This window comes from Bradyrhizobium sp. (genome assembly GCF_016219575.1).
Taxonomy (GTDB): Bacteria; Pseudomonadota; Alphaproteobacteria; order Rhizobiales; family Xanthobacteraceae; genus Bradyrhizobium.
On record NZ_JACRMG010000009.1, the window covers coordinates 114,036 to 171,706 of the forward strand.

Annotated in this window: 46 protein-coding genes (2 of these 46 cut by a window edge); 24 read left to right on the forward strand and 22 right to left on the reverse strand. The window is 65.4% G+C overall.

Annotation, left to right across the window (positions count from 1 at the left end; all coding sequences use genetic code 11):
- The 3 genes from HZB49_RS05610 to HZB49_RS05620 form a co-directional block, all read right to left on the reverse strand.
- A protein-coding gene (locus tag HZB49_RS05610) for a cytochrome b/b6 domain-containing protein (protein ID WP_291609518.1) crosses the window boundary here: on the reverse strand, window positions 1-223 show its start. 341 nt of this gene lie to the left of the window's left edge; the window shows 223 of its 564 coding nt (coding positions 1-223); its start codon is at window positions 221-223; the stop codon falls past the left edge of the window.
- Between the two features lie 11 nt (window positions 224-234).
- Complete coding sequence (locus HZB49_RS05615) at window positions 235-510, reverse strand: PepSY domain-containing protein (protein WP_291609519.1); 276 nt, start codon at window positions 508-510, stop codon at window positions 235-237.
- Window positions 511-816: 306 nt separating this feature from the next.
- The gene (locus HZB49_RS05620) at window positions 817-1,671 is read right to left on the reverse strand and encodes a LysR family transcriptional regulator (protein ID WP_291609520.1); all 855 of its coding nucleotides are present in this window, start codon (window positions 1,669-1,671) and stop codon (window positions 817-819) included.
- Window positions 1,672-1,761: 90 nt separating this feature from the next.
- On the opposite strand from HZB49_RS05620, the gene HZB49_RS05625 reads away from it, so the two are divergent.
- Window positions 1,762-2,589 (forward strand): MBL fold metallo-hydrolase, encoded by an 828-nt coding sequence (locus HZB49_RS05625; RefSeq protein WP_291609521.1) that lies wholly within the window; start codon window positions 1,762-1,764, stop codon window positions 2,587-2,589.
- A gap of 130 nt (window positions 2,590-2,719) precedes the next feature.
- Here HZB49_RS05625 and HZB49_RS05630 read toward each other — a convergent pair whose 3' ends face one another.
- From HZB49_RS05630 to HZB49_RS05640, 3 genes are read right to left on the reverse strand one after another with little or no spacing between them, the layout of a single operon-like run.
- A complete protein-coding gene (locus tag HZB49_RS05630) occupies window positions 2,720-3,337 on the reverse strand; it encodes a DUF1254 domain-containing protein (protein ID WP_291609522.1) in 618 nt (205 codons plus the stop codon).
- On the reverse strand, window positions 3,334-3,912 hold the full coding sequence (locus HZB49_RS05635) for a DUF1214 domain-containing protein (protein WP_291609523.1): 579 nt from the start codon (window positions 3,910-3,912) through the stop codon (window positions 3,334-3,336). The genes HZB49_RS05630 and HZB49_RS05635 overlap by 4 nt, the downstream gene beginning before the upstream one ends.
- Window positions 3,913-3,919: 7 nt before the next feature.
- Window positions 3,920-6,193 carry a PBP1A family penicillin-binding protein gene (locus tag HZB49_RS05640; RefSeq protein ID WP_291609524.1) on the reverse strand — a complete coding sequence of 758 codons (2,274 nt, stop codon included), beginning with the start codon at window positions 6,191-6,193 and terminating at the stop codon, window positions 3,920-3,922.
- A gap of 387 nt (window positions 6,194-6,580) precedes the next feature.
- On the opposite strand from HZB49_RS05640, the gene HZB49_RS05645 reads away from it, so the two are divergent.
- The 3 genes from HZB49_RS05645 (at window position 6,581) to HZB49_RS05655 (ending at window position 9,744) form a co-directional block, all read left to right on the forward strand.
- Window positions 6,581-7,096 (forward strand): YcgN family cysteine cluster protein, encoded by a 516-nt coding sequence (locus tag HZB49_RS05645; protein ID WP_291609525.1) that lies wholly within the window; start codon window positions 6,581-6,583, stop codon window positions 7,094-7,096.
- 166 nt (window positions 7,097-7,262) lie between these two features.
- A complete protein-coding gene (locus HZB49_RS05650) occupies window positions 7,263-8,843 on the forward strand; it encodes an MDR family MFS transporter (protein ID WP_291609526.1) in 1,581 nt (526 codons plus the stop codon).
- A gap of 115 nt (window positions 8,844-8,958) precedes the next feature.
- A complete protein-coding gene (locus tag HZB49_RS05655) occupies window positions 8,959-9,744 on the forward strand; it encodes a hypothetical protein (protein ID WP_291609527.1) in 786 nt (261 codons plus the stop codon).
- 74 nt (window positions 9,745-9,818) lie between these two features.
- Here the strand turns inward: HZB49_RS05655 and HZB49_RS05660 are convergent, their stop codons facing one another.
- From HZB49_RS05660 to HZB49_RS05685, 6 genes are all read right to left on the reverse strand, one after another.
- Complete coding sequence (locus HZB49_RS05660; protein ID WP_291609528.1) at window positions 9,819-10,208, reverse strand: response regulator; 390 nt, start codon at window positions 10,206-10,208, stop codon at window positions 9,819-9,821.
- A gap of 2 nt (window positions 10,209-10,210) precedes the next feature.
- Complete coding sequence (locus HZB49_RS05665) at window positions 10,211-16,567, reverse strand: GAF domain-containing protein (protein ID WP_291609529.1); 6,357 nt, start codon at window positions 16,565-16,567, stop codon at window positions 10,211-10,213.
- Window positions 16,568-16,721: 154 nt separating this feature from the next.
- Complete coding sequence (locus HZB49_RS05670) at window positions 16,722-18,356, reverse strand: thiamine pyrophosphate-requiring protein (protein ID WP_291609530.1); 1,635 nt, start codon at window positions 18,354-18,356, stop codon at window positions 16,722-16,724.
- A gap of 148 nt (window positions 18,357-18,504) precedes the next feature.
- Window positions 18,505-20,103: an MBL fold metallo-hydrolase gene (locus HZB49_RS05675; RefSeq protein WP_291609531.1), complete on the reverse strand. Its 1,599-nt coding sequence runs from the start codon at window positions 20,101-20,103 to the stop codon at window positions 18,505-18,507.
- Window positions 20,104-20,117: 14 nt separating this feature from the next.
- Window positions 20,118-21,005: a ribose-phosphate diphosphokinase gene (locus HZB49_RS05680; protein WP_291609532.1), complete on the reverse strand. Its 888-nt coding sequence runs from the start codon at window positions 21,003-21,005 to the stop codon at window positions 20,118-20,120.
- Entirely contained in the window at window positions 21,002-22,537 is a 1,536-nt protein-coding gene (locus HZB49_RS05685; protein ID WP_291609533.1) for a thymidine phosphorylase family protein, read from the reverse strand. The genes HZB49_RS05680 and HZB49_RS05685 overlap by 4 nt, the downstream gene beginning before the upstream one ends.
- A gap of 267 nt (window positions 22,538-22,804) precedes the next feature.
- On the opposite strand from HZB49_RS05685, the gene HZB49_RS05690 reads away from it, so the two are divergent.
- Window positions 22,805-24,313 carry a porin gene (locus tag HZB49_RS05690; RefSeq protein WP_291611099.1) on the forward strand — a complete coding sequence of 503 codons (1,509 nt, stop codon included), beginning with the start codon at window positions 22,805-22,807 and terminating at the stop codon, window positions 24,311-24,313.
- Window positions 24,314-24,359: 46 nt separating this feature from the next.
- Here the strand turns inward: HZB49_RS05690 and HZB49_RS05695 are convergent, their stop codons facing one another.
- On the reverse strand, window positions 24,360-24,527 hold the full coding sequence (locus HZB49_RS05695; protein WP_291609534.1) for a hypothetical protein: 168 nt from the start codon (window positions 24,525-24,527) through the stop codon (window positions 24,360-24,362).
- 211 nt (window positions 24,528-24,738) lie between these two features.
- Between HZB49_RS05695 and HZB49_RS05700 the strand changes: the two genes are divergently transcribed.
- Window positions 24,739-24,903 carry a Flp family type IVb pilin gene (locus HZB49_RS05700; RefSeq protein WP_291609535.1) on the forward strand — a complete coding sequence of 55 codons (165 nt, stop codon included), beginning with the start codon at window positions 24,739-24,741 and terminating at the stop codon, window positions 24,901-24,903.
- A 40-nt stretch (window positions 24,904-24,943) separates the two neighbouring features.
- Here the strand turns inward: HZB49_RS05700 and HZB49_RS05705 are convergent, their stop codons facing one another.
- A complete protein-coding gene (locus tag HZB49_RS05705; protein ID WP_291609536.1) occupies window positions 24,944-25,918 on the reverse strand; it encodes a Ku protein in 975 nt (324 codons plus the stop codon).
- Window positions 25,919-26,175: 257 nt separating this feature from the next.
- Here HZB49_RS05705 and HZB49_RS05710 point away from each other — a divergent pair, with 257 nt between their 5' ends.
- The 16 genes from HZB49_RS05710 to HZB49_RS05785 all read left to right on the forward strand — a co-directional run bounded on the left by HZB49_RS05710 (window position 26,176) and on the right by HZB49_RS05785 (window position 45,470).
- A complete protein-coding gene (locus HZB49_RS05710; RefSeq protein ID WP_291609537.1) occupies window positions 26,176-26,343 on the forward strand; it encodes a hypothetical protein in 168 nt (55 codons plus the stop codon).
- 154 nt (window positions 26,344-26,497) lie between these two features.
- Complete coding sequence (locus HZB49_RS05715) at window positions 26,498-27,169, forward strand: response regulator transcription factor (protein WP_291609538.1); 672 nt, start codon at window positions 26,498-26,500, stop codon at window positions 27,167-27,169.
- An 85-nt stretch (window positions 27,170-27,254) separates the two neighbouring features.
- On the forward strand, window positions 27,255-28,631 hold the full coding sequence (locus tag HZB49_RS05720) for a sensor histidine kinase (protein ID WP_291609539.1): 1,377 nt from the start codon (window positions 27,255-27,257) through the stop codon (window positions 28,629-28,631).
- A 136-nt stretch (window positions 28,632-28,767) separates the two neighbouring features.
- Window positions 28,768-30,174, forward strand: coding sequence for a hypothetical protein (locus HZB49_RS05725; protein WP_291609540.1), 1,407 nt, complete (start codon window positions 28,768-28,770; stop codon window positions 30,172-30,174).
- 60 nt (window positions 30,175-30,234) lie between these two features.
- On the forward strand, window positions 30,235-30,552 hold the full coding sequence (locus HZB49_RS05730; RefSeq protein WP_291609541.1) for a hypothetical protein: 318 nt from the start codon (window positions 30,235-30,237) through the stop codon (window positions 30,550-30,552).
- Between the two features lie 88 nt (window positions 30,553-30,640).
- Window positions 30,641-31,741 (forward strand): c-type cytochrome biogenesis protein CcmI, encoded by a 1,101-nt coding sequence (gene ccmI / locus HZB49_RS05735; RefSeq protein WP_291609542.1) that lies wholly within the window; start codon window positions 30,641-30,643, stop codon window positions 31,739-31,741.
- A 25-nt stretch (window positions 31,742-31,766) separates the two neighbouring features.
- Window positions 31,767-32,234 carry a cytochrome c maturation protein CcmE gene (ccmE, locus tag HZB49_RS05740; RefSeq protein ID WP_291609543.1) on the forward strand — a complete coding sequence of 156 codons (468 nt, stop codon included), beginning with the start codon at window positions 31,767-31,769 and terminating at the stop codon, window positions 32,232-32,234.
- The gene (locus HZB49_RS05745) at window positions 32,231-34,213 is read left to right on the forward strand and encodes a heme lyase CcmF/NrfE family subunit (protein WP_291609544.1); all 1,983 of its coding nucleotides are present in this window, start codon (window positions 32,231-32,233) and stop codon (window positions 34,211-34,213) included. The genes ccmE and HZB49_RS05745 overlap by 4 nt, the downstream gene beginning before the upstream one ends.
- Window positions 34,210-34,710 (forward strand): cytochrome c-type biogenesis protein, encoded by a 501-nt coding sequence (locus HZB49_RS05750; protein WP_291609545.1) that lies wholly within the window; start codon window positions 34,210-34,212, stop codon window positions 34,708-34,710. The genes HZB49_RS05745 and HZB49_RS05750 overlap by 4 nt, the downstream gene beginning before the upstream one ends.
- 134 nt (window positions 34,711-34,844) lie before the next feature.
- Window positions 34,845-36,188 carry a HAMP domain-containing methyl-accepting chemotaxis protein gene (locus tag HZB49_RS05755; protein WP_291609546.1) on the forward strand — a complete coding sequence of 448 codons (1,344 nt, stop codon included), beginning with the start codon at window positions 34,845-34,847 and terminating at the stop codon, window positions 36,186-36,188.
- 222 nt (window positions 36,189-36,410) lie between these two features.
- A complete protein-coding gene (locus HZB49_RS05760; RefSeq protein ID WP_291609547.1) occupies window positions 36,411-38,006 on the forward strand; it encodes a Do family serine endopeptidase in 1,596 nt (531 codons plus the stop codon).
- Window positions 38,007-38,291: 285 nt separating this feature from the next.
- Entirely contained in the window at window positions 38,292-38,972 is a 681-nt protein-coding gene (locus tag HZB49_RS05765) for a response regulator transcription factor (RefSeq protein WP_291611101.1), read from the forward strand.
- Between the two features lie 3 nt (window positions 38,973-38,975).
- Window positions 38,976-40,427, forward strand: a complete 1,452-nt coding sequence (locus tag HZB49_RS05770) for an ATP-binding protein (RefSeq protein ID WP_291609548.1) — start codon at window positions 38,976-38,978, stop codon at window positions 40,425-40,427.
- Complete coding sequence (locus tag HZB49_RS05775; RefSeq protein WP_291609549.1) at window positions 40,424-43,381, forward strand: bifunctional [glutamine synthetase] adenylyltransferase/[glutamine synthetase]-adenylyl-L-tyrosine phosphorylase; 2,958 nt, start codon at window positions 40,424-40,426, stop codon at window positions 43,379-43,381. The genes HZB49_RS05770 and HZB49_RS05775 overlap by 4 nt, the downstream gene beginning before the upstream one ends.
- A 143-nt stretch (window positions 43,382-43,524) precedes the next feature.
- Window positions 43,525-44,415, forward strand: coding sequence for a LysR family transcriptional regulator (locus HZB49_RS05780; protein ID WP_291609550.1), 891 nt, complete (start codon window positions 43,525-43,527; stop codon window positions 44,413-44,415).
- A gap of 77 nt (window positions 44,416-44,492) precedes the next feature.
- Complete coding sequence (locus HZB49_RS05785; RefSeq protein ID WP_291609551.1) at window positions 44,493-45,470, forward strand: ABC transporter substrate-binding protein; 978 nt, start codon at window positions 44,493-44,495, stop codon at window positions 45,468-45,470.
- A gap of 90 nt (window positions 45,471-45,560) precedes the next feature.
- Here HZB49_RS05785 and HZB49_RS05790 read toward each other — a convergent pair whose 3' ends face one another.
- The 5 genes from HZB49_RS05790 to HZB49_RS05810 all read right to left on the reverse strand — a co-directional run bounded on the left by HZB49_RS05790 (window position 45,561) and on the right by HZB49_RS05810 (window position 52,532).
- Window positions 45,561-46,358: an aldolase/citrate lyase family protein gene (locus HZB49_RS05790; protein ID WP_291609552.1), complete on the reverse strand. Its 798-nt coding sequence runs from the start codon at window positions 46,356-46,358 to the stop codon at window positions 45,561-45,563.
- Window positions 46,359-46,464: 106 nt separating this feature from the next.
- Window positions 46,465-48,783, reverse strand: a complete 2,319-nt coding sequence (locus HZB49_RS05795) for an ATP-binding protein (protein ID WP_291609553.1) — start codon at window positions 48,781-48,783, stop codon at window positions 46,465-46,467.
- Window positions 48,784-49,030: 247 nt separating this feature from the next.
- Window positions 49,031-50,419, reverse strand: a complete 1,389-nt coding sequence (locus HZB49_RS05800; RefSeq protein WP_291609554.1) for a cation diffusion facilitator family transporter — start codon at window positions 50,417-50,419, stop codon at window positions 49,031-49,033.
- Between the two features lie 115 nt (window positions 50,420-50,534).
- Window positions 50,535-51,503, reverse strand: coding sequence for a zinc-binding dehydrogenase (locus tag HZB49_RS05805; RefSeq protein WP_291609555.1), 969 nt, complete (start codon window positions 51,501-51,503; stop codon window positions 50,535-50,537).
- Window positions 51,504-51,536: 33 nt separating this feature from the next.
- On the reverse strand, window positions 51,537-52,532 hold the full coding sequence (locus HZB49_RS05810; protein WP_291609556.1) for a nitronate monooxygenase family protein: 996 nt from the start codon (window positions 52,530-52,532) through the stop codon (window positions 51,537-51,539).
- Between the two features lie 296 nt (window positions 52,533-52,828).
- Between HZB49_RS05810 and HZB49_RS05815 the strand changes: the two genes are divergently transcribed.
- Together HZB49_RS05815 and HZB49_RS05820 are read left to right on the forward strand one after the other, a co-directional pair.
- The gene (locus HZB49_RS05815) at window positions 52,829-54,337 is read left to right on the forward strand and encodes a S8 family serine peptidase (RefSeq protein ID WP_291609557.1); all 1,509 of its coding nucleotides are present in this window, start codon (window positions 52,829-52,831) and stop codon (window positions 54,335-54,337) included.
- A 61-nt stretch (window positions 54,338-54,398) separates the two neighbouring features.
- A complete protein-coding gene (locus HZB49_RS05820) occupies window positions 54,399-54,557 on the forward strand; it encodes a hypothetical protein (protein WP_291609558.1) in 159 nt (52 codons plus the stop codon).
- A gap of 45 nt (window positions 54,558-54,602) precedes the next feature.
- On the opposite strand, the gene HZB49_RS05825 is transcribed toward HZB49_RS05820, so the two are convergent.
- The 3 genes from HZB49_RS05825 to oxlT all read right to left on the reverse strand — a co-directional run.
- Entirely contained in the window at window positions 54,603-55,622 is a 1,020-nt protein-coding gene (locus HZB49_RS05825) for a 2-dehydropantoate 2-reductase (RefSeq protein ID WP_291609559.1), read from the reverse strand.
- Between the two features lie 105 nt (window positions 55,623-55,727).
- Window positions 55,728-56,159: a CBS domain-containing protein gene (locus HZB49_RS05830; protein ID WP_291609560.1), complete on the reverse strand. Its 432-nt coding sequence runs from the start codon at window positions 56,157-56,159 to the stop codon at window positions 55,728-55,730.
- A gap of 261 nt (window positions 56,160-56,420) precedes the next feature.
- Window positions 56,421-57,671, reverse strand: partial view of an oxalate/formate MFS antiporter gene (gene oxlT / locus HZB49_RS05835; protein ID WP_291609561.1) — the 3' portion only. The gene runs 45 nt beyond the window's last position; 1,251 of the gene's 1,296 nt are visible here — the last part of the coding sequence; its start codon lies off the right edge, out of view; its stop codon occupies window positions 56,421-56,423.

Sequence of the window (57,671 nt, forward strand, 5' to 3'; positions counted from 1 at the left end):
GGCGCGGCCCCACGAAGCCCCACACGATCCGCAGCGCGAGCAATCCGGCAATGGTGTAGCCGGCGGCGATGTGCACTTTTTCTATCTCGTCGCCCGTTGCATAAGCGAGCAGGAACAGCCCGGCCAGCGACCAGTGGAACACTCGTACGAAGGGGTCCCAGACCTTGACCGTGGCCGGCGGCTTCGCGCCGCCGGTCACGGTCGCACCATCGATGGCGCTCATGTTGCGGCCCGTTAGAGCTGACCGACGATCTGGCCGCTCGTCGGATCGACGAACAGTTCAACCCGGCTGCCGGTCTTGTCGATGGTATAGAGTTCGCCGCAGGCATTCTTGAGCTTGGCCTTCTGGACCTTGTAGCCTTGGGCTTCGATCCTGGCCTGCAGCGCTTCGATCGGCAGCCACTGGGTTTGCGGTGCCGCCGTGCAGGGGCGGCCGAGGCTGCCGGCATGAGCGGCCGCGGCGGTGGCGAGCAGGGCGGCGGCAATGGTGAACATGGTGATCTTGCGCATCGTTCTCTCCAGTTGCGAGGCCCGCCGCGTCGTGCGGCGAGGCGTGATGCGGACATTGCCGGAGGGATCCTGACGGCAACCTGTTCGGCCATGTCAGTGAATTGTCAGCATGGGACCGGCGGGCGAGCGGCGCGCCTGATTCCTTCATGAAGGGCCTGGTCGAGGTTCTCGTTCGACCGCATGGTCAACCCGGCCGATGACCGCAGCCTGCACCAAGACGACTGGGTCACGGGACGCCTGGCGTGGGCGGTGAGGCCCGCGATTGTCCGCGGCGTCGACAAGGTATCGTCGTCCTAGCTGGGAGGATCAGCCAGCCTTCGCGCTCCGAAACAGCCGCTTGCCGGGCCTCTGTTTCCTCACGCGCGCGATGAATCCTTGTAACGCGTCTGACGGCGCGCGCTTGCCGCTGTAGGCGATGCCTACCTCGCGCTTTACGTCGACATCGATCGGGCGAACCGCGACATCGACCGCGGCGCGCGCCACGCCCTCCGGGACGATGGCGACGCCGACCCCGGCGGCCACCAGTGCCATCGCCCAATCCTCCGACTCCGCAATCGCCGCCGGCTCGCGCTTCGGGCTGGCGCGTTTGGCAAAGAAGTCGCTCCGCTCGCAATAGCAACGGTCGATCATGGGCACGCCGGCCAGATCCTGTGTCTTCAGCCGCTCCTTCAGGGTGAGGGGATGTGATGGGGGAAGGGCAGCCACATAGCGTTCGGTCCAGAGCGGAATGAAATGCTCGTCGGCTTTGGCTATGTTCCGGGAGACGATGCGCGCATCCGCAGCCTCGTTCACGCCGACCAGCCGCAAGGCGATGTCGGGCGACGCGGTGAGCGGCTTCAGCAGCGCGATCGTCCGCGCCATGTCCAGCGTGCGCATCAGGGCGAGCGTCAGCGTCTGCTTGCCCGCCGGTTTCCGGAACAGGTTTTTTGCCGCATCCGCTTCGTCGAGGATGCGCCGGGCGACGGAATGAAACTGCTCGGCGGCTGCCGTCGGCGTCACGCCCTTTTTGTGGCGGATGAACAGCGTGGTGCCGAGCTCGGCTTCGAGATTGGTAATGGCTGCCGAGATCGAGGGCTGCGAGATGAAGCAGCGCCGCGCCGCCGCCGTCAGGTTTCGCTCAGCGAATACGGCCGAGAAATATCGAAGCTCGCGGATATCCATAGGCAAATCCTAGAGATGATATCAGATATCGATATTTTACCTATGGCATGGCGGATGGCAAGCAGGGGGCCGATCAAGCGGGAGGCTCCCATGCGTATCCACCACCTAAACACCGGCACCATGTGCCCGATCGGCAGGCGGCTGGTGAATGGCACCGGCAGCATCTTTCAGCGCGCCCGCATGGTGTGCCACTGCCTGCTGGCGGAGACCAATGACGGGCTGGCGCTGGTCGATACCGGCATCGGTCTCGACGATATCAAGAGCCCCATGCGCCTCGGCCGCAAATGGGTGCGCCAGTGCAAGCCGCGGCTCGATCCCGCGGAGACCGCGGTTCAGCAGGTCACGGCGCTCGGCTTCTCGCCCGACGACGTCAGGCATGTGCTGCTCACCCATCTCGATCGCGATCATGCCGGCGGCGTACCCGACTTTCCCAAGGCGAAGGTGCACGTCCATCGCACCGAATACGACATGGCCGTCGCCGGCCGCATCGTGCCGCCCGAGGGGCGCTATATCGCCGGGCAGTGGCAACACGGCCCCGACTGGAGTTTCTACGGCGAAGGCGGCGAGGATTGGTTCGGCTTTGCGGGCGTGCGCGCGCTCGGCGACCGCGAGGCGGACGTGCTGATGATTCCGCTTCCCGGCCATACGCTCGGCCATTGCGGCATCGCCGTGCGCGGCCGGGACAAATGGGTGCTGCACGCGGGCGATGCCTATTTCTTCCACGGCGAGCTGGAGCCCGTGCCGCGCATGCCGTTCGTGCTCGGCATGTTCCAGCGCCGCGGCGACATGGACCGCAAGAGGCGGCGGGGCAATCTGGCGCGGCTGCGCGCGCTGAAGGCGGCGCACGGCGCGGAGGTCGAGATCGTCAACAGCCACGATCCCGTCGAGTACGACCGGTGCGCGTGCGGCCGCCACTGACGCAGTGTGGCATGGGCTGAAACCGATTACCCTGATCCGCCACATGTTGAAGGGTTGCGCAGCTTGAACGATTGCATTCTGTAGTTATGGGTCCCCCTGCGTTCGCAGGGACGAGCGGTATGCGTCGCCCTTACCGTCTACCCTGCGGCCTTGCCGGCGGCGGGGGAGGCGGCGGCGGTTCGGGCTGCTTGGCCGACACCGGCTCGGTCTGCACCTGGCAGCGCGAGGCCGCGAGCGAAGCCTGCGCCTGAGGCATCAGGCCGGGCTCGGGCGCCAGGGCCTTCATCACGATCAGGCCGGTCACGGTCGGGGAATCGATGATCAGCCGGTCGGCCGAGGTGACGTCTTCTTCCTCCGGCAGTTCGGCGTGTTGCGCTTCCGTCATCAGGTCGAGCTCGATCACCTTGCGCCCCGCCGAGCGGTCGTTGATCGCGTAATAGGCGACTTCGTTGCGGGTGTAGAACGACACCGAGGTGTAGGCTTGGCTCACGGGGACGGCGAGCTTGATCGGCCCGCCCGAGAGATCGTAGCGGCAGATCGCGATCGCAAAGGCCGGATCCAGGAACGGCATCGGCGCATTGGTGGGGTCGGCGACGGGGAGCTGCGTCACGGCGTTGAGCTTGGTCAGCGGCGTCAGCCGCGAATAGGCGTCCTGCGTCGCAATCCGCGGCAGCGCCAGCACGGCGACGAGATGCACGATGAGGCCGAGGATGACGCCGGCAATGACGGTGAAGGCGAGCCGGATCATGGGCAGCCCACCGTCGATATCTGCGGCATCGGCGCGTCGCGCTGGGTGCGCGTGGCAACCCCGACCGGCGTGTCGTAGAGGCGCAGCATCAGCGCATAGCGCTCGATGCCGCCGGTGGGCAGCCAGTTGCCGGAGCGCGCGCGCGAGGTGACGCGCACCTCGAACTGGCCGTCGGCGCCGCGGATCACTTCCTGGCTGGTGAAGCCGTAGCGCTGCAGCGTGTTGGCGACGAGCTGTCCCTTGGGGTCGTACAGCGTCAGCGTCCAGAAGCGCGCCGCGGGCGTCACCCCGCTGACCACGACGTCACAGCGGCCGTCGAGCGGCTTGTTCTTGTCGTCGGTCAGCGCCGTGAAGGCGACGCCGTCGCCGGTGCCGACCGGCAGTTCGCCGCTGCGCGCGATGGTCGCGCGGGAGTAGGGATCGACGTCGGCGGTGCCGGTCTTCGGCCGCGCGGTCCAGGCGCCGATCTTCAGCGTGCCGATTTCGGTGCCCTTGGTCGCGGTCATGTAGGTCGACCCGAGGCCGATGGCCGAGGCGATGATGAGCGCCAGCAGGGTGATGAAGACGAGCCGCACGGTTAAGTCAGTTCTTGCGCGCGGCGGACGCGGGTTTGCCGTCCGGCGTCGCCGCCGCGAAGCTGTCGGGGAAGGCGACCGAACTCGACTTCGCCGGCTTCGGCGGTTCGCTGGCCGAGGTCTTCGCCGTAGTCTTGCTGGCGTCGTCGAGCTGCTTCTCGATCCGAACCAGAATATCGGCGCCGCGCTTGGTCAGCACCGGCGGCGGTCCGGGTTTGGTGTCGATGATCTTCGGCGCGGCCGCGGCCATCGCGGCAGCGGTCTGCGGCGGCAGCTTCTGGCCCATGCCGATGCCCGGCACTTCCTTGACCTCGACGCCCTGGTGGGCGACCACCATGATCTCGCGCCAGGTCTGCGCCGGCAGCGAGCCGCCGGTCATGCGGTTGGTCGGCGAGTAGTCGTCGTTGCCGTACCAGACCGCGCAGGTGAAGTTGCCGGTGAAGCCGACGAACCAGGCGTCGCGATAGGCGTTGGTGGTGCCGGTCTTGCCGGCGGTCGGAATGCCGTCGATGATGGCGCGGCGCGCGGTGCCTTCGCTGACGACGTGGCTCATCATTTCCGACATGTCGGCGGCGACCGAGACCGGAATGGCCTGCAACTGCTTCTTGCCGTCGCGGTCGAAGCGCCAGACCAGGTCGCCGGCGCCGGTGCGCACTTCCAGCACGGCATGCGGAATCGGCGCCTTGCCCTTGTTGGGGAAGGTCGCATAGGCCACTGCGTGCTCGAGCACGGTGACCTCGTCGGAGCCGATCGGCATCGACGGCGTATCGGGCAGCGGCGCCTTGATGCCGAAGCGGCGCGCCACTTCGGTGATCTTCTGGCGGCCGACCTTGGCCGGATTGGAAGCCTTGCCGCCCAGCGCGATCGAGAGCTTCACCGGAATCACGTTGATCGAACGCGTGATGGCCTGCGTCAGCGTCATCGAGCCGGAATAGCCGTGGCTGTAGTTCTGCGGACACCAGTTGCCGATGCAGACCGGGCCGTCGACCACGATGGAGTTCGGCTTGTAGCCGTTCAGCAGCGCGGTCGCGTAGACATAGGGCTTGAACGAGGAACCGGGCTGGCGATAGGCGTCGGTCGCGCGGTTGAACTGGCTGGCGCCATAGTCGCGTCCGCCGACCATGGCGCGCACGCCGCCGTCGAGGTCGGCGACCGCAACCGCCGCCTGCGTCGCGTGATAGTCGCGGCCGAACTGGCGCAGCTGGTTTTCCACGGTGGTTTCGGCCGCGCGCTGCACGTTCATGTCGATCGCGGTGCGTACCACGAAGACGCGCTCGGTGTAGGATTTCGGGAAGGTGTCGACCAGCTTGCGCATCTCTTCGAAGGCGTAGTCGAGATAGTAGTTCGGCGAGTTCTCGTCGCGGCGGTCGACGGCGAAGGCGGGGTTGCGGCGGGCGCCGAACACCTGGCCCTCGGTCATGAAGCCGGCGTCGACGAGGTTGTCGAGCACGACGTTGGCGCGGGCGCGCGCGGCGGGCAGGTTGATGTGGGGGGCGTATTTGGTCGGCGCCTTGAACAGGCCCGCCAGCATCGCGGCTTCCTGGAGGTTCACGTCGCGCGCCGACTTGTTGAAATAGAAATGCGCCGCGCCGTCGACGCCGAAGGTGCCGCCGCCCATGTAGGCGCGGTCGAGATAGAGTTTCAGGATCTCGTTCTTGGTCAGCCGCGTCTCGAGCCAGATCGCGAGGAAGGCTTCCTTCACCTTGCGCTCGATGGTGCGCTCGTTGTTGAGGAACAGGTTCTTCGCCAGCTGCTGCGAGATCGACGAGCCGCCCTGGCGCACGCCGCCGGCCTGCGCGTTGGTGACGAGCGCGCGCGCGGTGCCGGGGATGTCGATGCCGAAATGGTCGTAGAAGCGGCGGTCCTCGGTGGCGAGCGTCGCCTTGATCAGCACGTCCGGAAAATCTTCCAGCGGGATCGAGTCGTTGTGCTTGATGCCGCGGCTGCCGATCGGGTTGCCGTAGCGGTCGAGGAAGCTCACCGCGAGGTCGGATTTCTTCAGCCAGTCGTCGTCGGCGGTTTCGCGGAACGCCGGGATCGCCAGCGCCAGCATCAGCACGAGGCCGCCGAGACCGATGGTAGCCGCTTCCGATGCCGGCTCGATGATGACCCAGCGCTTCCAGCGGCCGACATAGAAGCGGTCCATGAAGGTCGAGTAGCGCTCATAGAGCTCGCGCAGGCCTTTTGCGGAAGAGAACAGCGTGGAATCGATGCGCGCATCGATGTCCAGCATCGTGTTCTTGATCGCCTGCTTCCACTTGGGCGGGATGATCCTGCGCACCGGTCTACTTCATCGGTTCGAAAGCGCTTCCGGCGTCCGGTAGGGCGCCGAAAGACGTCTTGCGGGAATGTTGCGGCAAACCCAAGGCGCTCCATGCGCATTTGGGAGACTCAAGGACATTTCTATCCGAGCGGAGGCCATAAACCAATGGTGTTGCAGCGATTTTGCGGGATAGGCCTAATGCCGCAACGCCCCGTCCCGGGAGCCGCCAGGGCCGCTTGCGCCGCGGCCATCGGGACCCTAGAGCTTCGGTTCTGATTGAATCAGAACCGAAGCCCTAGATTCTTGATTTGACGCGTTTTCTTCACGCGAAGCGGTATCCACTTCGCTTGAAAACGCTCTAGAAGGGCGGGGAAAGCGCGCGATTCCCCGCAGAAATCAGAGGTCATGACCGCACCGCCTAAACGAGCCTCGGGCCAGGAGGAATTCTTCTGGAAAACCAAGACGTTGGAAGAAATGTCCGACGCCGAATGGGAGAGCCTGTGTGACGGCTGCGCGCGCTGCTGCCTGGAGAAGCTCGAAGACGAGGATACCGGGAAGATCTACTTCACCCACGTCGCCTGCCGCCTGCTCGATGCGGGGGCCTGTGCCTGCAAGGACTATGCGAACCGGTCCGACCAGGTTTCGGATTGCGTCCGCCTGACGCCGGGCAATGTCCGTACCCTCAACTGGCTGCCCCCGAGCTGCGGCTATCGGCTCGTTGCCGAGGGGCGCGACCTCTATTGGTGGCATCCGCTGATCTCGGGCGATCCCGACACCGTGCACGAGGCCGGCGTTTCCGTGCGCGGACGGGTGGAGGGCAGGGAAGGCGAGGTTCCCGTCGACGAGTTGCAGGATCACATCGTGCTTTGGCCGAAGCTGCTGCCGCGACGGGCGAAGTTGCGGCGGCCGCCGATATCCTGACCGCAAAGCCGTGACAGATCACGGTCTTGCGAGGATGCGCTCGCGGGATGCTCCCATGCGCGCAGGCGGGTGCCGCAGTGCGGAATTGCCGCCTAGAGTATTGCGCAGAGAATGATTCACCCGCGCCGGATTCCGCGCGGCGAGCAACCAACCAAAATCATATGCGATGAACGATTTCGAACGGCAGAGCCGTCGAGCCGCCGACCAGGAAATTTTGTCCGACGAGGTCGCCGAAGAGATCTCGCATATCCCGACCGAGGTCATGGACATCGCGGACGCGCCGCCGCTCGCGCCGCCGGCGCCGCTCGCTCCCGGCGAGGTCCGCACCATCCTGATGAGCCTGCTGCTGACGATGTTCCTGGCTGCGCTGGAACAGACCATCGTCGCAACCGCGCTGCCGACGCTGGGCCGCCAGTTCGGCGACGTCTCCAACCTGTCCTGGGTGATAACCGCCTATCTCCTGGCCGCCACCGCCGTCGCCCCCGTGTTCGGCACGCTCAGCGACATCTACGGCCGCCGCGTCATGGTGATCATCTCGCTCAGCCTGTTCATGGCGGGATCGGTGCTGTGCGCGCTGGCGCCGAGCCTGCCGGTGCTGATCCTCGGCCGCGGCCTGCAGGGTCTCGGCGGCGGCGGCATCATGCCGGTCGTGCAGACCGTGATCTCCGACGTGGTTTCGCCGCGCGAGCGCGGCCAGTACCAGGCCTATTTCAGCGGCGTCTGGGTCGCTGGCGGAATCCTCGGGCCCGTTCTGGGCGGCCTGTTCGCCGAGCATCTGCACTGGTCGATGATCTTCTGGATCAACCTGCCGCTCGGCATCGCCGCGCTGTCGATGCTGCTGCCGAAGATGGGCAAGATCCCGGTCTATCACCGCCATCGCAAGGTCGACTGGCTCGGCGGCGTCCTGCTGATGGCGTCCGCCGTCGCCGTCATGCTGGTGCTGACCTGGGGCGGCAACCGCTATCGCTGGCTGTCGCCGACGATCCTGTCGATGATCGGTTCGGCGATTGCGCTGGCGCTGTTGTTCGCCTGGCACGCGCGCAGGGCGGATGAGCCGTTCCTGCCGCTGCCGCTGCTCGGCGGCACCGTCGCGCCCTATGCCATCACCGCCGGCGGCTGCGCGCTCGGCGCCATCATGGGCCTCACCGTGCACCTGCCGCTCTATTACGAGGCGGTCTATCACCTCAGCGCCGCGGAGGCGGGCCTGGCGCTCATCCCGCTGGCGGCGATCTCGACCTGCGGTGCTGCGATCGCCGGACGCACCATGGCCCGCGCCAGGCACTACAAGCGCGTGGCCATCATCGGCACGTCGGTGGCGGTGGTCAGCGGATTTGCGCTGGCGTTCACCACGCTGCCGCTGTGGGGGCTGCTGGTGCTGATGTCGGTGTTCGCGCTCGGCCTCGGCACCACATTTCCGGTCAGCGTTGTCTCGCTGCAGAATTCGGTGACGCGCGCGCAGATCGGCACGCTCACGGGTGCGATGAACTTCTTCCGCGCGCTGATGGCTTCATTCACGGTCGCAGCCTTCACCGCCATCCTGTTGATGGCATTGGGCGCAGACATTTCGATCGCCGGCGAGCATCGCGGCCCGGTCGGTGCGATTGCAGCCTCCGACATGCTGGCCGCGTTCCGCTGGGTCTTCGGCGCAGCGGCGCTGATGATGACCTGCGCGGTGGCCTGCCTGATCGTGATGGAAGAGCGGCCGCTCGCCGGCCCCGCCAAACCGCCGGCGGAGTTGGCGGAGTAGCCTCGTGCCGTCATTGCGATATCTCGTCCGCCTAAGTTGCGGGACTTGTGCGTTGGCCTTCGCTTCCGGTAACTGGGGCTAACAATCTTTTCGCCTTATCGATATGAGTTCTGCCATGAGCGAACTTCTTGTCGGCTGCCACGCCAAAATCCAAAGGGCCGAAGAAAATATCCGACATCTCAACCGCGAGATTAACGGATATGTTGCCTCAAGTTCCACATCATATCGAATGATCAGAGAGTTCAGAAACGATGGGCGTCAATACGCATTTGTCGCGTTTGGCAACTCATCAGTGCCTCCAAGATTCGCGGTTCTTGCTGGTGAAATTGTCCACCAATTGCGTTCGAGCCTCGACCATCTTCTATGCGCCCTTGTAAAAAAGAGGGGCGGGAGGCCCAGTAGGAAACACCAATTCCCGATTTATACCTCTGTCAGAGAGTTCGATAACGCGCGAGCGCGAGGAATCATTGATGGCGTCAGCGCGTCTGCTGAAGCACTCATCAGGTCCGTGCAGCCGTATACGTCCCCTACACCAGACGACACGGTCCTTCACGTAGTCCAGCAGTTCGACAATCTTGACAAACACCAACTCCTTCTCGTGACCAGCACAGTCATGGCTATTGGGGACAAGATCAGAGTGAATCCCAAGGTTTCCGGCCTAGCGATCACTGGAATGACTCCGCCGTATCCGCGAAAGATTACTCGTGACGGCGTAGTTGTTTTTGGTATCGACTTGGCCCAACCAGCTACGGACACTGATTTCGATGCAGATGCGGATTTCGTTACGCATGTGGCTTTCGAGAAATGTGGGCGTGCCGAACTTGTGGAAATAATCAGTACTCTGACTGGCCTATTGCAGGGTACGGCCCATACCGTGAAGCTGTTCGAGTCGGAATTCTGATGGGCCAGTTCGTCGCGGCCGGTTCCCCCCGCCGGCCGGAGTTCACAGCGCAGTTAAATGAGCCACCGGCCTCGTCAGTCCGCCGCCGCCACCCGCGCGTCGATCTCCTCGCGCAACGCCGAGAAATCGATCGGCTTGGTCAGGAGCCCGCTGGCGCCGCCCTCCAGCGCCTTGCGCTTGGTGTCGGCATCGCCATAGGCGGTGATCATGATGACCGGCACTTCTGGCCGCATCTCCTTGACCTTGGGCAGCATTTCCAGCCCCGTCATGCCGGGCATGTTGATGTCGGACAGGATCAGGATCAGCGAATGCTCTCTCGTCTCGCCGACGCGCACCAGCGCGTCCGGCGCGGAATTGGCGAAGTCCATGATGAAGCGCTCCGCACGCAGGTCGCGGCGGAATTGCTGGCGGAACAACGCCTCCACGTCGGGTTCGTCATCCACCACTAGAACCAGAACACTCACGGCTATCCTCTGGATTTTTCTGCAAAATTGCTTGTTCGCGGCAACACGATGCGGAATTCGGTGAAATGACCTTCGGAAGTATCCACGTCAATTGTGCCGCCATGTTGTTTCACGATGATGTCGTGGCTCATGGACAGGCCGAGGCCAGTCCCTTCGCCCGCCGGCTTGGTGGTGAAGAAGGGGTTGAACATCCTCTCCCTTACCTCGGGCGGAATACCGGTACCGTTGTCGCGGATGCGGATTTCGACGGCATCGCCGAGGCTTTTCGTGCTTGCCCGCAGCGTCGGCTCGAAGCGGGGCTCGCCGCCTTCCTTGCGACGCTTGGTCACGGCATAAAAACCATTCGAGACGAGATTGAGGAAGACGCGGGTAATCTCCTGTGGAAACAGGTCGACTTGGCCCGCCTCTGGATCGAAATCGCGCTCCAGCGTGACGTTGAAGTCCGGCTTCTCGGCGCGAGCGCCGTGATAGGCGAGGTTGAGGCTCTCGTCGAGCAGCGCGTTGATGTCGGACGGCCGGTGCTCGCCGCCGCCCTCGCGCGAATGCAGCAGCATGTTCTTGACGATGGAATCGGCGCGCTTGCCGTGCTGGACCACCTTTTCCAGATTGTCCTTCAACAGCCCCGTCAGTTCGTTGACTTCGGCGCGCATCTTGTCGCCGATGCCGGCCGGCTTGAGGACGTCGTTCAACTCCTCCGTTAATTCGGCGGACAGCGCCGCGAAATTGTTGACGAAGTTGAGCGGGTTCTTGATCTCGTGGGCGATGCCCGCAGTGAGCTGGCCGAGGGAAGCAAGCTTCTCGGTCTGTACCAGGCGGTCCTGCGCGGTGCGAAGATCGTCGAGGGATTGCGACAGGTCGCGGGTTCGCTGGTGCAGCTCCTTCAGCAGCCGGGCGTTTTCAATGGCGATCACCGCCTGTCTGGCGAATGTGCTTACCAGCTCGACCTGCTTGTCAGCGAAAGGACGCACTTCCTGCCGGTAGATGGCTATGCCACCAACCAATTCGTCCTCCTTCGACATTGGCACCAGCAGCAGGGTTCGGATACCAGCCACTTCGACCGCTGCGACCGGCAAGGGGTCGCGGTCCAGGTAGGAGCGATGTTCGCGCATGTCGGGCACGTGTACCGCCCTTAGCGTTTGCCCAAGGACAGCGAGCGGGTTGTGGGGGCCGGGATGGACAGGGGTTCCGCTCTTCCACTGCTCGACGTAAGCCGGCGGCAGCGGGCCGTGGATTGCGACGCTGCGGAAATCTTCACCTTCTCGGAGCCACATTACGCCGCATTCCGCCTCGCAAAGCCGAGTTGCATTCGCCAGCATGCTTTGGAACACGGGCTCAAGCTCGCCCGGCGATGAGCTGATGACTTGCAGCACCTCGGATGTCGCAACCTGCTGTTCCAGCGACTCCGACAGCTCGCGGGTGCGTTCCTGCACCTCCTCGAACAGGTGCACATTGCCGATGGCGATCACCGCCTGGTCGGCGAAGGTTTGCAGCAGGCTGATCTGTTTCTCGCTGAAGGGATTCACCTCGGTCCGGCGCAGCACGATGCTGCCGATGCTTTCGCCCTCGCGGAGCAGCGGAACGGCAAGGACGGTCCGGACCTTGCTGCTGAGGGCGAATTCGCGTGAAACCGAAAACGCCTCAGCTTCGGGCGCCAGCAGGTCGTGCACATGCACGGATGTGTGATCGATGATGGCGCGCCCCGCCGCAAAGGCGCGGGTCATGGGCTGTCGATCCCAGACGGTCGGAATCGTCCCGTGATGGGCCTCGATCGTCAGGTCGCCGCCATCCTTCAGCGTCACCAGCGCATCGTCAGCCTCGCAGAGTTCGCAGGCGCTTTCGACGATCGACCGGAGCACGGGTTTGACATCGGTCGGCGAGGAGGCAATCACGCGCAGGATATTGGCGCTGCCGGTCTGGTAGGTGAGCGCTTCGGACAGGTCGCGGGTCTTGGCCTGCACCTCCTCGAACAGCCGCACATTGCCGATGGCGATCACAGCCTGATCGGCGAACGTCTGCAGCAGCGATATCTGCTTGTCGCTGAACGGATGCACCTCGGAGCGGCGGAGCACGATCGCGCCGATGCTCTCGCCCTCGCGCAGCAGCGGCACGCTGAGGATGGTACGGTGGCCCATGCGCAGCGACAGCTCGCGGCCGTCGGAGAAGTCGGCATTGGCTTCGTCGCGGAGGTCATGGACATGCACCGGCAACTGATCAACGAAGGCGCGGCCGGCGGTCCAGCGGCGGTTGATCGGCCATTTCTCGATTCCGATCGGAATTGGTCCGTGATGCGCGCTGATGCGCAGATATTCGCCGTCCTGCAGCACAGCCGCCGCGTCATAAGCATCGCAGAGCTCGCAGGCGCTTTCGACGATGGCTTGTAGCACCGGATTGATATCGGTCGGCGAGGAGGCAATCACCTTGAGGATATTGGCGCTGCCGGTCTGGTAGGTGAGGGCTTCCTCCAGGTCTCGCGTCTTGGCCTGCACCTCGTCGAACAGGCGGACGTTCTCGATGGCGATCACGGCCTGGTCGGCAAAGGTGGAGACCAACTCCACCTGCTTGTTCGAGTAGGGCTCAACGATCTTGCGGCCCAGAAACAGGACGCCGATCGGTTCGCCGCCGCGCATCAGGGGGACCCCGAGCAGGGATCGGTACCCTGCGGCCTGCTGCATGTCGGGAAACTGATAATCCGCGTCTGCCAACACGTCGGTGATCTGGACGGGGGCAGAGGCCAGCAAAGTTCGCCCGATCAGGCTGCCCTTTCCGGGCTGAAGCCTGAGCCCATCGGTGATTTTGACCCAGTCGATCGAAAAATTGTAGTTCGTTGCGTGGTAAAATCCGCGTTCGTCCTGCAAGGCGATGGCGCCCATGTCGGCATTGCAAAGGCGCGCGGCCGATTCCGTCAGCGTGTCGAGCACGGCTTGCAGGTCGAATGCCGAGCGGCTGATCAACTTCAGCACGTCAGCGGTCGCAGTCTGCTGCTGCAGGGCTTCGCTCACTTCTGCGGTGCGCGCCTGCACCTCGTCGAACAGGCGGACGTTCTCGATCGCGATGACAGCCTGGTCGGCGAAGGTCTGCACCAGCTCGATCTGCCGGTCCTCGAACGAGCCCACGTTAAACCGAAACAGGTTGATGACACCGAATGCCTCGCCTTCGCGCGTAAGAGGGACGCCGAGGGCTGCCCGGAAGCCCATGAGCTTTTGCGCGTCGAGCCGCTTGAAGTCCGGATCGGCGAGCACGTCGGGTATGTGTATGGTGTGGCCGTCGATGATCGTTCGTCCGAATACCGTGCCGCGGTCCGCCTTCGTCGAGTATGTGGAGAACTGATCGACCCATGCGGGCGGGCAGCCGAACGTTGCGGCAAGCCTGAAATCGCCATCGTCCCTGTATCGTATTGTCCCGATGTCCGCGTCGCACAGGTGGCAGGCGGATGCCAGAAGGGCATCCAGCACGGTTTTCAGGTCGAATGCCGAGCGGCTGATGACCTTGAGCACATCGGCGGTCGCCGTCTGCTGCCGCAGGGCCTCCGTGAGATCGCGCGTCCTGGCCTGCACCTCGTCGAACAGGCGAACGTTCTCAATCGCAATGACGGCCTGGTCGGCGAAGGTCGATACCAGCTCGATCTGCTTGTCCGAGAATGGCCGCACGCTCCTGCGGCACAGGCTGAGCACGCCGATCGGAAGCCCGTCGCGCAGCAGGGGCACCCCCAGGAAGGTCCGGTATCCCGCTTTCGCCTGATATTCGCCGTGGGTGTATTCCGGGTCGGTAAGAACGTCGGCCACCTGAACGGCCTTTCGCTCCTGCAGCGCACGGCCCACCACGGTGCCGCGCCCCGGTCGGAGCGGCGCCGTCCTGGTGAACTCGACCCAGTCGGGCGGGAAGTTGTGGTTGGTGACATGGTAGAAGTCGCCGTCATCGCCCTGCCGCGTCACCGTCGCCATGTCGGCGTCGCACAGCAAGGCGGCTGAAACCGTCAGCGTATCGAGCACGGTATGCAGGTCGAACGCCGAGCGGCTGATGACCTTCAGGACATCGGCGGTCGCCGTCTGCTGTTGCAGCGCTTCGGCCAGGTCATCGGTGCGATGACGGAGCTCGTCGAACAGGCGAACGTTCTCGATCGCGATCACGGCCTGGTCGGCGAAGGTGGTGACGAGGTCGATCTGTTTCTGCGTGAACGGCTCGACGCGCTGCCGCGCCAGCACGATCACGCCGATCGGTTCGTTCTCGCGCAACAGGGGGACGCCGAGCGTGGTGCGCTGGCCCGCCAGCGAGGTCGTCTCCCGCAGCGTATAGTCGGGATCGGCCACGACATCCGCGATCTGGACCGGACGCCGTTCGAGCACTGCGCGGCCGGTGACCGTGCCACGGTTGACGGGCAGCGGATTGTTGGTGAGGAAGTCGATGTAAGCTTCGGTGTAGCCGACCGCGGCTCCTGCCCGGTATTCTTCGCCCACGCGGCGCATGATGAAGGCCATGTCTGCATCGCAGAGCTGCGCTGCGGAATTCACCAGGGTGTTGAGCACGGGCTGCAGGTCGAAGGTCGAGCGGCTGATGGTCTTCAGCACGTCGCCGACCGCGGTCTGCTGTTGCAGCGATTCGCTCAACTCCTCGGTGCGCCGCTGCACCTCGTTGAACAGTCCGACATTCCTGATCGCGATCACGGCCTGGTCGGCGAAGGTCTGGACGAGCGTCAGCTGCTTCTCGGACAGCCTGAAGCCGGACTGCGGGTGGCCGAGAATGATCGTGCCGATGCCCTCATCATCGTGAATCAGGGGAACAAAGGTTACGCTTCGAAAGCCGCCGGCAGCGCTGGCCTTGCGGGTGAACTCGGGTGTCTCAGGAGCGGCGGTGTCGGGAATTTCGATAATGCGGCGCTCGAGTATCGCGCGTGCCGAGGGGGTACGTTCCGGATCAAACGGCACCGGATAGACGGCCGCCGCTCCCGAGAAATCAAAGTTCGGCTGAAGCGTCGCCAGCGCATTCCAATGCAGCTTGTCGTCCTTCACTGTTGTGATCACTGCAGTGCATGGTGCGAAAAGTGTTGCTGCGCTGTTCACGATCGCGTCGAACACCGGCTGCACGTCCGATGGTGAACTGGCGATGACTTTCAGGATGTCGGCGGTCGCGGTCTGTCGTTCCAGCGCTTCCTGTGTCTCGTTGAACAATCGCGTGTTCTCGATGGCGATCACCGCCTGGTCGGCGAAGGTGCGCAGCAGCTCGGCATGGTGCGCCGCCCAGGCTCCGGGTTGCTCGCGGGTGACGCTGATCATGCCGAGCACGGCGCCTTCGCGCATCAGCGGTGTCAAAAGCATCGCGCGGTAGCCCCGCAAACGCGCGATGTCGCGCAACATCGGTGGTACGCCGGCGTCGGACTCGGTATCTTCGATGCGGCCCATGCGGCCGTCGCTTATCATCGCGAACGGCGGGAAGTCGGCAATCGGGCGCGGGAACATCGCGGCCAGCGCCGTGTCGGCTGGCGCGGTGGTCGGCGTGAAGGCCACCAGATACAGCACACCGTTGACGAGGCGGAACACGGTGGTCGAAAAGCCGCCGAGCAGCCGCTTCGAACTGGCGGCGATCGCGTCAAACACCGGCTGCACGTCGGAGGGCGAGGAGGCGATCACCTTCAGGATGTCGGCGGTGGCGGTCTGCCGCTCCAGTGCCTCCTGCGTCTCATTGAACAGCCGCGCATTCTCGATTGCGATCACCGCCTGGTCGGCGAAGGTCTGGACAATCGCGAGTTGCCTCTCGGTAAACCGGAAGCCGGTTTGTGGGCTCGTGAAGATAATGGTGCCGATGCCTCGCTCCCCATCGAGCAACGGCACGAAGGTTATGGACCGAAAAGCGCCGGCAGCGGCGACCCCGCGCGTCATCTCCGGGGTATCGGGGGCATCGATGTCGGGTATTTCGATGATGCGGCGTTCGAGCATCGCCCGCGCCGAGGGCGCGCGTTCAGGGTCGAATGCGATTGGATAAACGGTGCGCCCATGCTCGACGTCAAACCCCGAGATTGAAGCTGCCGTGGCGCCCCAATGCAGCTTGCCGTCCTTCAGGGTCGTGATTGTCACCGCGCAAGGCGCGAACAGGTTTGCCGCACTGTTGACGATCGCTTCGAACACCGGCTGAACATTGGACGGCGAGGCCGCGATCACCTTGAGAATATCGGAGGCCGCACTCTGGCGCTCGTGCGCCAAGGCCAGCTCGCGCCGCAGGTTGGCGTTCTCGATCTCGAGTTCGACCTGGCGGCCCTTCGCCTCGTCGCGTTCGGCGCGGGTGGTTTCGAGGCGCGACTCGATCTCGGCGATGGCTGATTCCAGCTCATCGATCGCGACCGACATGTCCTCGGGAAGAACAGCCATTCCAACGATCCGTGCCCGGCGAGGCGCGGCCGATTGGCCCGTCGCGTCGCGGTTCCAGCCGGATTATTTCATCCCGGACGCGTTAGAGCCAGCGCCCACCGACCTCCCAAGGCAGCCTTTCCGCACAGAAAAGGCCGGGTGGTGCCCGGCCGGCTCAGGTGCCCGGCCGCGACACCTCGGTCTCCTTGCTGGTGATGAACTCCAGCAGCACCGGCACGCCCTCCTGCGTCTTCTGGATGCCGCGCTTGATGGCGGGGATGATGTCCTCGGGCCTGGTGACGCGCTCGCCATGGCCGCCGAAGGCGCGCGCCATCGCGGCATAGTCGCCGGAAATGTCGGTCGAGCGGTATTTCTCGGTCGAGATCGGCATCACCTTCAGTTCGATCGCCATGGAGAAGTTGTTGAGCAGGATCGACATGATCGGGATGCGCTCGCGCACCGCCGTCTCGAAATCCATGCCGGTGAAGCCGATCGCGGCGTCGCCCCAGACGTTGATGCAGAGCTTGTCGGGCCTGGCGAGCTTGGCGCCCATGGCAAGCCCGAGGCCGTAGCCGAGCTGGGTGGTCTTGCCCCAGCCGATATAGGAGAGCGGCTCGACCGCCTTCCAGAACGGCGACAGCTGGTCGCGCGGGCTGCCGGCATCATGGGTGATGATGGTGTTCCTGATGTCGACGGTGTGCTGCAAATCCCAGAGCACGCGATAGGGATTGAGCGGCGCGTCGCCGGAGGTCAGCTTCGGCATCCACTTGGCGAGCCACTCCTTGTGCGAGGCCGCGATCTCGGCGGCCACCGCACTGTGGTCACGGTCGGTCTTGACGGTCTTGCCGATCTCCTCCAGCAGCGCATCGAGCACGAGGCCGGCATCGCCGACCAGACCGATCTTTGCCTCGACGTCCTTGTTGAGATGATTGGGATCGAGCGTGGCGTGGATGATGGTCTTGCCCTTGGGCATGGCGATGCCGAAGGAGGTTTCCGTGAAGGAGCAGCCGACGCCGAAGATTACATCGGCCTCGGCCAAAAATTTCGGCACGGCGCGCGGCACGGCGAGACCGCCCGAGCCGAGCGACAGCGGATGCGTCTCCGGGAAGGACGACTTGCCGCCGAGGCTGGTCGTGACGGGGATCGCGAGCCGCTCGGCCAGCCGCTTCAATTGCGGCCAGGCCTTTGCGTAGTGCACGCCCTGGCCGGCATAGATCACCGGCCGCTTTGCCGCGACCAGCATCGCGGCCGCCTCCTTGACGTGCAGGGGATCGGCGCCATAGCGGGTGCGCAGCACCGGCGTGTAGTTGAGCGGCTCCGGCACCTCCTCATTCCACATGTCGGCGGGAATCTCGACGATGACGGGCCCGCCGCGGCCGTTCTTCAATTTGGTGAAGGCGCGGCGAAAGATGTTGCAGACTTCGCTGGCGAGGATGATCGGCTCGGAGGACTTCGAGAACGCCTTCATCGCCTGGCTGGAATTGAAATTGGGATCGATGTTGGCGAGCCTGCGCGCATAGCCCATCGGCAGCACCAGAACGGGCACCGACTCGCCGTAGCATTGCGCCACGCCGCCCATGGCGTTCTCCGCGCCCGGACCATGCTGCATGCAGAAGGCGCCGATGCTGCCGCCCGAGGTGACGCGGGAGATCGCATCCGCCATGTGCACGCCGATGCGCTCCTGGCGCACCATGACCGGGCGGATGTCGGCGTTGGCGGCGAATTCGATGAGGTGGTTGACCGGATAGCCGCAGAGGATCTCGATGCCCTCGCGCTTCATGATCTCCGCAATCGCAGCACCCAGCTTCATGACGGCTTTCTCCCCGATGCGGCCGGTGTAAGCCCCGGCCTGGGGATAGTTGGAACAGGATTTTGCCGCGGGGTAAAGCGCGCCCGGCGCCGGGCCGCGAAGCTCTGTTATGCATCCGCATGCGTTGCGCGCGCGGATGCTGCCCTTTCTAGCCGGTATTCTCCAGCGCGCGGCGCAGGCGGCGGATGATGACGCCGCGCGAACGGTCGTCGGCGGCCGCGCGGACCTGATCGTTGATGTCGAGGATGAGCCGCGACATGTCGTTGTGCCAGTCGAGATGCGTGACCGCTTCCGGCGCGAGGCGGTGGCGGCGTTCGCCATCCAGCAGCCGCGGCTCGGCGGCTGCAAGTTCATAGACGTCGTCCAGCATCGGCTGGTAGATCCTCGCGGCCGGGATGATGCGTTCGGCTACCCGGCCGGCAAGTCCCGCGATGGCTTCTTCCTCGCCATGGACGAGGAAGAGGCCGCGCTCGATCGGGCGGCGCGCCGCAATCCAGCGCGCGACTTCCGCTCCGTCGGCATGACCGGAATATTCATCGATCATGCGGATGCGGGCGGCCACCCTGATCTCTTCGCCCTGGATGCGCACGGCCTTGGCGCCATCCTGCAGGAAGCGGCCCAGCGTGCCGTGCGCCTGGTAGCCGACCAGCAGCACGGTGGCGCGGCTGTTCCACAGCCAGCGCTTGAGATGGTGCCGGATGCGGCCGGCGTCGCACATGCCGCTGGCGGCGATGACGATGTGGAAGCCGGTGAGTTTGGCGATCGCCTTGCTTTCGTTGACCGTCTCGGTGAAGCGCAGGTGAGGCGAGCTGAAAATGCGGTTGATGTCGACGTCGGCGTCCAGGCTTGCCGCATGCTTGCGGAACACGTCGGTGGCGCCGATCGCCAGCGGCGAATCCAGGAAAATCGGCGCAGCCGGCACGTCGCCGCGCTCCATGAGGGCGACGAGATCGACCAGCAGCTCCTGGGTGCGCTCGACCGCGAAGGCCGGAATGAGCAACGCGCCCCTGGCGCTCGCGGCCTCGCGGACTTCCGCGGCCAGGCGCTCGCGGCGCTGCTGCGGCGTGGTGGGAGCACGAATGCGGTCGCCATAGGTCGATTCCGAAATCACATAGTCGAAGCCGGAAGGAGCCTTGGGATCGGGCTGCAGCAGCTTTGCTTCCGGGCCGATATCGCCCGACGCAAGCAGGCGAAGCGGACGGCCGGACGGCGCCGCATTGGCGAATTCGATTTCGACCGAGGCCGAGCCGAGCAGATGGCCCGCGTTCCAGTAGCGGGCGCGAACGCCGGGTATCACGTCGATCCAGCTCTCATAGTCGACCGGCCGGAACGACTGCAGCGATGCGACGGCGTCGGCCTGGGTATAGATCGGCGTCACCTCGGATCGCCCGCGCGCGGCATTGCGGCGATTGAGGGAGGCGACCTCCGCCTCCTGGATGTTGCCGGCATCCGGCAGCATCCAGGAGCAGAGGTCGATGGTTCCGCGCGTCGCAAGGATGCTGCCGTCAAAGCCCTCGCGGACCAGCTTCGGCAACATGCCGCTGTGATCGATGTGGGCATGGGTCAGGAGCACGGCGCGAATATCGGCAGGACGAAACGGGAAGGCGCCGTAGTTGAGCTCCTTCAGCGTCTTCTGGCCCTGGAACAATCCGCAATCGATCAGGAAGCGTCCGGATGCGGTCTCCACCAGATAGCACGAGCCGGTCACGGTACGGGCGGCGCCGCAAAATCGAAGGGTGACGCTCATGCGCAGGTCTCTCCTCAAGTCAACTCGCGGCGCAGGGCGGCGGCGAGTACGGCGTCGAGCGGGATGGCGTTGGTCGGATGCGCGACACTGGATGTCGAGCGAACCGAGCGGATGCCCGCACGGGCAAATTCGCCGGTCATTTCCGGCGGAAACAACGCATGGGTAATGACGGCGTCGATCGTTGCGGCGCCCGCTTCCGTGAGCGTTCGCGCGCAGGTCGTCAGCGTGCCGCCGGAGGAGACGATGTCGTCGACCAGCAGCACCGGCCGCCCGGCTACCGCGGGCTGGCCGGCAAAATCGATTTCCACCGAGCGGTCGCCGCGGCGTATCTTGCGTCCGACCGCACAGGCAAGCCCGAGCCGGGTTGCGAGGTCGCTGACCCAGGGCCGCGATTCCGCGTCGGGACCGGCCACGATGGTGGCGCTGTCGATGCCGGCAAGCGCGCCGGCAATCGCGGGCATCGCGGAGAGATTGTCGGCTTCGATGCCGGGAAACACCGCCTCGATGTCGGCGGTGCGATGCAGATGCGCATCCACCGTGACCACGCGGTCGACCGTCGCCGCAAGTAGGCGGCCCACCGTACGCTGGCTGATCGCCTCGCCGGGATGGAACGCCGCATCCTGGCGCATGTAGCAGAGATAGGGCGCGACCAGCACGAGACGCTTCGCGCCCTCGCGCCGCAGCGCCTCGGCCGCAAACAGGATCGCGATCAGCTTGTCGTTCGGCCGGTCGAGTGAAGCGTAGATGATGCTGGCCGGTGCGGCGGAGCCGACCGTCACGCGAATCTCGCCGTCGGGAAACCGGTGGATCGCGATGTCCTGCAGCGGCAGGCCGAGCCGCTCCGCCAGCCGTCTCGCGTCGGCCGCACCCGAAGGCAGGCAGTGCAGGACGGCCGTGCTCACGGCCTGGCCTTGCGCCGGGTCGACGGGGAGACGGCAAAGCCATTGTTCGCTTTCGCGCCCGCCTCGGCGAGTGCGTATTCCGATTGATCGAACGTATGCACTCGGTACAGCGGCTCGCCCTGCTCGACCTGGTCGCCGATCTTCTTGAACAGCCTGATCCCGGCGCCCTTGTCGAGCGGTGCGCCCGCGGTGCGCGCCAGCCGGTTCAGCTGCAGGCAGTCGATGGCTGACACGACGCCGTCGCTTGCCGCTTTCACGTCGAAGGTGCGAGGACCGAGGTCGCTGTTGCAGCTCGACGGACCCTGCGCGTCCATGATCCTGTGCATCTGCCTGAGCGCAGCGCCGCTCTCGAGCAGGTCGCGCGCCCGCGCGTAACCGGCGCCGCCGCGGAGCGCGGGGTCGTATTCGAGCAGATGCGCGGCGAGCCGCAGCGATTTCTCGCGCAGATCGACCGGTGCAAGGGGATCGTTGGCCAGCACCGCCATGACGTCCTCGGCCTCCAGCACCGGGCCGATGCCGTTGCCGATCGGCTGGCTCCCGTCGGTGGTGATCACCTCGACGGAAAGGCCAAAGCGGTCGCCGACGAACTCGAACAGCTTGCGAAGCCGCATCGCCTCGGCGCCGTTGGCCAGCTTCGCGGTCGGGCCGACCGGCAGGTCGACCAGCAGATGCGTCGAGCCTGCCGCGAGCTTCTTGGAGATGATCGATGCGACCATCTGCTCGCGCGTATCGAGGCAAAGCGGCCGCTCCACCGAGATCAGGATGTCGTCGGCCGGCGACAGGTTCACATGCCCGCCCCAGATCAGGCAGCCGTTGCAGGCCGCCACGATCGACTTCATCTCGTCGACGCCGACATTGACGCGCGCCAGCACTTCCATGGTGTCGGCCGTGCCGGCCGGCGAGGTGATGGCGCGCGAGGATGTCTTGGGAATGGTCAGCCCGTGCGCCGCCACGATCGGCACCACGACCATCGATGTGCGGTTCCCGGGGATGCCGCCGATGCAGTGCTTGTCGACCACCATCGGGCTCGGCCATTTCAGCTGGGTGCCGGCTTGCGCCATCGCGCGGGTCAGCGCGATCAACTCGCTGCTGCTCATGAAGCTCGCCGAACCCACCAGGAAGGCGGCGATCTCCATGTCGGAGTAGCGGTAGTGGGTGATGTCGGCGATGATCGCCTCGACCTCCGCATCGCTCAGGGTTTGCCCGTGGATCTTGGCGCGCACCGCACCGAGGCTTTCGGGCGGAGGGGCGGGCGTGACCGTCACAAGGCTGTCGGCGGGTTCGGCAAAGCGGCGGAACGCGGGTTCGGCGAGACCGATCTCGTCGGGCCCCAGGAGGCCGTCGTCGGTGATCAGCAGCGTTGCGAGCAGCGCCTTGGAGCCGCGGCGCAGTTCCACCCGGCTGAAGCCGCGGAATATCTCTGGACGCAGGGCCTTCGACCGCCGCGAAATGACGATGACATTTTCGCGGCCGGTATCGAGGGGGACGCGGCGAATCCTGAGTTCTGCTGGACGGCTGTCGCCAGGGGCCATTTCAAGGGTCATCCAAAAAAATCTAGCCGCAATCCCGGCAGGTTCCATTGACCCAAATCATATGACCGGCATCTGGCGTTGGCCACTCGCCCGGCCCAGGCGTTGCGCAAACGTCACATCGGCCGGCCAACTGAATATGACTCGCAGTGTTGATTATCGCTGCGGGTCTGCCCGAGCTAATGGCTTTGGCTCTACGCTGAGTCGCAGGGGAATATCGTGAAGGCGTTGTACAACCTCGTCTTGGGATCCGCGGCCAGCCTGGCCGTCATGGGCGGCGCGGCGGCGGCCGATCTTCCGGTCAAGGCCAAGGCCGTCGAATATGTACGGGTCTGCTCGCTCCATGGCGCAGGCTTCTTCTATATTCCCGGCACCGACACCTGCATCAAGCTCGGCGGCTACGTCCGCGCCGACACCACCTTTCATGGTGGCGTCCATGGACAGCCCGCCTGGAACGGCGATCTTGGCCAGGGCAACCGCTATGCCGACTACTTCGTCAGCCGTTCGCGCATGGCGCTGACGGTCGATACCCGCACCGCCAGCGAGTATGGCGTGGTGCGAACTTTCGGACAGGGCAATTTCCAGTTCAGCACGTTCGGCGGAAGCACTGCCAATCCGACCAGCCTCGCGGCCAGCCTCGGCACCAACGCTTCGCTGCTTGATACCCCTGGCGGCGGCTATGTTGCGGTCGAATATCTCTTCATCCAGTTCGCGGGCTTCACCTTCGGCAAGTCCGCTTCGGCCTATGCCACGCCCTGGCAGGGCTTTCCCGGCAACCTTTCGTCCAACCTGATCGGCGGCCAGAATACCGACACCGGCCTGAACAACATCCAGTACAAGGTGGAATTCGGCAACGGCGTTTCCGCCAGCGTCGGCCTCGATGATCCGACCGTCTGGAACCGCACCGCGGTCTACAACCTCGCGACCGGTCTGAACGCGGTCGGCGTGACCGGCAATGCCTATGCCGGGACGCATGCTCCCGACGTGGTCGGCAATATCCGCATCGACCAGGCGTGGGGTCTGTTCCAGCTTTCGGCCGCGGCGCACGAAGTCAGCGGCAGCTACAACATCCTGACCGCGACTACCGCGGCGCCGAACAACCTGTCGGAAATTTCCGGCCATCCCGACACCAAATGGGGCGGCGCCGTCATGGCCGCGCTGCAGATCAAGAATCTGCCGACCGGCGCAGGCGACGACATCAAGATCGACGCCAGCTACGCCAGGGGCGCGACCAAGATGGTGATTGCGACTTCCGGAGCCTCGCCGAGCTTTGCGATGTTCGGCGGCAGCAACATCGCCTATCAGAGCGTCGGTTTCGGTGCCACGACCGACGCCGTCTACCTGCCGGTCATCAACGGTGGCACGGGTGACCTCAAGCTGACGGAAGCTTTTGGCGTCCGCGGCGCCTTCAATCACAACTGGAATGCCTACTGGATCACGAGCCTGAACGGCAGTGCTTCCTGGGTGCGCTACGGCGGCTCGGTGGGCGATCTCACCTCGGCAAAGGGGCAGTACTGCGCGGCCTACACCGCTGGAAAAGTCGTCAGCGCGGACTACAGCTGCAACCCGAATTATGCGGTGTACCAGCTTGGCGTCGTTACGCGCTGGACGCCTTTGAAGAACCTGACCTTCTCGGCGGAGGTCCAGTACCTGCGTCTCGACCAGAACTTTATCGGCACGGCGGTGCTGACGCCGGCAGCGCCAAAGCCGACTGCTGTATACCAATTCAGGGATCAGGATGCGGTCCAGCTGCAGCTCCGCGTGCAGCGCAATTTCTGAGGGCGTGGCTGCGTGATTTGTTCGGCGGCAGGGCGGGCGAGGGCCGTTACCTGGCGTCGCCGCGGGTCGCACGCATCGCCGCGACCAGGCTCAGCAGATAGTCCCTCATCGGGTGGGCGGATGTCGGCGGCATCTCGAGGGGCCGTCGCTCGTCGCCGCCGTCCTCGAGGAGGTCGATGTAGTTTTTGCCCGACGAACGCTTCTGCGCAGCCATGTCCGGTTCCGGAGTTGATGGCTGAATATGCATCGCCGGCGGGGGATCGGGGTAAATTTTTCGTCCCGTACGAATACGGCGGTCGTATTTCGCGGCTTCGCTTTTACCCTTCGTTGACTGTCTTCTTCAACGAGCCGGCAACCACTCAAATTTACATTTGCAGCCGCATTGGCGCGGGGAGAACCTCGTGGGGCGTCAACAGGAGTTTCAGATGCGGCGATTGATGTGCGAATTTTTGAAGAATGAGTCCGGCGCGACTGCGATCGAATATTGCCTGATCGCGGCCGGCATCAGCATTGTGATCGTTGTTGCCGTCAACGGCATGGGCTCGACGCTCAACAACAGCTTCACCTCGGTGAACACCTCGATCAAGTGAGGTCGCCGCAACGTCTTGCCTGACGGGGCCGAGGCCGGCTCTAGCCGGCCTTCCTTGCCTTGCCCTGGGCGCGCACCGGCTTCTCGGCCTTCTTGGGCGCTTCCTTGGCGGCGCGCTTGCCGCTGCCGCCGCCCGAAATCGGCAGCAGCATCTCGCGCTGGCCCTCGGCGCGCTTCTTCTTGCCCTTGGCCTTTGCAGCGGGCGGCGCCTTGGCGGCGGGAGCGGTCTTGCGCTCGCCGGCGCCGGCGAGGCTCTTCTTGAGCGCATCCATCAGGTTGATGACGTTGCCGCTCGATTTCGGCGCGGGCTTTGCGCCGGTGAGCCGGCCGTTGCGCTTGCGGTCGATCAGGTCGACGAGGGCGGACTCGTAGCGATCCTCGAACTTCTCCGGCTCGAACGACGCCGATTTCTGCTCGACGATATGCCTTGCAAGGTCAAGCATGTCCTTGGTGATCTTCACGTCCTGGATGTCGTCGAAATATTCGTTCTCGTCGCGCACTTCGTAGGGATAGCGCAAGAGCGTGCCCATCAGGCCGTTGTCCAGCGGCTCCAGCGCAATGATGTGCTCGCGGTTGGTCAGCACGACGCGGCCGATCGCCACCTTGTCCATGTTGCGGATGGTCTCGCGGATCACCGCGAAGGCGTCATGGCCGACCTTGCCGTCGGGCACGAGATAATAGGGGCGGATCACGTAGCGGCTGTCGATGTCGCTGCGCGGCACGAACTCGTCGATCTCGATGGTGCGGGTGGATTCCAGCGCAATGTCGTCGAGTTCGTCCTTGGTCACCTCGACATAGGTGTCGGTATCGACCTTGTAGCCCTTGATGATGTCCTCGTTGGACACTTCCTCGCCAGTGTCCGCGTCGACCTTGGCATATTTGATGCGGTGGCCGGTCTTGCGGTTGATCTGGTTGAAGGAGACCTTTTCGGTGTCCGACGTCGCCGGATAAAGCGCGACCGGGCAGGTCACCAGCGAAAGGCGCAAAAAGCCCTTCCAGTTGGCGCGGGGGGCCATGAAATCACTCCGAAAACGCAACAGACGATCGTCAAGGATACCACGCCGGGACCGGCTTTTGAACGCGCGGGCGGCGGGAATCTCCCAACGGCGTTAACCGTCCCGGGCCCGCCCGGTTCACTTCGTTCCCGCGGGCGGCGCTCCGTCGCAGCCTTCCGGGACCGGAACCTCATTCCTGACCAGACGTTGCTCCGGGGAAGGCTGTGCTGGGCCACTGCACCGGCCGCCGCGACGGCCCTTTTTGAAATGAGGACACGATGGCAACACGACAACATGGCCGGATCGTCGAAACTCCGACCGAGGCACGCCAGGCCGAGCCGGGCCCGTCGGTGCTTGCGCTGCTGACGGCATCCACCGGGCTTGCAATCCTGATCCTGGGGATCATCTGGTTTGTGTTCTTCGGGAGCGGACGGGCCGGGGCTTGAGCTTGGGGCCGTCGCTTCGACGTGCTAGGCATCGGCGGCTTGCTCATGCCGTATGAACAAAAAGTAATCTTGCGGCGGGTTCCCGTTCATGGCCGGTTCACCCCCGTGACCCCCATCATGACGGCATTGTGAGGCTCACCATCGGAGGCCAGCTTTGCGTTTGCTCGTCGTTGAGGACGATCCGGATCTCAATCGCCAGCTCACCACGGCGCTGACCGACGCCGGCTATGTCGTCGACCGCGCCTTTGACGGCGAGGAGGGGCATTATCTCGGCGACAGCGAGCCTTATGACGCCGTCGTGCTCGACATCGGCCTGCCGAAGATGGACGGCATTTCGGTGCTGGAGGCCTGGCGCCGCAACAAGCGCGTGATGCCGGTGCTGATCCTCACCGCGCGCGACCGCTGGAGCGACAAGGTGCAGGGCTTCGACGCCGGCGCCGACGACTATGTCGCAAAGCCGTTTCATCTCGAGGAGATCCTCGCCCGCATCCGCGCGCTGCTGCGCCGCTCCACCGGACACGCCCAGGTCGAGCTGACCTGCGGACCGGTGGCGCTGAACACGCGCACCAAGCGCGTCAGCGTCAACGGCAATCCGATCAAGCTGACCTCGCACGAATACAATCTGCTCGAATACCTCATGCACCATATCGGCCGCGTGGTGTCGCGCACGGAGCTGGTCGAGCATCTCTACGACCAGGACTTCGACCGCGACTCCAACACCATCGAGGTGTTCGTCGGCCGAATCCGCAAGAAGCTCGAGGTCGACATCATCCAGACCGTGCGCGGGCTCGGCTATCTGCTGACGCCTCCCACCGCGGGCACGTGACGGCCCGGCCGTCGCGGGGCTTCCTTTTTGCCCGGGGCATGGTCTTATCCGGAAAACCGGTGCCATTTTTTCGGATCATGCCCTGATGCGCGGCAGCTCGCTTGCCACCCGCCTGTTTCTGTCGGCGACCGCGTGGGTGGTGGTAATCCTGCTGCTTACGGGCATCGTGCTGTCGTCGGTCTACCGTGCCGCGACCGAGCGCGCCTTCGACCGCCGCCTCAATCTCTATCTGCGCACGCTGATCGCGGAGGTCGCGACCCCGGACGAGCCGCCGGAGCGCCAGTTCCAGTCGCTCGGCGAACCTCTGTTCGAGCTGCCGCTGTCCGGCTGGTACTGGCAGATCAACCGCACCGATTCGGAGAAGGCCGAATCGCGCGCCTCGCGCTCGCTGTGGGACAAGAAGCTGCCGAAGCTCGAGGACAACGGCGTGGAGCTCACGCCCGCCGGCATCCGCCTCGGCTATGTCGACGGCCCCGAGGGGCAGACGCTGCGCATGGTGGAGCGGCCGGTCGACCTTGGCGCGGACGGCAAGTTCCTGGTCACCGTCGCCGGCGATGCCAGCGAGATTTTCGACGAGACGCGCAGCTTCGACTATTACCTCGGCGGCACCTTTGCTTCGCTCGGCATCGTGCTGCTGCTCACCACCATCTTCCAGGTGCGTTTCGGCCTTGCGCCGCTGAAGCGCATCTCGGAGGCCATCGCCGACATCCGCTCGGGCCGCGCCGAGCGGCTGGAGGGCGATTTCCCGGTGGAGATCGCACCGCTGGCGCGCGAGACCAACGCGTTGATCGACGCCAACCGCGAGATCGTCGAGCGCGCGCGCACCCATGTCGGCAATCTCGCGCACGCCATCAAGACGCCGCTCTCGGTGATCGTCAACGAGGCCGCCGCCCACAGAGCCGAACCCTTTGCCGGCAAGGTGCAGGAGCAGGCCGATGTGATGCGCGGCCAGCTCGCCCACCACCTGGAGCGCGCCCGCATCGCCGCGCGCCTCACCATCATCGGAACGGTGACTGAAGTGGCGCCGGCGATCGGGGCGCTGGTGCGCACCATGGAAAAGATCCATCGCGATCGCGGCATCGCGATCGAAATGAAAGCGGACCCACACGCGAAATTTCGCGGCGAGCGGCAGGATCTCGAGGAGATGGTGGGCAACCTCGTCGACAACGCCTGCAAATGGGCGGCTTCGCAGGTATTCGTCGAGGTGCTGGTCGAGCCGGAGACCGAGCCCGGCGCAGGCGCCCGGCTGCGCATCATCGTCGACGACGACGGGCGCGGGCTGTCGGAGTCCGAGCGCGCCCAGGTGTCGCAGCGCGGCCGCCGGCTCGACGAATCGAAGCCGGGTTCGGGCCTCGGACTGTCGATCGTGGTCGATCTCGCCGCGCTGTACGGCGGCAGCCTGACGCTCGGCAGCGCTCCAACCGGCGGCCTGCGCGCGGAATTGCGGCTGCCGGGGGTGTAAAAGGCTGCCGGAACTGGAGATTTCGCCTTCCGGCTGCCTGCCCGCGCGGTAATGCTAAACGAGTTCTTAACGCACGCGCTTCTATGATATCCGGTGGACAGGTTTGCCGTCCGCTTGAGCACGCCATCACCGCCGTATGAACCAGGCATCGACCGAGCGTCTGAGGGAATACCTCGCACAGCTGCCGCCGCAATCGCAGGCGCTGCTGATGCGGGAGTTCGAGCGTGCACTGGAGCGCGGCGAGGACACCATCGTTGCGACCTTCGTGCTAGAGCAGTTGCGGACGATCGTGCGTGGTGCCGAGGAGGACGAGGACGTGCGGCCTCGCACCGAGGATCCGGCGCGGCTGTTGTTCCGTCCGCTTGAGCCGTTCCTGGTCGACGGCAATTTCCCGATCCGGCCCGGCCAGATCCGGCGTGCCTCGCTGGCGCCGGTGTGGCAATGGCTCGGCCGCGATGGCGCCGCCGGGCCGGTGCGCGAATTCGAGGCCGCGCTGGCCGCCGCGCGCGAGACCGGCACGGCGGCCGGTGTCGAGCCTGCGGTTCGCAAGCTGCAGTTCGCTGCCGCCCAGGCTATCGTCACGGTCACGACATCGGGGTCACCCGACGAACGGCACCGCGTGCTCGCGCGCATCGGCGCGCCCAGTGTGATCGAGGATTTACTGGCGATCGGCGCGGTGCTGCAGGCGCGGGAAGCGCTGGAGACGCTGGGCAGCAAGCTGCCCGGCTATTTGCGCATGTTCGGCGACTCCCAGATCGTCTCGACGGTGGCCTCCCTCAACGTGCCGTCGCTGCAGGCGCCGCAGGTGCTGCCGTTTGCGCTGTCGCTCGTCATGCAGCGGCTGACCGCGCCGTGGCAGATCATCCGTCTCGCGGTGAAGATGGCGGCGTCCGACGACGAGATCCGTGTCGCCGCCACACCCTATGGCGTGGCCGTCACCATCGCGCTGCACGATCTCTATTTCGTCGCCGCATGCCTGCGCACCGACATCAGGCGCGGCCATTTCGAGCAGATCGCCGATCAGCTCAAGACGTTGCATGACGGCGTGCGCGGCCTGCGCACCGAGCTCGATCTGCGCAACGACTCCGCGTGGGGCAAGCAGCTCGCCTCGATCCGCGCCGACATCTCCAACTCGCTGCAGTCGGAAATCGAAAGCGTTCCCGGCCGCGTCCGACGCATCCTCCGCCAGCGTGCCGACAAGGACATTCCTGCCTCCGGCAAGGTGGACATGATGGAGGTGGAGGAGACCGCCGGCCTGATCGACTTCGTCGCGGTATGCCGCACCTATGCCAGCGAGCTCGCCATCAACGAGGTCACGCTGCGCACCTATTCCGACCTGCAGCATTATGTGGAGCAATCCACCGAGGCGCTGGTGCAGTCGCTGCGCAACGAGAAGGGCCGCGCCTACCGGCAGCAGCAGGTCAAGGCCGCGGTCCGCTTCTGTGAAGTGCTGTTCGGCACGGACTACGCGGCGCTGATGAGCCGGGCGGCGGAGAACGCGCTGGCCGGAGATCGCAAGCCCGCCAAGGCCGGTCAGAAGTGACAATTATTCGCAATACAATTTTTGGTTGACGGTTCCCGGCGAGCGAAATACCAATGCCGCATGAAGTCCGTCATTCATTTCGTGGAATTTGAGAACCAGGTAATTGCGGCGACTTATCGTAATCTGATGTTCGGAGCCACGGTCGTGCTGGTCGACGATGCCAGCGGAGATCAGCTTTCCGAACCCGTCATCAGGATCGCGTCGCGCTTACCTGCCGGTTCGATCCGGATCAGGCTTCCGGCCTCATTCAAGGCGGGAACCTATTTCCTGCGCGCGCTCAACGGCCATGGCAGGCATGTCGCGCAAAGCGCGCGGTTCGACATTGCCGGAGGGGCCGATTTGCCTGCTTTCCCGGGCTTTCCGGCCGGTAAAGTATGAGAAATGTCAATTGTCCGGGCGCTGGCCGATAGTATAAAGCGGCGCATCGGTGCTTCCTGGAAGGCGCCGCTCACCGGAACCCGTTTCGATGAATCCATGGTTTGTGTTCGCGCTGATGACGGTCGCGGCGGTGTTCGCCGTGCTCTGGCCGCTCGGCCGGCGTTACCAGTCGCTTGCGGGTGGCACGGAGGCATCGGTCTACCGCGACCAGCTCGCGGAGATCGATCGCGACCTTGCGGGCGGATTGATCGGTGCGGCGGAGGCGGAGCAGGCGCGCATCGAGATCAGCCGCCGTCTGCTGGCCGCGACCGGCGCGGAAACCGGGCCCGTTGCACAACCCACTACACGGCTGCGTCGCGTCATCGCCATCGTCGCGCTGGTTGGACTTCCGCTCGCGGGCCTGGCGATCTACCTGCCGCTGGGCTCGCCGCAGCTCGGCGATTTTCCGCTTGCCGCGCGTTCGCAGGCGCCCGACGGCAAGGAGCCGCTGGTCAATCTGGTGGCGCAGGTGGAAGCGCATCTGGAGAAGAATCCAACCGACGGCCGCGGCTGGACCGTGCTGGCGCCGGTGCTGGCGCGGCTCGGCCGCTCTGACGATGCGGTGCGCGCCTGGCGCAATGCCATCGCCTATGGCGGCGACAGTTCCGAGCGCCGCGCCGATCTCGGCGAGGCGCTGATAGCGGCGGCCGGCGGCGTGGTCACCGGCGAAGCGAAAGGCGAATTCGAGCGCGCGCTGGCGCTGAATGCCGATGAAGTGAAGGCGAGCTATTTCCTTGGCCTCGCCGCCGAACAGGACGGCCGCACCGGCGATGCCGCCTCGATCTGGAAAGCGATGCTGGCCAAGGCGCCGCCGGATGCGCCGTGGCGGGGCCTGGTGCAGGCGGCACTCTCGCGGGTCGGCGTCGTGGCGCCGGCGCTGTCCGACGACACGATGGCCGCGGCCAGGGAGATGACCGAAACCGATCGCAATGCCATGGTCCGCGGCATGGTCGACCGGCTGGCGGCGCGGCTGAAGCAGAACGGCGACGACGTCGAGGGCTGGCTGCGCCTGGTGCGCGCCTATCTGGTGATGGGCGAGCGCGAGAAGGCGGTGACCGCGCGCGCCGATGCGCGTCAGGCGGTCGCTAATGATGCGGATCGCTTGCGGCAACTCAACGAAGGCCTCAAGAATCTGGGGCTGGATGGATGATCCGGTACGGCAACGAGGAATCGGCATGACACGCAAGCAACGGCGGTTGACGATGATCGGCGGCGCGCTGGCTGTGCTGGCGGTGGCGGCCGCACTGATTCTGAACGCGATGCGCGATTCCATCGTGTTCTTCTCGACGCCCTCGATGGCGGCAGAGAAGCAGATTCCCGTCGGCAAGCGCTTTCGCCTCGGCGGGCTGGTGCAGCCGGGCTCGCTCAAGAAAGGCGACAATCTCGTGGTCAATTTCAGCATCGCCGACGGCAGCGCCAATCTGCCCGTGAGCTACAAGGGCATCCTGCCCGACCTGTTCCGCGAGGGGCAGGGCGTCGTGGCCGAAGGCGCGCTCGATGCCGCCGGCACCTTCCGTGCCGACACGGTGCTCGCCAAGCACGACGAGACCTACATGCCCAAGGAAGTCGCCGACGCTCTGAAGAAGCAGGGCCACTGGAAGGACGATTACGGCAACAAGCCGGCGCAGGGAGCATCGAAGTGATCGCGGAGGCAGGCCATTACGCGTTGGTGCTGGCGCTGGGTCTGGCGCTGATCCAGTCGGTAGCGCCGATCGTCGGCGCGCGCCGCGGTGACATTGCGTTGATGGAGATGGCGCGCTCGACCGCGCTGGCGCAGCTTCTCTTCGTCGGGGCGTCCTTTACGCTGCTGACGGCAGCACACGTCACCTCGGATTTCTCCGTCGTCAACGTGTTCGAGAATTCGCATTCGGCAAAGCCGCTGCTCTACAAGATCACCGGCGTGTGGGGTAACCACGAAGGGTCGATGCTGCTGTGGGTGGCGATCCTGGCGCTGTTCGGCGCGCTGGTTGCCGCGTTCGGCACCAATCTGCCGCTGTCGCTGCGCGCGCACGTGCTGGCGGTGCAGGCCTGGGTCGCTGCGGCCTTCTATCTCTTCATCCTGTTCACCTCGAATCCGTTTGCGCGCATCGCGCAGCCGCCGATCGAGGGCCGCGACCTCAATCCGATCCTGCAGGACATTGGCCTCGCCGTACATCCGCCGATGCTCTATCTCGGCTATGTCGGCTTCTCGATCTCGTTCTCCTTCGCGGTCGCAGCCCTGCTCGAGGGGCGGATCGATGCCGCCTGGGCGCGCTGGGTGCGGCCATGGACGCTGGTCGCCTGGATCTTCCTGACGCTCGGCATCGCGATGGGGTCGTACTGGGCCTATTACGAGCTCGGCTGGGGCGGCTGGTGGTTCTGGGATCCGGTCGAGAATGCCTCGCTGATGCCCTGGCTTGCCGGCACGGCGCTGTTGCACTCGGCGCTGGTGATGGAGAAGCGCAACGCGCTGAAGGTCTGGACCATCCTGCTGTCGATCCTGACCTTCTCGCTGTCGCTGCTCGGCACATTCCTGGTGCGCTCGGGCGTGCTGACATCGGTACATTCCTTTGCCACCGACCCCGCGCGCGGCGTGTTCATCCTGCTCATCCTCTGCATCTTCATCGGCGGCAGCCTGTCGCTGTATGCCTTGCGCGCGCCGCAGCTCAAGCAGGGCGGCCTGTTCGCGCCGATCTCGCGCGAGGGCGCGCTGGTCTTGAACAATCTCTTCCTCACCACGGCCTGCGCGACGGTGTTCATCGGCACGCTGTATCCGCTGGCGCTGGAAGTGCTGACCGGTGAGAAGATTTCGGTCGGCGCGCCGTTCTTCAACCTGACCTTCGGCCCGCTGTTCGTGCCGCTGCTGCTCGCCGTTCCCTTCGGGCCGCTGCTCGCCTGGAAGCGCGGCGACCTGCTGGCGGCCGCACAGCGGCTGACGGCGGCGGGCATTGTCGCGCTGATCGCGATCGCCCTGATGTGGGCGTGGCTGCGCGGCGGTCCCGTGCTGGCGCCGCTCGCGATCGGGCTGGCCGTGTTCGTGATCGCAGGCGCGATCAGCGATATTGCCGAGCGCACCGGGTTGTTCCGCATGCCCCTGCCGGTCTCGCTGCGGCGTGCGCGCGGGCTGCCGCGCTCGGCTTGGGGGTCTGCGTTCGCCCATGCCGGATTGGGCGTCGCGCTGATCGGCATCGTCTGCGAGACCACCTGGAACAGCGAATACATCGCCACCATGAAGCCCGGCCAGGTTGCCAGGATTGCAGGCTACGAGCTCAAGCTCGAGGGCCTGACGCAACGGCAGGGTCCGAACTACCGCGAGACGCTGGCGCAGTTTTCGGTCGGTCTCGATGGCGAGAAGCTTCCGGCGATGACGCCGTCCAAGCGATCGTTCACCACGCGTGGCATGTCCACGACGGAGGCGGCCTTGCTCACGCGCGGCGCGAGCCAGCTCTACATCTCGCTCGGCGATGCCTCTGCGGACGGCGGCATCGCAATTCGCGCCTATTACAAGCCGCTCGTGCTGCTGATCTGGTGGGGGCCCGTGCTGATGGCCTTTGGCGGGCTGCTGTCGCTGTCCGACCGCCGGCTCCGCGTCGGAGCGCCGAAACCCGCGCGCGCCGCACGCAGATTGCAGGCGGCTGAATGAAGCGCGCGGCCGTCATCCTCGCATTGGCCTTGACTGTGATGGCCGGCTCGCCCGCCCGCGCCGTGCAGCCCGACGAGATCATGGCCGATCCCGTCAAGGAGGGGCGCGCGCGCGAATTGTCGAAAGAGCTGCGCTGCATGGTCTGCCAGAACCAGTCGATCGACGATTCCGACGCGCCGCTGGCGCGCGATCTCCGCTTGCTGGTGCGCGAGCGCATTTCTGCGGGTGATTCCGATTCGCAGGTGATCGATTTCCTGGTCGCGCGCTACGGCGAGTTCGTGCTGCTGAAGCCGCGGTTCAATCCGCACACGGTGTTGCTGTGGCTGCTGCCGCCGCTGGCGCTGATGGGCGGAGGCATTGCGTTGTGGGTCTACAGCAACCGGCGACAACGGACGGGGCAGTCGGGCGAGGATGCCCTGATGAAGTTGACGCCCGAAGAAGAGAAGCGGCTGGAGCGCCTGCTGGCTGCGGAGCCTCCAGGCGAAAAGGCCGACTAGCTATCCGCGCAGCAACATCCGCGCCAACCTACGTAGTGTTACGGAGGTCCGCGGCGGCCCATGCAACATTCATGCATTCTTGACGTTTTGCACGGAAATTGCAGGGCGGCCCCGCCTGTGCTCCGAGCGATCCGATGTTCTCCAACAGCAATCTGACTATCCGCTTCCTCGTTGGCGCGGTCGTGTTCGCGCTGTTGCTGCTGCTGGGTATCGGCGGCGGCACCGGCTTCATCGCAGTGCTCTATCTCAACAACGAGATCACGAGTCTCGCTGCCGAATTCAAGGCGCTCAGCGGTCCGAGCCGCGATCATGCGATGCTGATCTATCAGCAGGCGCAGGCGGCATTCTCCTATTTCCTGATCGCCTGCGCCGCCATTGCGGTGGTTGCCAGCGCGGTGTGCCTGACCGCCTATTTCGCGGTTCGCGATGGCGTGATGCGGCCGCTGGCGGCGATGGTTCACGCCATGAGCGAGGTTGCCGAACAGAAGTTCGAGGTTCCGATTCCCGGCCTCGGCCGCAGCAACGAGATCGGCCTTTTGGCCGGCGCGCTCGAGGTCTTCAAGAAGAACGGCATCGAGCGCCGCCGCCTGACGGAGCAGGAATTGCACGATGCGCAGCGTCAGCGCGAGCGCACCCGCCGGCTCGACGAGCGGATCCAGCAATTCAACGAGATGGTCGCCGGCGTCGTCGATAGCGTCGCCGCCTCCGCGGTCCGCCTGCAAAGCAACGCGGAGACGCTGTCGCACGCCGCCAACGACACCAGCGACAAGGCGAGCGCAGTCGCCAGTGCCGCCAGCCAGGCCAGCAACAGCGTGCAGACGGTGGCGGCTTCGTCAGGGGACATGACGACGTCGATCGGCGCCATCAGCCGCCGCGTCACGGATGCGACACAGCGCGCCGAAGGCGCCGCCGCACAGGCTCGCAAGAGCTGCGATACGATTCACGCGCTTTCCGAAGCCGCGGAGCGGATTGGCACCGTCGTGCAGCTGATCCAGGCGGTCGCCGCCCAGACCAATCTGCTGGCGCTCAACGCCACCATCGAGGCTGCGCGGGCAGGTGAGGCGGGCAGGGGCTTTGCGGTGGTCGCCTCCGAGGTCAAGAACCTCGCCGGCCAGACCAGCAAGGCAACCGAGGAAATCTCGACCCAGGTCGCCAGCATCCAGGCCATCACGTCGGAGACCCGCGGGGCCATCGACGGCATTTCGAACACGATCGCGGACATCAATGCGATCATGTCGGGAATCGACGTCGACACGGCGCAACAGCGCAACGCCACGCAGGACATCTCCAACAGCGTCCAGGTTGCCGCCAAGGGCACCCGCGACGTCAGCGACAACATCGTGCAGATCACGACCACCTCGGCGGAAACCGGCCGGATGGCGAATGACGCGCGTGATTCCGCGGTCGATCTGTCGCGCCAGGCCGAAATCCTCAAGAACGAGGTGGGCGGCTTCATCGCGAGCGTCCGGGCCATCTGAGCCCCGGCGGGCGAACCGCCCTTGCGGCCATCCGGGCAAGGTCAGGATCGGCCAATAAGCCATTGGAATGGCTGCGCTAAACTGCCGCAGGTCGACCTGTCTCCATTACAAAAATTTAACTCCCCCGCCAGCGCGCCGTAAGGCGGGAATGGCCATGTTCGGCTCTGTCAGGTGCACGCCCCCCGCACCGTCGAATTTCTCTTCAGCTGGAGACTTACCAGGATGACTGAACGCCCCGTCGATCTCTCGAATTTCCCGTCCTACCAGGCACCGAAGCGCAAGGTGTTTTCGCTGCGCAAATTCGCGCTGATGGCCTCCGTCGTCGCCGGTCTCGGCGCCGCCGTCTATGGTTTCGGCCCCTCGCATGGCCCGGTCGATGTGTTCACCAGCTCGGCCCACGCGCAGGTCAACACTGAAGTGCGCAAGGTCGCACAGCCCGTCGGCTTTGCCGACATCGTCGAGCGCGTGAAGCCGTCGGTCATTTCGGTGAAGGTCGCGATGGGCGACAAGACCGCAAAGGACGACAGCAGCGCCGACAAGGACGATTCGCCGTTCCAGCCGGGCTCGCCGATGGAGCGCTTCTTCCGCCGCTTCGGCGGTCCCGATGGCCTGCCCCCGGGCCTGAAGGGCGGTCCGCGCGGCGGCGGCCGTGGCCCGGTGACCGGCCAGGGCTCGGGCTTCTTCATCTCCCCTGACGGCTATGCCGTGACCAACAACCACGTGGTCGATGGCGCCGACAAGGTCGAGGTCACGACCGACGACGGCAAGACCTACACCGCCAAGGTGATCGGCACCGATCCGCGCACCGACCTGGCGCTGATCAAGGCCTCCGGCCGCACCGATTTTCCGTTCGCCAAGCTTTCCGACAGCAAGCCGCGGATCGGCGACTGGGTGCTCGCGGTCGGCAATCCCTTCGGCCTTGGCGGCACCGTGACCGCCGGCATCGTCTCGGCCAGCGGCCGCGACATCGGCAGCGGTCCGTATGACGACTTCATCCAGATCGACGCGCCCGTGAACAAGGGCAACTCAGGCGGCCCGGCGTTCGACGTCTCCGGTGAGGTGATGGGCGTCAACACCGCCATCTACTCGCCGTCCGGCGGCAGCGTCGGCATCGCGTTCTCGATTCCCGCCTCCACCGTGAAGAGCGTGATCGCCCAGCTCAAGGACAAGGGCACCGTCAGCCGCGGCTGGATCGGCGTCCAGATCCAGCCCGTTACCGCCGACATCGCCGACAGCCTCGGCATGAAGAAGGCGGAAGGCGCGCTGGTTGCCGAACCGCAGGCCAACGGCCCCGCGGCCAAGGCCGGCATCGAGTCCGGCGACGTGATCACCGCCGTCAACGGCGAGCCGGTCAAGGACGCCAAGGAACTCGCCCGCACCATCGGCGGGCTCGCGCCCGGCAATGCCGTGAAGCTCAACGTGCTGCACAAAGGCCAGGACAAGGTCATCAACCTGACGCTCGGCCAGTTGCCGAACACGGTTGAGGCCAAGGCCGACCTCGACAAGGACAAGGGCAAGTCCAGCCGCGGCACCGACGTGCCGAAGCTCGGCATGACGGTGGCGCCCGCCAACAGCGTTGCCGGCGCCGGCAAGGAAGGCGTCGTGGTGACCGAAGTCGACCCGAAGAGTGCTGCGGCCGAACGCGGCTTCAAGGAAGGCGACGTGATCCTCGAAGTCGGCGGCAAGACCGTTGCCAGCGCCGACGACGTCCGCGATGCCATCTCGGCCGCGCGCAGCGACAACAAGAACAGCGTGCTGATGCGCGTGAAGAGCGGCGGTTCGTCGCGCTTCGTGGCAGTGCCGCTGGCCAAGGGTTAAGTAACAGGAGAACCAGATGGAGAGTGTCGCCGGCATTAGTCGCCCCCGCCGCGGCGCTTTCCGGGGAGCGGGTGAAAAGCTCGCTCCCTCTGGCTGCCTTCCGGTGGAATACGCCCCCCTCCGTCGGAAGGGCCTGAGGGCGGTGAAGTCCCCCAGCTTCACCGCCCGCTTTTTTTCACATCGTCGAGAGGGCGCTCCCCCGCCTTGCATGAGGAGGTCAGTCACGCCATGGTGACAGAGCTCAATCCGGTGACGTCTGCCGTCAACCCCAGTCCGAATCCCAGCATGCGCCTTCTGATCGTCGAAGACGACCGCGAATCGGCCGACTATCTCGTCAAGGCGTTCCGCGAGGTCGGCCACATCGCCGATCTCGCCACCGACGGCGAGGAAGGTCTCGCACTCGCCGACAGCGGCGATTACGACGTGCTGGTGGTCGACCGCATGCTGCCCAAGCGCGACGGGCTGTCGCTGATCGGCGCACTGCGCGAGAAGGGTAACCGCACGCCGGTGCTGATCCTCTCCGCACTCGGCCAGGTCGACGACCGCATCAAGGGCCTGCGCGCCGGCGGCGACGACTATCTGCCAAAGCCGTATTCTTTCGCCGAGTTGCTGGCGCGCGTTGAGGTGCTGTCGCGCCGCCATGGCGGGCCGGCGGAGGAGACCGTCTACAAGGTCGGCGACCTCGAGCTCGACCGGCTCTCCCACCGCGTGGTCCGCGGCAAGGAAGAGCTGACCCTGCAGCCGCGCGAGTTCCGCCTGCTCGAATACCTGATGAAGCACGCCGGCCAGGTGGTGACGCGCACCATGCTGCTGGAGAACGTCTGGGACTATCACTTCGATCCGCAGACCAACGTGATCGATGTGCACATCTCCCGCCTGCGCTCCAAGATCGACAAGGGATTCGACCGTCCGCTGCTGCACACGATTCGCGGCGCCGGTTACATGATCCGCGACGGCATCCGGTAGGCCGTGACGGCGTTCGGCAAACTGATCCGCACCACGGCGTTTCGCCTGACGCTGGTGTATCTGTTCCTGTTCGCGCTGTTCGCGGCGTCGCTGCTTGCCTTCTTTGCCTGGAATACGCGGCGGCTGATCACCGAGCAGATCACCACCACGGTCAATGCAGAATCCTCCGAGATCAACGAGATCTATCTGCGCCGCGGCTTGCGCGGGCTCGCCTTCACCGTCGGCAACCGCGCGCTGCGGCCGGGCGCCAATCTCTATCTCATCACCGCGCCGAACGGGGTAGCGCTCGGCGGCAATGTCGGCTCGCTCTCGCCGGGCGTGATGGCGACCACCGGCTGGTCGGAAACCTCGTATCGCCGGCTCGACGAAAACGACAATGCCGAGCACCGCGCGCTGGTGAAGGTCACCGAGCTCAGCAACGGCTTCCGTCTGCTGATCGGGCGCGATCTGGAGGAGCGGCGGCGTCTGTTCGGCATCGTCGCCAAGGGCGCGCAATGGTCGCTGCTGGTCATGGTTGTGCTCGGCATCGGCGGCGGCATCTTCGTGTCGCGGCGCGTGCTGCGCCGGATCGACGCCATGACCGGCACCACCCAGCGCATCATGGCCGGAGACCTCTCGGGCCGCCTGCCGGTGGGCCGCAGCGGCGACGAACTGGACCGCCTTGCCGGCAACCTCAACGCCATGCTCGAGCGCATCGAGGCGCTGATGAACGGGCTGAAGGAAGTCTCCGACAACATCGCCCACGACTTGAAGACGCCGCTGACGCGGCTGCGCAACCGCGCCGAGGAGGCGCTGGCGCGCTCCGGCAGCGAAGCCGACTACCGCGCCGCGCTGGAGCGCACCATCGAGGAATCCGACGGGCTGATCCGCACCTTCAATGCGCTGTTGATGATCGCGCGCGCCGAATCCGGCCAGGCCCGCGGCAACATGGACGATTTCGACGCCGCCGACGTCGCCAACGGCATCCACGAGCTGTACGAGCCGCTGGCTGAGGACGACGGCATGACGCTGACGGTCAAGGCTGCGGGTGCGCCGCTGCACGGCAACCGTGAATTGATCAGCCAGGCGCTCGCCAATCTGGTCGAGAACGCCATCAAATACGGCAAGCCGGCCGCCGCCGCCCAGCCGCTCGGCATCAAGGCGGCGCGGGAGATCGTGATCGAGGCCCGGCGCGAAGGCGACCAGGTGCTGCTCAGCGTTACCGACCACGGACCGGGCATTCCCGAGGCCGACCGCAAGCACGCCATCGAGCGCTTCGTGCGGCTGGAGGCGAGCCGCACGCTGCCGGGCTCCGGCCTCGGTTTGAGTCTGGCGAATGCGGTTGCAACCTTGCATGGCGGCGAACTGCGCCTCGGCGATGCGCATCCGGGCCTGGTGGCGACCCTGGTGCTTCCCGCGCGCAGCGGCGAGAGGCTTGCGGCGCAAACACCGGATGTGCCACAGAAGGTGGCATGAACGCCTCCGCGCCGGGAAACGCGGAACGACATCGCCCGTTGGCCGCCCGCTTCGTCGAGGGCCCGCATGTCTCCGCTCCCGAAAACGCCGAACAACGTCTTGGCGACTGGCTCTCCGGGCTCGAGCCCGCGCAGTCGGCTGCGCTCGATGCCCTGCTCGACCACGCCAGCGCGAAGAAAATCCTGCTCGGCATCGGCGAATTCTCGACATACCTGTCCGACCTCGTCCGCGCCGACGCTGCGCGACTGACCCGTATTCTTTCGTGCGACCCGGAGTCGCATCTCAAATCCCTGATCGAGGATACCTCCCGCGCGGTGTGGTCCGCGGCCGGCGAGACCGATGTGACGCATCTGCTCCGGCGCATGAAGGCGGAAGCTGCACTGCTGATCGCCCTGTGCGACATCGGCGGGGTCTGGCCGGTGATGCGGGTTACGGCGGCGCTGACTGATCTCGCAGTCGCCTCGGTGCAGATGGCGCTGCGCTTCCTGCTGCGCCAGGAGGCCGTGCGCGGCCGCATCAAGCCGCCCGATCCGGAGCACCCCGAAGAGGGCTGCGGCCTCATCGTGCTTGCGATGGGCAAGATGGGCGCGGGGGAACTGAACTATTCCAGCGACATCGACCTGATCGTGTTCTTCGACCGCAATGCGACCTCGCTCGATCCCGAGATCGAGCCGCAGCCGTTCTTCGTGCGCCTGACGCAGGCGATGGCGCGGCTGCTGCAGCAGCGCACCGGCGAGGGCTATGTGTTCCGCGTCGACCTCAGGCTGCGGCCGGATCCGGCCTCGACCCAGGTCGCGATCTCGACCGAGGCGGCGCTGCATTATTACGAGCGGGAAGGGCGCACCTGGGAGCGCGCCGCCATGATCAAGGGGCGGCCCTGCGCCGGTGATCTCGCGGCCGGCGAAGCCCTGGTCACCGAGATCGCGCCGTTCGTCTGGCGCAAGCATCTCGATTTTGCGGCGCTTGCCGACGTCCACGACATGAAGCGGCAGATGCAGACCTTTCGCGGCCAGAGCGAGATCGCGGTCGAGGGCCACAACGTCAAGGTCGGCCGCGGCGGCATCCGCGAGATCGAGTTCTTCGCCCAGACCCAGCAGCTGATTGCGGGCGGCCGCCATCCGGAATTACGGGTGCGTCCGACATTGCTGGCGCTGAACGTGCTCGCCGACAACAACTGGATCACCTTTGAAGCCCGCGATCAGCTCACTGCGGCTTACGGGTTCCTGCGCCGGGTCGAGCACCGCCTGCAGATGATCGCGGACGAGCAGACCCATTCGCTGCCCGAAGAACCCGAGGCGGTCGAGCGCTTTGCAAACTTCTTCGGCTATGAGAGCCGCGCCGCCTTTGCCAAAGATCTCGTTGGACATCTCGACATCGTGCAGGGGCATTACAGTCGGCTGTTCGAAGGCGACCCGGCCGGCAGCGAGAAGCTGCCGGATATGAACTACGCCGCCGGCCCCGACGACCAGCGCCTGCTCGATCATTTGCTGGCGCTCGGCTTCAAGAAGCCGGCAATGGTGGCGACCACCGTGCAGCAATGGCTGACCGGCGATTACCGCGCGCTCCGCAATGAGGCGACGCGCAACGCCTTCGTCGAGTTCGTGCCCGGCCTGATCGACGGCCTTGCCCATGCCGAGGAGCCCGACAACGCCGTCGCCGCGTTCGACAGTTTTCTGCAGGCATTGCAGCGCGGCGGGCGGCTGATCTCGCTGCTCAGCCAGAACCCGGACCTGGTCGCGCTGGTCGCGCTGATCTTGGGCGCAGCGCCGCGGCTTGGCGACATGCTGGCGCGGCAGCCGCAGATCATGGACGGCCTGATCGATCCGCGCTTCTTCGGCGCGATGCCGGACCAGAAGGAATTGTCGGGGCGGCTCGCGGCGACGCTGAAGGACGCCGATTCCTACGAGGACTTTCTCGATCGCCTGCGGCTGTTCGGGCAGGAGAGCCTGTTCCTGATCGGCACCCGCATCCTGTCCGGCACCGTGTCCGCCCAGCAGGCCGGCACCGCCTTTGCCGACGTTGCCGAGGGCATCGTCCATACCGTGCATGGCCTCGTCACCGACCAGTTCGCCGGCCAGTACGGCAATATCAGGGATCAGGAGACCGCGATCGTCGCCATGGGCCGGCTCGGCAGCCGCGAGATGACCGCGTCTTCCGATCTCGATCTGATCCTGCTCTACGACTACGACCACGAGCAGCCGGATTCGGACGGCCAGCGTTCGCTGCACGGCGCGCAGTATTTCGCGCGCTTCACCCAGCGGCTGATCAGCGCCTTCACCACCCGCACCAATTACGGCGTGCTGTATGACATCGACATGCGGCTGCGCCCGTCGGGCCGCGCCGGTCCGCTGGCGTCCCGGCTCGATTCCTTTGCCGACTACCAGGAGCGCGAGGCCTGGACCTGGGAGCACATGGCGCTGACGCGGGCGCGGGTGATCTCGAGTTCTCCTGCATTCCGCCGCAAGATCGAGGACGTCATCCGCGCCGTGCTGACCCGGCCGCGCGATCAGGCGGCAACAGCCGCCGACGTCGCCGACATGCGCCGCGCCATTGCGCAGGAGAAGGGCGAGGACGACGTCTGGGATCTCAAATATGCGGCCGGCGGCACCGTCGATATCGACTTCATCGCGCAGTACCTGCAGCTGGTCCACGCCGCCGACAAGCCGGACATCCTCAACGTCGCCACGCTAGCCGTGCTCGACAATGCCGCCCGGCTCGGCGTGCTCGCGCAGTCCGATGCCGAGGTGCTGCGCGCCGCGGGGCGCCTCTATCACGACCTGACGCAGATCATCCGGCTCTGCGTCAGCAGCAAGTTCAACCCGGCCACATCAGGCGAAGACCTGTTGCGGGTGATGGCGCGGGCTGGGGACACGCCCGACTTCTCGACCCTGGAGGCCCGCCTGCGCGAGACGCAGGCCGAGGTGCGGCGGGTGTTTCAGGCGGTGGTTGGTTAGCCTCGAACGGCCGATTTGAAGGCGTAATCGGTCAATTGCGGAACGGAATGAGCGCCGCCGCCGGCCGAGCGGCAAACGGTTTGGGCTTATTTGCCGGTTCTCAATCGTGGTATTCGTGAAGGGATTGAAACGGGGCTTTTCTCTTGATCGACAAGCTTGAACTTCTGCTCGCGCTCGCCAAGGAGCGTCATTTCGGCCGCGCCGCGGAGGCCTGCGGCGTGACACAGCCGACGATGTCCACCAGCCTCAAGCAGCTCGAGGAAATCCTCGGCGTGATGCTGGTGCAGCGCGGCTCGCGCTTCCAGGGCTTTACGCCCGAGGGCGAGCGCACGCTCGACTGGGCGCGCCGCATCGTCGGCGACACCCGCGCCATGCGCGAGGAGATCAGGAGCCTCAAGCGAAAACTCTCCGGCGAGCTCAAGATCGCGGCAATCCCGACCGTGCTCGGCATGGTGGCGCAGCTGACGACGCCGTTCCGCGCGCGCCATCCCGACGTGCGTTTTCGCATCCAGTCCTGCACGTCGTCGGACGTGCTGGGCCTGCTGGAAAATCTCGAGGTCGATGCGGGCCTGAGCTATATCGAGAACGAGCCGCTCGGCAACGTGCGCACCATTCCGCTCTACAACGAGAGCTACCGCCTCCTGACCGCGCGCGACGCCATGTTCGGCGATCGCGAGCAGGTGACATGGAAGGAGGTAGGGCAGGTGGCGCTCTGCCTCCTGACCCCCGACATGCAGAACCGCCGCATCATCGATCGCGCGTTGGCTTCGGTGGGCGCGGAAGCGAAGCCGACGCTGACGTCGAACTCGCTGCTGGTGCTGTATACCCATGTCAAGACCGGGCGCTGGGCGAGCGTGATGCCGGCAAAGCTCGCGGAAACGCTCGGCCTGTCGGACACCGTGCGCTCCATTCCGATCGTCGACCCCGATGTCACCTACTCGATCGGCCTCGTCATCCCGCAGCGCGACCCCATGACGCCGCTGCTGGCCGCTCTGGTGCAGGTTGCGCGCGAGGTGGCGCCCACGCTGCAGTAGGTTTCCTCGGACCATCCTGGCTTGTATCGAGGCATCCGTTCGAGCCGTTATGGTATACCTGTAAATTTGGGGGCGGGATGAGACGGCGGCAGTTTCTCGGTTTTGCTGGCGGCGCGGCGGCCTGGCAGTTGGTCGCCGGCACTCTGCCGGCACGCGCCCAGAATCCGAACCGCATCTATCGCCTCGGGCATGTCGGGAATTCGCCGCTCGGCGAAACGTTGACCCGTGACATAACCCTGCCGGAGCTTGCGAAGCTCGGCTTCGTCGAAGGCCGCAACCTCGTCTTCGATGCCCGGGTCAGCGAGCCCAGCGCGACACCGGGCATCGTGCGCGAGTTGCTGGCAACCCGACCGGACGCCATCGTCGCCATCGGCCCTGCGCCGCTGAAGGCGGCCGGCGCGGCCACGCGCGCGGTGCCGATCGTCGTCTTCGGCGCCGACCCGGTCGAGCTCGGTCTCGCCGCGAGTTACGCGCGTCCGGGCGGCAACGTCACGGGAGTTGTGATCCTGGCCAGTGAACTCGAGGGAAAGCGGCTATCGGTCCTGCATGACGTGGTGCCCGACCGGCGGCGGGTGGCGGCGCTCCTGCTTTCGACGGGGAATCCCGGGAGCGAACCTGCACTGCGCAAGGCTGCTGCAGGTCTCGGTATTGAGCTGCTTGCCTTCACCGTCGCGACGCCGGCCGACTACCCGGCCGCTTTCGCCGCGATGCGTGGGCAAGGCGCGCAGGCCCTGGTCATCGGCGCGGCTCCGGAATTTCAACGGGATGGCAAATTGCTGGCAGGCCTCGCACTCGAAGCCCGCCTGCCGACGGTGTGCGAATGGGCGGATATGGCGCGCACCGGGTGTCTGATCGGATACGGTCCCAGCCGCGCTGCGCTGCGCAAGCGCATGGCCGACCAGATTGCGCAGATCTTCCGCGGTGCCGTGCCCGGGGACATCCCGATCGAGCGGCCGACCGTGTTCGAATTCTCCCTGAATCTGAAAATAGCCAAGTCCCTCGACCTCAACGTCCCCGTCGCCATGCTGACCAGCGCCGACGAGGTGATCGAATGATGTGCGACGAACGAAGCGCGTAGGATGGGTAGAGCGTAGCGAAACCCATCGCTCTCGCCTCGGAGAAGGTTGATGGGTTTCGCTGGCGCTCTACCCATCCTGCGGGGGCGTCGTCACGGTCCCCTGCAGCAGACTGATGCCCTCCGCGAGCGCGGTTTGCATCAGCAGTGTATCGACGCCGTAAGCGATCATGCGGAAGCCTTTGGCGCGGAAATCGCGGGCCCACTTCTCGTTGCCGGCGAGAAAGCCCGGTGTCTTGCCGTGCTTGCTGCAGGCATCGACCAGGCGGTCGACGGCCGCATGGAATCTTGGATTATCGAACTCGCCGGGGATGCCCAAGAAATTCGTCAGGTCGTAGTGGCCGAGCCAGACCACGTCGACGCCTTCGACCGTAGCGATCGCATCGACGTTCTCGATACCCCGAGCGGTCTCCACCAGCGCGATCACCATGGTGCGCGCGTTCGCTTGCGCGATCTTTTCGGTTTCGGCGCCGCCTGAATAGTCGTCGTGCGCCGCCACGTTGAACGCGGCGCCGCGTCGCCCGGCCGGCGGATATCGCGTGCAGTCGACGATGGCCCTTGCCTGTTCGGGGGTTTCGACCATCGGCACCATGATGCCCATCGCACCGATGTCGAGGGCGCGGGCGATGTGATGGTAGTCGCCGGAGGGAACGCGGACGAACGGCACGAGGTCGAGCCCGCGGCAGAAGGCGAACTGGGCCTTCATGGTCTCGAAGCCGACGCCGGAGTGTTCCATGTCGTAGAGGATGAATTCGGCGCCGGCCTCGCGGCAGATCGCGGGGTAGCCGGGCGTGAAGAACTCGAACGTCATCGTGCCGAACGCACAGCCGCCGGCGGCAAGGCGTTGTTTCAGCGGATTTGGCCGCAACGTATTTCCCCCGGGATTGCTCGAGTTGGCACGTCGAGCATGGCGCAGATCGGCGCGGCCGTCCACTCGCGGCCGGCGCACAGGGGACTGCGGGCGCAGGCGGCGTCTACGCCGCCTTCTGCGCCTTCACCTTGCTCGCATCGAGCGGCAGCGTGACGCGGACGACGGTGCCGGTCCCGAGCTTGGAGCGCAGCCGCATGGTGCCGCCGTGCAGCCCCGTCAGCGAGCGGGCGATGGCCAGCCCCAGGCCCGAGCCCTGGTAGCTCTTGGTCAGCTGGCTCTCGACCTGCTCGAACGGCTTGCCGAGCCGCCGCAGCGAGTCCGGCGCGATGCCGATGCCGGTGTCGGCAATCATCAGCACGATGGAGTCGTTCAGCATGCGGCCGCGCACTTCCACCTTGCCGTCGTCAGGGGTGAACTTCACGGCGTTCGACAGCAGGTTGACGATGATCTGCTTGACCGCGCGGCGGTCGGCGACGACGGAGATCGTCTTTTCGATGTCGGCATGCAGCGTCAGGTGCTTGTCCTCGGCGCGGCCGGACACCACGCGCAGCGATTCCGCCAGTGTCCGCGACAGGTCGAGCGGCTCCATGTCGAGCTTCATGCGGCCGGCCTCGATCTTCGACATGTCGAGGATGTCGTTGATGACTTCGAGCAGGTATTTTCCGGAAGTGAGGATGTCGTTGCAGTATTCTCCGTACTTGTCCGAGCCGAGCGTGCCGAACATGCCGCTGCCCATGATCTCGGAGAAGCCGATGATGGCGTTGAGCGGCGTGCGCAGCTCGTGGCTCATGTTGGCGAGGAATTTCGACTTGGCCTGGTTGGCGTCCTCGGCGCGGTTCTTCTCCTCGGCGTATTTCTGGGCGAGGTCGGCAAGCTCGACGGCCTGGCGCTCCAGCGCCGACTGCGAGCGCTGCAGGTCGGTGACGGTGGCGCGCAGGCGTAGGTCGTTGTCGACCAGCTTCTGCTCGTGCTCCTTGATGCGGGTGATGTCGGTGCCGACCGAGACGTAGCCGCCGTCCTTGGTGCGGCGCTCGCTGATGTGCAGCCAGCTGCCGCCTTCGAGCTGCGCCTCGAAGGTGCGGGCGCCGGGCGCCTGGTTGGCGGCGCCGTGCAGGCGGGTGCGCACTTCCGGCATGCTGCCGACCTCGATCACGGTCTCATACGACGTGCCGGGCGACACCGCGGAATCCGGCAGCTTGTGCAGGCGCTGGAAGTGCGAGTTGCAGAGCACCAGGCGATCCTCGGCATCCCACAGCACGAAGGCTTCCGGAATGGTCTCGATGGCGTCGCGCAGACGCAGGTCGGCCTCCACCGTCTTCTCGGCGAGGCTCTTCTGCTCGGTGATGTCGACGGCGATGCCGATCAGGTGCAGGCCGGAATCGGCCGCGGCGCTGGAGAGCTCGCAGCGCACCCTGAGCCAGATCCAGTGGCCGTCGGAGTGCTGCATGCGGAAGGACTGGTCGATGTGGTCGATGGTGCCGGAGATCAGCCGGTCGGCGATGGAGAACAGGTCGATGTCGTCGGAATTCACCAGCGCGTTGACTTCGCCGAAGGTGAGGAGGTCGCTGCGGCTGTCGAGCCCGAGCATGGTGAACATCGACTGCGACCAGAAGATGCGGCCGCGGGAGAGATCCCAGTCCCACAGGCCGCAGCGGCCGCGGTTGAGCGCGGTGTCGATGCGGCCGCGCACCGCGTCGTTGATGAGGTCGCCCTCGCGGGCGCGGGTCGATTGCCAGTGGAAGGCGAAGCCGAGGATCAGCACGACGAATCCGGTCGTGGCGGACAGCGTCACCGACAGCGCGGCATCGGAGCCCCAGACCGGCTCGTTCTTCTCCTGGATGACGATGACCTGGCCCGGCATCGACTTGATTACGCGCCCGGTTGCCATCGCGCCGCTGCCGCCCGGCAGGATCAGGTCGCTGATGGCGCCCTGGTGGCCGGTGGGGGCGACGAGCAACTGCGCGGTGGAGATGACGTCGAGGATGCGGTCGGGCTCGATGCCGGCCTCGACGGGCACGCGGGCGAGGATGCGCTGGTCGGCGCCGACCACCACCACGTGGCGGCCGGAGGCGCTGCCCCAGGAAGGAATGAGGCCGGGCAGGATGTTCTGCAGCCGCTCGATGGTCACGGCGCGGTCCTGGCGCACGGAGGTGAGACGATCGAGCCGGTCGGCGAGAATGTCGGCAAGGGCGGCGATGTCGCGCTTCATGGTGGCGCGTTTCTGCCGGGCCTGGTCCACGACCTGGACGAAGGCGCCGAGGCAGATGGTGACGAGGAAGGCGATGATCAGGGTGGGCACGGCCCGCCGCAGCGCGGGCTCCGCGGTGAGGAGCCTGGTGTAGGCCGGCTTCGCGATCGACTGCGCCAATCCCTTGATCGAATCGGATTGGACGCACGCGTTCGACGCATGCGCACGCGCCATGCCTTACATCCCCCGCGAATTTCTGTCTGCACGCCGTTCCGGAAGAACCCCACGTTGCTTCCGAATCACAGTGATTTGAATCCGTTTTTCGCGGACTGTCGAGAGTCAACGAATCCTTAACGCGAAATAAATCTTGTCCAACGCGATTTTGAAAGTCGTGCGCCGTCACAGTTCGAGTCCGAAACAGGAACGATGCCGTAATTCTACGCCTTCGTCCCGATTTGAATCAGGCGCGGGCCTGCGGGCGCTACTGCGCGTGCGGCGGCTCGGCGTGGCTGATGACGCGCTTGATGGTGGGGAAGGCGCGGCGCAGCGCGCGCTCGATCTCGTCGACGCCCTGATGCACCTTGATCACGCTCATCGAGGGGGCGGCGCGGCAATGGAAGTTGACGATCTCGCCGGCGTCGGTGTCGCGTACCCGCACATTATGGACGTCGTGGATGGCGCCGTTGGCGGCAATCTCCGCCAGCGCGGCCCGGATCGCGGCGACGCGCTCGGCGGGGGCGTCGGTGCCGTGCGGCAGCTCCGGCTCCAGCGGCTCGATATGGGTGTCGACCTCGGCGTCCTCGCCGAACTCGTCGCGGATGTGATGCTCGAGATGATGGGCGACGTCGTGGGCCTCGACCAGCGGCATGTCGCCGTCGACCTCGAGATCGATGCTGACGATCAGCTTCCCGCCGAGATCGTGCACGGTGACGTGGTGCACCGCGAGGCCGGCGTTGCGTGCGATCACCATGATGCGCTCGCGCACGCTCTCATTGTCGCGCGCCACGGGGACGGCCGTGAAGGTGAGGTCGGCATCGCCAAGGGCGTCGCGGACCGCCTGCTGCGCCTTGCGCTTGATCTCCTCGACACGGTCGATCGGATAGGTGCGCGGCACCTTGGCGATGGTTTCGATGAAATAGGTCGGGCCGACCATGCGCACCCTCGTGCGTTCGATGTCGACCACACCCGGAACCGTGCGGATCGCAGCTTCCGCCTTCTCGGTGACGCCTTCGGGGGCGCGGTCGAGCAGGGTTTCCACGGTGGCGCGCGTCATCTTCAGGCCCAGCAAGCCGATCATCACGGCCACCGCGATCGCTGCCGCCGCGTCGCCCCACCAGAAGCCGAGGCCTGCCAGGATCAGGCCGGCGATGACGGCGAAGGAGCCCAGCACGTCGGAGGCGAAATGCAGCGCGTCGGCCTCCAGCGCCTGGCTGCGCGTTTCGCGCGCGGCGCGGTGCAGGGCGCGGGCGCGCCAGAAGTTCACGGCGATATCGATGAACAGCACGATGAAGGGAACGGCCGAGATGGTCGGCGGCGGCGTGCCCTCGCGCAGTCGGCTCCAGGCCTCGACTAGAATGCCGCCGGCGAGGATATAGAGCAGCGCGGTGACGCCCAGCGCCGACAGGCTCTCGAACTTGCCGTGGCCGTAATGATGTTCGTCGTCGGCCGGCCGGTCCGACACCCGCACCACCGCCCAGGTGATGATGGTTGCGACCAGGTCGATCGAGGAGTGCAGCGCCTCCGAGATCAGCGCCAGCGAGCCGATGGCGATGCCCACCACGAGCTTGGCGAGCGCCATGCTGCCGCTGGCGAGGACCGAGATCGCCGCGACGGAAGTCTTCTTGCTGGTATCGTTGGTCAGCGCGGTCATGGGCGGCGGTTTAGCAGCCCCGAAGCCAACATCAAGCGCCGTTGTGGACGCAGTCGCAAGTTATCCGCCGGGGGGCGGATTTGTTGCGAATTGTTCCGAATCTAACGAGCGGCAGCTACATCGTCACCACGATCTTGCCGAGGTGCTTGTTGGCTTCCATGTGCTCGAACGCCTTGCCGATATCGGCGAACTTGAAAACCCTGTCGATCGGCAGTTGCAGCTTGCGGCTTTCCACCGCGCCCCAGATGTCCTTGCGGACCTCGTCGAAGATCTCGCGGATCTCCTCGATGCTGCGGGTGCGGAAGGTGACGCCGATATAGTTGATGCGGCGCGCGGCGTGGAGGTCGAAATTGAAGTCGCCATGGGTGCCGCCGAGGCGGCCGACATTGACGATGCGGCCCTTGATTTTCGTCGCCTTCAGGTTCTGGTTGGCGACGGGGCCGGAGACCTGATCGACGATGAGGTCGACGCCCTCGCCATTGGTCGCCTTCAGGACCTCGTCGACCCAGCCGGGATCGGAGGAATCGACGGCGAGATCGGCGCCGAATTCCTTCAACCGGCTGCGGCGCATCGCATCGGTGGAGGAGCCTACCACGAGCTTTGCGCCCTTCAGCTTGGCGATCTGCATCGCCATCAGGCCGACGCCGGAGCTTGCGCCCTGGATCAGCACGCTCTGGCCCGGCTGCAGCGCGCCGTTGGTGACGACGGCGTTGTGCATGGTGGCGAGCGCGACGGGGAGGGTGGCGGCCTCGTCGAAGTTCATGTTGGAGGGCGCGCGGAACAGGCGGCCGTGATCGGCCAGCGTGTATTCCGCGAATGCCGCAGCACCCGAGCCCATGATTCGGTCGCCGACCTTCACGCCCTTCGCCTCGGGACCGATCTCGGCGACTTCGCCGGACCATTCCATGCCGAGCACCGTGCCGGCGCCGCCGCGCGCGCCGTGCACATGACCCTTGGTCATGCCGAGATCGGCACGGTTCAATCCGCAAGCATGGACCTTGACCAGCACCTGAGCGCCCTTGGGCGTGGGCTTGGCAACATCTGTGATCTCGGGGCCGTTGGCCCCGTAGACGTAGGCTTTCATGGGATGCCTCTTCTTGTTGGCCGCCTCGAAAAACTATTCGGCAGCCTGGCGCTGCGCGCCGGAGATCATGCCTTCGAGCCGGCCGCGCACGATCGCCTCCGCCTCGCGCATGATGCGGGAGACGAGCTCGGCGCAGCTCGGAATGTCGTGGATCAGGCCCTGCACCTGGCCGGCCGACCAGATGCCTTCGTCGGCGTCGCCGGTAGCGTAGACCATCTTGCCGCGGGCGCCGGCGACGAGCTCGCGGATATCCTCGAACTTGGCGCCTTCCTTCTCCATCGCCACCACCTTGGTCGAGACCAGGTTCCTGGCGACGCGCGAGGTGTTGCGCATGGTGCGGAAGATCAGCTCGGTCTCGCGCTCGTCATTGGCGACGATGCGCTCCTTCACGAGCTGATGGATCGGGCTTTCCTTGGTGCACATGAAGCGCGTGCCCATGTTGATGCCTTCGGCGCCGAGCGCCAGGGCTGCAACGAGGCCGCGGGCATCGCCGAAGCCGCCGGAGGCGATCATCGGAATCTTGACCTTGTCGGCGGCGGCGGGGATCAGGATCAGGCCGGGGGTATCGTCCTCGCCGGGATGGCCGGCGCATTCGAAGCCGTCGATCGAAATGGCGTCGACGCCCATGCGCTCGGCCGACAGCGCGTGGCGGACGCTGGTGCATTTGTGCAAGACCTTGACGCCGTGCTTCCTGAACTCGTCGACATGCTCCTGCGGCTTGTTGCCGGCGGTCTCGACGATCTTGATGCCGGCGTCGATGATGGCCTGGCGGTATTCAGCATAGGGCGGCGGCTTGATCGCCGGCAGGATGGTCAGGTTGACGCCGAACGGCTTGTCGGTCATGTCGCGGCAGCGCGCGATTTCCTTGGTGAGATCCTCCGGCGTCGGCTGGGTCAGCGCCGTGATCATTCCGAGCGCGCCGGCATTGGCGACGGCTGCGACCAGTTCGGCCCGTCCGACCCATTGCATGCCGCCCTGCACGATCGGGTGCTCGACACCGAACATCTCGGTAAAGCGCGTCTTGAACATTGCCTGCCCTCTGGGTTGTCAGCGGCGCTTGCGCCGCAATTTTCCGCGCCGCGGATGGCAGCGCGTCATTTTGTGGAATTTGGAGAGGCAGCATGCCGTCAGGCCGGAAAAAAGTCCACTGGACAGGATTGGAGGCGTTGCAACGCACGCATGCAGGAGCAGGGCTTCATTTCCAGCGGCCGGATCTTCCGGGCCGTTCGCGGATCGTCGTCACTGGAACTCAATCTCATATTGAATATCAAGCAAGGAACACGCAATAATAGTCTTGGATTTCCAGCACGCGAGGAGGTTTTTCAATGGCCGATTCCGAGCGCTACATCATTCTCCCAAGACAGGGCGTGCGGGCCCGCCGTCCGGTCGAACTGGAGACGCTTCAGCAATTTCCTTCGACATCGAGCATGGGGCCTTCGAAGACATTCCGGCTGGACGCCCTGGGTGTCGACGTTTCGGTGGTGGATACCGTTGCCGAGAGCAGCGCGAAGCTCGTGGACATCAGCCCTGAGGCGGCGGCGCGCCTCAACGCGCCCGACTCTCCCGTGCGTGCGCTCAAGGAGGTGTTCTATCCCCTGCCGCAGCCTGCCGAGGGAACGGTCGATGCGGCCGCAACCGCCGTCGCAGCCGCCGCACCGACCACCGCAGCCTCGACCTTCAAGGTCGAAGTCAGCAATGCGCAGACCGGTGCTCCCATCGGGGGATGCAAGGTCTCGGCATTCTCGGATTTTCAAAATCGGATCGGCACGGTCGGATTCACCGACGCTGCTGGCACGGTCACGCTTTCCCTGCCGGCAGCGGTGGTGGAGCGCATCACCGCCAACCCGGAACCGGGCAATGGCTTCTGGAGCGGTTATCTCCGCAACGTGCCGGCGTCCGGCGTGCTGAAGATCAAGGTTCCGCCGTTTGCCATGCCCTACACCGATTGCGTTCGTCATTATTTCGGCGCGACCAATTTCGTGGCAGCGACCGGCGTGGTGGTCGGCGTGATCGACACGGGATGCGGGCCTCATGCCGACCTCAATATCATCGGCGGACGGAATACCGTGACGGGTGAACCGGCGGGCGCGATCAGCGACGGTCAATATCACGGCACGCACGTCGCAGGCCTCGTGGGGGCGCGCGGTACCGCTCCAAACGGCGTTCGGGGGTTGGCGCCCGGCGTCGGCATCAACGCCTATCGCGTGTTCGGCGCCAACGCCAGGGGAGCCAGCAACTACGCCATCCTCAAGGCGATGATCCACGCTGCAAACGACGAATGCGACATCATCAACCTCAGCCTCGGCGGCGGTCCGCACAACGAGATCGTCGAAGAAGCCATCGTCGACGCCCGCAACCAGGGAATGCTGGTGGTCATTGCAGCCGGCAACGGCTACCGGGCTGCGGTGAGTTTTCCCGCCGCCTATTCCGGGGCGACCGCGGTCTCGGCCATGGGGCGCGAGGGAACCGTGCCGCCTGGCTCGGCCGAGGAACTGCAGATCGTCAGGCCGCCTTATTCCACGGCCGATGCACTCGAATTCATCGCCGGCTTCTCCAATGTGGGCCCGCAAATTGCAGTTACAGGGCCGGGCGTCGGCGCGATCTCGACCCTGCCGAACAATCGAATCGGGCCGCTGAGCGGAACCTCGATGGCTGCCCCCGTCATCGCGGGAGCGGCGACGTGTCTGCTGTCACAAAATCCCGGCGTCCATGGTATGATACGGGATCGCACGAGATCGGCCGCCATCGAACGGCTTCTGCAGGCAAGCTGCGCGCAGCGCGGCTTCGGACTGGTCTTCGAGGGCTTGGGATTGCCACAATCACCCACAGTGTAGGTTCATGGAGCGATACACCCTCTATTACAGGGGCCAGGGTTCTCCGGCCGGGGATGCCGCAATGATCGCGGCAACGCCGGGCCTGCGCGTGATCGATCATGAGGTCGAACGCGCAATGCTCGTGGAAGCCGAGCCCGGCACCATCGAAAGGGTGCGGGCGCGATTTCCGCAATGGATGGTCTCGCGCGAAGCCTACTATCCCCGGCCGGAGCCACAATAGCGGTCGCACCGGACTCGCCGCCGGCGACGGAGCGGAGCGTCGCGGTCATGCGAAGGCAGCGACCCTCGTTTCCGGGGGGCGGACATTCCGGTCATAGAGCCCGGCGATCGCCGCACGCTGGGCGACCAGCGCGAGCACGGCGTCGAGCGCCGGCGTCGGGATGTTGGTCAGGCGTCCCATTTCCTGGACCACGGTGACCAGCGGATCGATCTCCATCGGGCGGCTGCGTTCGAGATCCTGCAGCATCGAGGTCTTGTGCGCGCCGACCTTGCGCGCGCCCTCGATGCGGCGCTCGACATCGACGCGGAACTTGACGCCAAAGCTCTCCGCGATGGCCTGGCTTTCCAGCATGATCGCCTTTGACAGCGCGCGCGTGCCGGGATCGCTGCAGATCAGGTCCAGCGTCCCGTGGGTCAGCGCGCTGATCGGATTGAAGCAGACATTGCCCCACAGCTTGAGCCAGATCTCGTCGCGGATGCGGTCGAGCACCGGTGCCTGCATGCCGGCGCGCGTGAAGACTTCGGAGAGAAGCTGCACGTCCGATGTCGTCTCGCCGGAGGGCTTGCCGAGCGGGAAACGGTCGCCATAGACGTGGCGGATCACACCCGGCGCCTCGATCTCGGTCGCGGGATAGACGATGCAGCCGATGGCGCGCTCGGGGCCGAGCTCGCGCCACTGCCGTCCGCCGGGGTCGATGCTCTCCAGCGTCGAGCCTTCCAGCGCGCCGCCGTGCTTGTAGAAGTACCAATAGGGGATGCCGTTCACGGCGGTGACCACGCGCGTGTTCGGTCCAAGCAGGGGCTGCATCTGCTCGAGCACGCCGGTGATGGAATGCGCCTTCAGGCAGATGACGACATAATCCTGCACGCCGAGCTCGGCGGGCCTGTCGGTGCAGCGGGGATGCACGACGTGCTCCTCCTCGCCGATCAGGAGCTTCAGCCCGTTTTGCTTCATTGCCGCCAGATGTGCGCCGCGCGCCACCAAGCTGACGTCGACGCCGACGCGCGCGAGCTGCACACCGAGATAGCCGCCGATCGCGCCGGCGCCGTAAATGCAGATCTTCATATGAGCCCTCGAACAGGATGATTGAAATTTGCAGCGGGTCAGGCGCGCCGGCGCCGAACGAGGGAATTCAGGCCGGCGTGCTGATGCGGAGGTTCGGATCGAACGTCAGGCCGCCGGCACGCACTGCCTCTGCGACGCCGCCTCGTCGAACGCGGTGGCAATGTCGCGGATGCTGACCACACCAATCAGGCTGTAATTGTCGATCACGGGCAGGTGGCGGATGTGATGCCTGTTCATCAGGTGACGCGCATGTTCGAGCGTATCGACCGGGGAGCAGGAGACGAGCTGCTGCACCGAGATCAGCTGCGACACCTTCATGCTGGCGCCGGCGGCGCCGTGTTCGGCGATGGCGCGGACCACGTCGCGCTCGGTGAACATGCCGACCGGTGTGTTGCCTTCGGTACGCACGACGTCCTTGACCACGAGCGCGCTGATATTGCCCGAGCGCATCAGTTGCGCAGCGATGGCGACGGTTTCGTTCATCCGGACCGTTGCAACACGGGCGGCCTTCTTGCGCAGGATATCTCCGACTTGCATTGCAACCTCCATGGCTGGGATAGTCCGCTCATGGTGGTATACAAAATACCAATTGTCAAGGAGGCGATGCGTTGAATTTGGGCAGGAGATGACATTTTAAGTGTCAGGAATATTGACTATTTTTGCCGGGAGGGCTGCGATCCCGGGTGCTCGACTGGAGTGCTTTCCCGCAATTCATGTACCTGCAGGTATGCCAGAGTGCCCAAGAAAAACGCGCCCACCCGAGGGTGGACGCGTCGTGGAGAGAGCGCAGCGAACCGGTCAGGCTTCGCGTGTCTGTGCCGCGATGACCGACTTGCGCCAGGGTTTCAGCACCGCGATCGCCAGCAGCGAGGCCAGGATATTGGCGCCGGCCGCGACCCAGAACACCATGTCCCAGTTGCCTGACGTTTGCTGCATGTAGTTGCCGATCGGCACCAGCAACGCGGCGGTGCCCTTGGCCGTGTAGAGCAGGCCGGCATTCGTCGTGGCAAACTTCGAGCCGAACGTGTCCGTGCAGGTCGAGGGGAACAGCGAGTAGATCTCGCCCCAGGCGAAGAACACGAAACCGGAGAGCAGCACGAACCACACCGGATCGTGGCCGAGCATGTAGAGCCCCCAGATGCCGATGCCTTCCATGCCGAAGGCGATGAACATGGTGTTCTCGCGGCCGATCATGTCCGAGACCCAGCCGAAGAACGGACGGGTGAGGCCATTGAGGATGCGGTCGATGGTGGCCGCGAAGGTCACCGCGGTCATGGTCATGCCGACCAGCGTCACCGGCACGACGTCGACCTTCCAGTCCACGCCGATCGGCTTGAGGTTGGCGGTGACGAGCAGGCCGCCGGCGCCGACGATCACGAACATGAAGTACATCAGCCAGAAGATCGGCTGACGGATCACTTCGGTCGGCGCGTAGTTGCGGCGGCCCTGGATGACGTTGGCGTTGGCGACCGCGGCAGGCACCTGGCCCGGCTTGGGCGAGAACAGGAAGAAGGCGAGCAGCACGATGATGATGCCCTGGCCGAGACCGAAATAGAGGAAGGTGGTCTGGAAGCCGGAGTCCTTGATCATCGCCTGGATCGGGGCGACCGTCAGCGCCGAGCCCGCGCCGAAGCCGGCTGCGGTGATGCCGGCAGCAAGGCCGCGCTTGTCGGGGAACCATTTCAGCGCGTTGCCGACGCAGGTGCCGTAGACGCCGCCGGCACCGATGCCGGCGATGATCATGCCGAGATAGAAGCCCGAGAGCGAGGTGGCGTAGGCGTTGACCGCCCAGCCGATGGCGCAGAGCACGCCGCCGATCAGCACGACGATGCGCGGGCCGTATTTGTCGACGAACCAGCCCTCGACCGGCACCAGCCAGGTCTCGAACAGGACGAAAAGGGTGAATGCCCACTGGATCGAGGCGCGATCCCATCCGAAGGTCTTCTGGATGTCGGGGACGAAGAACGTCCAGCCGTATTGGTAGTTCGCGATCATCACCATCGCGGCGACGCCGATGGTCAGCTGTGTCCAGCGATAGGCATCGCTGAC

What these genes read in the sequence shown, in the direction of transcription:
- HZB49_RS05615 (WP_291609519.1), bottom strand. Translation starts at nt 510, where the DNA reads ATGCGCAAGATCACCATGTTCACCATTGCCGCCGCCCTGCTCGCCACC.
- HZB49_RS05620 (WP_291609520.1), bottom strand. Translation starts at nt 1,671, where the DNA reads ATGGATATCCGCGAGCTTCGATATTTCTCGGCCGTATTCGCTGAGCGA.
- HZB49_RS05625 (WP_291609521.1), top strand. Translation starts at nt 1,762, where the DNA reads ATGCGTATCCACCACCTAAACACCGGCACCATGTGCCCGATCGGCAGG.
- HZB49_RS05630 (WP_291609522.1), bottom strand. Translation starts at nt 3,337, where the DNA reads ATGATCCGGCTCGCCTTCACCGTCATTGCCGGCGTCATCCTCGGCCTC.
- HZB49_RS05645 (WP_291609525.1), top strand. Translation starts at nt 6,581, where the DNA reads ATGACCGCACCGCCTAAACGAGCCTCGGGCCAGGAGGAATTCTTCTGG.
- HZB49_RS05650 (WP_291609526.1), top strand. Translation starts at nt 7,263, where the DNA reads ATGAACGATTTCGAACGGCAGAGCCGTCGAGCCGCCGACCAGGAAATT.
- HZB49_RS05655 (WP_291609527.1), top strand. Translation starts at nt 8,959, where the DNA reads ATGAGCGAACTTCTTGTCGGCTGCCACGCCAAAATCCAAAGGGCCGAA.
- HZB49_RS05665 (WP_291609529.1), bottom strand. Translation starts at nt 16,567, where the DNA reads ATGGCTGTTCTTCCCGAGGACATGTCGGTCGCGATCGATGAGCTGGAA.
- HZB49_RS05670 (WP_291609530.1), bottom strand. Translation starts at nt 18,356, where the DNA reads ATGAAGCTGGGTGCTGCGATTGCGGAGATCATGAAGCGCGAGGGCATC.
- HZB49_RS05675 (WP_291609531.1), bottom strand. Translation starts at nt 20,103, where the DNA reads ATGAGCGTCACCCTTCGATTTTGCGGCGCCGCCCGTACCGTGACCGGC.
- HZB49_RS05685 (WP_291609533.1), bottom strand. Translation starts at nt 22,537, where the DNA reads ATGGCCCCTGGCGACAGCCGTCCAGCAGAACTCAGGATTCGCCGCGTC.
- HZB49_RS05690 (WP_291611099.1), top strand. Translation starts at nt 22,805, where the DNA reads ATGGGCGGCGCGGCGGCGGCCGATCTTCCGGTCAAGGCCAAGGCCGTC.
- HZB49_RS05695 (WP_291609534.1), bottom strand. Translation starts at nt 24,527, where the DNA reads ATGGCTGCGCAGAAGCGTTCGTCGGGCAAAAACTACATCGACCTCCTC.
- HZB49_RS05700 (WP_291609535.1), top strand. Translation starts at nt 24,739, where the DNA reads ATGCGGCGATTGATGTGCGAATTTTTGAAGAATGAGTCCGGCGCGACT.
- HZB49_RS05705 (WP_291609536.1), bottom strand. Translation starts at nt 25,918, where the DNA reads ATGGCCCCCCGCGCCAACTGGAAGGGCTTTTTGCGCCTTTCGCTGGTG.
- HZB49_RS05710 (WP_291609537.1), top strand. Translation starts at nt 26,176, where the DNA reads ATGGCAACACGACAACATGGCCGGATCGTCGAAACTCCGACCGAGGCA.
- HZB49_RS05720 (WP_291609539.1), top strand. Translation starts at nt 27,255, where the DNA reads ATGCGCGGCAGCTCGCTTGCCACCCGCCTGTTTCTGTCGGCGACCGCG.
- HZB49_RS05725 (WP_291609540.1), top strand. Translation starts at nt 28,768, where the DNA reads ATGAACCAGGCATCGACCGAGCGTCTGAGGGAATACCTCGCACAGCTG.
- HZB49_RS05730 (WP_291609541.1), top strand. Translation starts at nt 30,235, where the DNA reads ATGAAGTCCGTCATTCATTTCGTGGAATTTGAGAACCAGGTAATTGCG.
- ccmI (WP_291609542.1), top strand. Translation starts at nt 30,641, where the DNA reads ATGAATCCATGGTTTGTGTTCGCGCTGATGACGGTCGCGGCGGTGTTC.
- ccmE (WP_291609543.1), top strand. Translation starts at nt 31,767, where the DNA reads ATGACACGCAAGCAACGGCGGTTGACGATGATCGGCGGCGCGCTGGCT.
- HZB49_RS05750 (WP_291609545.1), top strand. Translation starts at nt 34,210, where the DNA reads ATGAAGCGCGCGGCCGTCATCCTCGCATTGGCCTTGACTGTGATGGCC.
- HZB49_RS05755 (WP_291609546.1), top strand. Translation starts at nt 34,845, where the DNA reads ATGTTCTCCAACAGCAATCTGACTATCCGCTTCCTCGTTGGCGCGGTC.
- HZB49_RS05760 (WP_291609547.1), top strand. Translation starts at nt 36,411, where the DNA reads ATGACTGAACGCCCCGTCGATCTCTCGAATTTCCCGTCCTACCAGGCA.
- HZB49_RS05765 (WP_291611101.1), top strand. Translation starts at nt 38,292, where the DNA reads ATGCGCCTTCTGATCGTCGAAGACGACCGCGAATCGGCCGACTATCTC.
- HZB49_RS05775 (WP_291609549.1), top strand. Translation starts at nt 40,424, where the DNA reads ATGAACGCCTCCGCGCCGGGAAACGCGGAACGACATCGCCCGTTGGCC.
- HZB49_RS05785 (WP_291609551.1), top strand. Translation starts at nt 44,493, where the DNA reads ATGAGACGGCGGCAGTTTCTCGGTTTTGCTGGCGGCGCGGCGGCCTGG.
- HZB49_RS05795 (WP_291609553.1), bottom strand. Translation starts at nt 48,783, where the DNA reads ATGGCGCGTGCGCATGCGTCGAACGCGTGCGTCCAATCCGATTCGATC.
- HZB49_RS05800 (WP_291609554.1), bottom strand. Translation starts at nt 50,419, where the DNA reads ATGACCGCGCTGACCAACGATACCAGCAAGAAGACTTCCGTCGCGGCG.
- HZB49_RS05805 (WP_291609555.1), bottom strand. Translation starts at nt 51,503, where the DNA reads ATGAAAGCCTACGTCTACGGGGCCAACGGCCCCGAGATCACAGATGTT.
- HZB49_RS05810 (WP_291609556.1), bottom strand. Translation starts at nt 52,532, where the DNA reads ATGTTCAAGACGCGCTTTACCGAGATGTTCGGTGTCGAGCACCCGATC.
- HZB49_RS05815 (WP_291609557.1), top strand. Translation starts at nt 52,829, where the DNA reads ATGGCCGATTCCGAGCGCTACATCATTCTCCCAAGACAGGGCGTGCGG.
- HZB49_RS05820 (WP_291609558.1), top strand. Translation starts at nt 54,399, where the DNA reads ATGATCGCGGCAACGCCGGGCCTGCGCGTGATCGATCATGAGGTCGAA.
- HZB49_RS05825 (WP_291609559.1), bottom strand. Translation starts at nt 55,622, where the DNA reads ATGAAGATCTGCATTTACGGCGCCGGCGCGATCGGCGGCTATCTCGGT.
- HZB49_RS05830 (WP_291609560.1), bottom strand. Translation starts at nt 56,159, where the DNA reads ATGCAAGTCGGAGATATCCTGCGCAAGAAGGCCGCCCGTGTTGCAACG.